General features: G+C 63.9%; 55 protein-coding genes (2 of these 55 cut by a window edge). 25 read left to right on the forward strand and 30 right to left on the reverse strand.

Annotated features, from left to right (window positions below; translation table 11 throughout):
- Nucleotides 1-580, reverse strand: the 5' portion of a protein-coding gene (locus L6637_RS18420; RefSeq protein ID WP_237863190.1) for an NAD(P)H-dependent flavin oxidoreductase. Its footprint begins 386 nt before the window's first position; only the first 580 of its 966 coding nucleotides appear in the window; it begins with the start codon at nucleotides 578-580; its stop codon lies off the left edge, out of view.
- A 95-nt stretch (nucleotides 581-675) separates the two neighbouring features.
- Between L6637_RS18420 and L6637_RS18425 the strand changes: the two genes are divergently transcribed.
- On the forward strand, nucleotides 676-2,238 hold the full coding sequence (locus tag L6637_RS18425) for an AMP-binding protein (RefSeq protein ID WP_237863191.1): 1,563 nt from the start codon (nucleotides 676-678) through the stop codon (nucleotides 2,236-2,238).
- A 393-nt stretch (nucleotides 2,239-2,631) separates the two neighbouring features.
- Here L6637_RS18425 and L6637_RS18430 read toward each other — a convergent pair whose 3' ends face one another.
- The 7 genes from L6637_RS18430 to L6637_RS18460 form a co-directional block, all read right to left on the reverse strand.
- Nucleotides 2,632-3,405 (reverse strand): thioesterase family protein, encoded by a 774-nt coding sequence (locus L6637_RS18430; RefSeq protein WP_237863192.1) that lies wholly within the window; start codon nucleotides 3,403-3,405, stop codon nucleotides 2,632-2,634.
- 11 nt (nucleotides 3,406-3,416) lie between these two features.
- Entirely contained in the window at nucleotides 3,417-4,385 is a 969-nt protein-coding gene (locus tag L6637_RS18435) for an NAD(P)H-dependent flavin oxidoreductase (protein WP_237863193.1), read from the reverse strand.
- A 251-nt stretch (nucleotides 4,386-4,636) separates the two neighbouring features.
- Nucleotides 4,637-6,037 carry an aspartate ammonia-lyase gene (locus L6637_RS18440; protein ID WP_237863194.1) on the reverse strand — a complete coding sequence of 467 codons (1,401 nt, stop codon included), beginning with the start codon at nucleotides 6,035-6,037 and terminating at the stop codon, nucleotides 4,637-4,639.
- Between the two features lie 29 nt (nucleotides 6,038-6,066).
- Complete coding sequence (locus L6637_RS18445) at nucleotides 6,067-6,594, reverse strand: hypothetical protein (RefSeq protein WP_237863195.1); 528 nt, start codon at nucleotides 6,592-6,594, stop codon at nucleotides 6,067-6,069.
- Nucleotides 6,595-6,638: 44 nt separating this feature from the next.
- A complete protein-coding gene (locus L6637_RS18450) occupies nucleotides 6,639-7,241 on the reverse strand; it encodes a YqaA family protein (RefSeq protein WP_237863196.1) in 603 nt (200 codons plus the stop codon).
- Nucleotides 7,242-7,382: 141 nt separating this feature from the next.
- Nucleotides 7,383-7,787: a phosphoribosyl-ATP diphosphatase gene (hisE, locus tag L6637_RS18455; protein WP_237863197.1), complete on the reverse strand. Its 405-nt coding sequence runs from the start codon at nucleotides 7,785-7,787 to the stop codon at nucleotides 7,383-7,385.
- A 116-nt stretch (nucleotides 7,788-7,903) separates the two neighbouring features.
- On the reverse strand, nucleotides 7,904-8,266 hold the full coding sequence (locus L6637_RS18460; protein WP_237863198.1) for a hypothetical protein: 363 nt from the start codon (nucleotides 8,264-8,266) through the stop codon (nucleotides 7,904-7,906).
- Nucleotides 8,267-8,570: 304 nt separating this feature from the next.
- On the opposite strand from L6637_RS18460, the gene L6637_RS18465 reads away from it, so the two are divergent.
- From L6637_RS18465 to L6637_RS18485, 5 genes are all read left to right on the forward strand, one after another.
- A complete protein-coding gene (locus tag L6637_RS18465; RefSeq protein ID WP_237863199.1) occupies nucleotides 8,571-10,376 on the forward strand; it encodes a glucan ABC transporter ATP-binding protein/ permease in 1,806 nt (601 codons plus the stop codon).
- Nucleotides 10,377-10,577: 201 nt separating this feature from the next.
- Nucleotides 10,578-12,035: a D-alanyl-D-alanine carboxypeptidase family protein gene (locus tag L6637_RS18470; RefSeq protein WP_237863200.1), complete on the forward strand. Its 1,458-nt coding sequence runs from the start codon at nucleotides 10,578-10,580 to the stop codon at nucleotides 12,033-12,035.
- A 196-nt stretch (nucleotides 12,036-12,231) separates the two neighbouring features.
- Nucleotides 12,232-13,917 carry a long-chain fatty acid--CoA ligase gene (locus tag L6637_RS18475; protein WP_237863201.1) on the forward strand — a complete coding sequence of 562 codons (1,686 nt, stop codon included), beginning with the start codon at nucleotides 12,232-12,234 and terminating at the stop codon, nucleotides 13,915-13,917.
- A 15-nt stretch (nucleotides 13,918-13,932) separates the two neighbouring features.
- The gene (locus L6637_RS18480) at nucleotides 13,933-14,487 is read left to right on the forward strand and encodes a DUF924 family protein (RefSeq protein ID WP_237863202.1); all 555 of its coding nucleotides are present in this window, start codon (nucleotides 13,933-13,935) and stop codon (nucleotides 14,485-14,487) included.
- 108 nt (nucleotides 14,488-14,595) lie between these two features.
- Entirely contained in the window at nucleotides 14,596-15,081 is a 486-nt protein-coding gene (locus L6637_RS18485; protein WP_128949648.1) for a peroxiredoxin, read from the forward strand.
- A gap of 125 nt (nucleotides 15,082-15,206) precedes the next feature.
- Here L6637_RS18485 and rnhA read toward each other — a convergent pair whose 3' ends face one another.
- Genes rnhA through ispH form a run of 3 tightly spaced genes read right to left on the reverse strand, consistent with a single transcriptional unit; the run spans nucleotide 15,207 to nucleotide 17,638 of the window.
- Nucleotides 15,207-15,671, reverse strand: coding sequence for a ribonuclease HI (gene rnhA, locus L6637_RS18490; protein WP_237863203.1), 465 nt, complete (start codon nucleotides 15,669-15,671; stop codon nucleotides 15,207-15,209).
- The gene (locus L6637_RS18495; protein WP_237863204.1) at nucleotides 15,668-16,663 is read right to left on the reverse strand and encodes a homoserine kinase; all 996 of its coding nucleotides are present in this window, start codon (nucleotides 16,661-16,663) and stop codon (nucleotides 15,668-15,670) included. Before L6637_RS18495 ends, rnhA begins: the two co-directional genes overlap by 4 nt.
- Before the next feature lie 6 nt (nucleotides 16,664-16,669).
- Entirely contained in the window at nucleotides 16,670-17,638 is a 969-nt protein-coding gene (gene ispH, locus L6637_RS18500; RefSeq protein ID WP_237863205.1) for a 4-hydroxy-3-methylbut-2-enyl diphosphate reductase, read from the reverse strand.
- Between the two features lie 256 nt (nucleotides 17,639-17,894).
- Here ispH and L6637_RS18505 point away from each other — a divergent pair, with 256 nt between their 5' ends.
- The gene (locus L6637_RS18505) at nucleotides 17,895-18,590 is read left to right on the forward strand and encodes a DUF1013 domain-containing protein (protein WP_128949643.1); all 696 of its coding nucleotides are present in this window, start codon (nucleotides 17,895-17,897) and stop codon (nucleotides 18,588-18,590) included.
- A gap of 87 nt (nucleotides 18,591-18,677) precedes the next feature.
- Here the strand turns inward: L6637_RS18505 and L6637_RS18510 are convergent, their stop codons facing one another.
- From L6637_RS18510 to L6637_RS18530, 5 genes are all read right to left on the reverse strand, one after another.
- Complete coding sequence (locus L6637_RS18510; protein ID WP_237863206.1) at nucleotides 18,678-19,424, reverse strand: OmpW/AlkL family protein; 747 nt, start codon at nucleotides 19,422-19,424, stop codon at nucleotides 18,678-18,680.
- 179 nt (nucleotides 19,425-19,603) lie between these two features.
- Entirely contained in the window at nucleotides 19,604-19,873 is a 270-nt protein-coding gene (locus tag L6637_RS18515; protein ID WP_237863207.1) for a hypothetical protein, read from the reverse strand.
- A gap of 174 nt (nucleotides 19,874-20,047) precedes the next feature.
- Entirely contained in the window at nucleotides 20,048-21,958 is a 1,911-nt protein-coding gene (locus L6637_RS18520) for a propionyl-CoA synthetase (protein WP_237863208.1), read from the reverse strand.
- Between the two features lie 185 nt (nucleotides 21,959-22,143).
- Nucleotides 22,144-23,526, reverse strand: coding sequence for a tetratricopeptide repeat protein (locus L6637_RS18525; RefSeq protein WP_237863209.1), 1,383 nt, complete (start codon nucleotides 23,524-23,526; stop codon nucleotides 22,144-22,146).
- 131 nt (nucleotides 23,527-23,657) lie between these two features.
- Complete coding sequence (locus tag L6637_RS18530; RefSeq protein ID WP_237863210.1) at nucleotides 23,658-24,422, reverse strand: tetratricopeptide repeat protein; 765 nt, start codon at nucleotides 24,420-24,422, stop codon at nucleotides 23,658-23,660.
- A gap of 69 nt (nucleotides 24,423-24,491) precedes the next feature.
- On the opposite strand from L6637_RS18530, the gene L6637_RS18535 reads away from it, so the two are divergent.
- Nucleotides 24,492-26,069, forward strand: coding sequence for a cation:proton antiporter (locus tag L6637_RS18535; protein ID WP_237863211.1), 1,578 nt, complete (start codon nucleotides 24,492-24,494; stop codon nucleotides 26,067-26,069).
- Between the two features lie 154 nt (nucleotides 26,070-26,223).
- Here L6637_RS18535 and L6637_RS18540 read toward each other — a convergent pair whose 3' ends face one another.
- Nucleotides 26,224-27,030, reverse strand: a complete 807-nt coding sequence (locus L6637_RS18540) for an SDR family NAD(P)-dependent oxidoreductase (protein WP_237863212.1) — start codon at nucleotides 27,028-27,030, stop codon at nucleotides 26,224-26,226.
- A 71-nt stretch (nucleotides 27,031-27,101) separates the two neighbouring features.
- Nucleotides 27,102-27,581 (reverse strand): hypothetical protein, encoded by a 480-nt coding sequence (locus L6637_RS18545; protein ID WP_237863213.1) that lies wholly within the window; start codon nucleotides 27,579-27,581, stop codon nucleotides 27,102-27,104.
- Between the two features lie 193 nt (nucleotides 27,582-27,774).
- On the opposite strand from L6637_RS18545, the gene L6637_RS18550 reads away from it, so the two are divergent.
- Nucleotides 27,775-28,077 (forward strand): hypothetical protein, encoded by a 303-nt coding sequence (locus L6637_RS18550; protein ID WP_237863355.1) that lies wholly within the window; start codon nucleotides 27,775-27,777, stop codon nucleotides 28,075-28,077.
- A gap of 170 nt (nucleotides 28,078-28,247) precedes the next feature.
- Here the strand turns inward: L6637_RS18550 and L6637_RS18555 are convergent, their stop codons facing one another.
- Together L6637_RS18555 and L6637_RS18560 are read right to left on the reverse strand one after the other, a co-directional pair.
- The gene (locus L6637_RS18555) at nucleotides 28,248-29,462 is read right to left on the reverse strand and encodes a hypothetical protein (RefSeq protein ID WP_237863214.1); all 1,215 of its coding nucleotides are present in this window, start codon (nucleotides 29,460-29,462) and stop codon (nucleotides 28,248-28,250) included.
- Nucleotides 29,463-29,515: 53 nt separating this feature from the next.
- Entirely contained in the window at nucleotides 29,516-30,142 is a 627-nt protein-coding gene (locus L6637_RS18560; protein WP_237863215.1) for an NUDIX hydrolase, read from the reverse strand.
- A 72-nt stretch (nucleotides 30,143-30,214) separates the two neighbouring features.
- Here L6637_RS18560 and L6637_RS18565 point away from each other — a divergent pair, with 72 nt between their 5' ends.
- The 7 genes from L6637_RS18565 (at nucleotide 30,215) to L6637_RS18595 (ending at nucleotide 37,534) form a co-directional block, all read left to right on the forward strand.
- Nucleotides 30,215-30,643, forward strand: coding sequence for a PaaI family thioesterase (locus L6637_RS18565; protein WP_237863216.1), 429 nt, complete (start codon nucleotides 30,215-30,217; stop codon nucleotides 30,641-30,643).
- A 154-nt stretch (nucleotides 30,644-30,797) separates the two neighbouring features.
- Nucleotides 30,798-31,808, forward strand: coding sequence for an aldo/keto reductase (locus L6637_RS18570; RefSeq protein ID WP_237863217.1), 1,011 nt, complete (start codon nucleotides 30,798-30,800; stop codon nucleotides 31,806-31,808).
- A 16-nt stretch (nucleotides 31,809-31,824) separates the two neighbouring features.
- The gene (locus L6637_RS18575; RefSeq protein ID WP_237863218.1) at nucleotides 31,825-33,138 is read left to right on the forward strand and encodes a tetratricopeptide repeat protein; all 1,314 of its coding nucleotides are present in this window, start codon (nucleotides 31,825-31,827) and stop codon (nucleotides 33,136-33,138) included.
- Nucleotides 33,139-33,170: 32 nt separating this feature from the next.
- Complete coding sequence (locus tag L6637_RS18580; RefSeq protein ID WP_237863219.1) at nucleotides 33,171-33,989, forward strand: CoA transferase subunit A; 819 nt, start codon at nucleotides 33,171-33,173, stop codon at nucleotides 33,987-33,989.
- Entirely contained in the window at nucleotides 33,989-34,732 is a 744-nt protein-coding gene (locus tag L6637_RS18585) for a CoA transferase (RefSeq protein ID WP_237863220.1), read from the forward strand. The genes L6637_RS18580 and L6637_RS18585 overlap by 1 nt, the downstream gene beginning before the upstream one ends.
- Before the next feature lie 225 nt (nucleotides 34,733-34,957).
- Nucleotides 34,958-35,536: a hypothetical protein gene (locus L6637_RS18590; protein ID WP_237863221.1), complete on the forward strand. Its 579-nt coding sequence runs from the start codon at nucleotides 34,958-34,960 to the stop codon at nucleotides 35,534-35,536.
- A 144-nt stretch (nucleotides 35,537-35,680) separates the two neighbouring features.
- The gene (locus tag L6637_RS18595; protein ID WP_237863222.1) at nucleotides 35,681-37,534 is read left to right on the forward strand and encodes a sensor histidine kinase; all 1,854 of its coding nucleotides are present in this window, start codon (nucleotides 35,681-35,683) and stop codon (nucleotides 37,532-37,534) included.
- A gap of 5 nt (nucleotides 37,535-37,539) precedes the next feature.
- Here the strand turns inward: L6637_RS18595 and L6637_RS18600 are convergent, their stop codons facing one another.
- Nucleotides 37,540-39,138, reverse strand: coding sequence for an oleate hydratase (locus L6637_RS18600; protein ID WP_271607957.1), 1,599 nt, complete (start codon nucleotides 39,136-39,138; stop codon nucleotides 37,540-37,542).
- Nucleotides 39,139-39,290: 152 nt separating this feature from the next.
- Between L6637_RS18600 and L6637_RS18605 the strand changes: the two genes are divergently transcribed.
- From L6637_RS18605 to L6637_RS18615, 3 genes are all read left to right on the forward strand, one after another.
- Entirely contained in the window at nucleotides 39,291-39,638 is a 348-nt protein-coding gene (locus L6637_RS18605; protein WP_237863224.1) for a DUF3088 domain-containing protein, read from the forward strand.
- Between the two features lie 84 nt (nucleotides 39,639-39,722).
- A complete protein-coding gene (locus tag L6637_RS18610; protein ID WP_237863225.1) occupies nucleotides 39,723-40,298 on the forward strand; it encodes a cysteine hydrolase family protein in 576 nt (191 codons plus the stop codon).
- A 113-nt stretch (nucleotides 40,299-40,411) separates the two neighbouring features.
- On the forward strand, nucleotides 40,412-40,717 hold the full coding sequence (locus L6637_RS18615) for a hypothetical protein (RefSeq protein WP_237863226.1): 306 nt from the start codon (nucleotides 40,412-40,414) through the stop codon (nucleotides 40,715-40,717).
- Nucleotides 40,718-40,751: 34 nt separating this feature from the next.
- Here the strand turns inward: L6637_RS18615 and L6637_RS18620 are convergent, their stop codons facing one another.
- The 3 genes from L6637_RS18620 to L6637_RS18630 are packed head-to-tail and all read right to left on the reverse strand — an operon-like array spanning nucleotide 40,752 to nucleotide 43,426.
- A complete protein-coding gene (locus L6637_RS18620) occupies nucleotides 40,752-42,023 on the reverse strand; it encodes a flavin monoamine oxidase family protein (protein WP_237863227.1) in 1,272 nt (423 codons plus the stop codon).
- A 4-nt stretch (nucleotides 42,024-42,027) separates the two neighbouring features.
- Entirely contained in the window at nucleotides 42,028-42,744 is a 717-nt protein-coding gene (locus L6637_RS18625; protein WP_237863228.1) for a RibD family protein, read from the reverse strand.
- Between the two features lie 22 nt (nucleotides 42,745-42,766).
- On the reverse strand, nucleotides 42,767-43,426 hold the full coding sequence (locus L6637_RS18630) for an FABP family protein (RefSeq protein ID WP_237863229.1): 660 nt from the start codon (nucleotides 43,424-43,426) through the stop codon (nucleotides 42,767-42,769).
- A 239-nt stretch (nucleotides 43,427-43,665) separates the two neighbouring features.
- On the opposite strand from L6637_RS18630, the gene L6637_RS18635 reads away from it, so the two are divergent.
- Nucleotides 43,666-45,690: a hybrid sensor histidine kinase/response regulator gene (locus tag L6637_RS18635; RefSeq protein WP_417281630.1), complete on the forward strand. Its 2,025-nt coding sequence runs from the start codon at nucleotides 43,666-43,668 to the stop codon at nucleotides 45,688-45,690.
- 290 nt (nucleotides 45,691-45,980) lie between these two features.
- Nucleotides 45,981-47,216, forward strand: a complete 1,236-nt coding sequence (locus tag L6637_RS18640; RefSeq protein ID WP_237863231.1) for a pepsin-like aspartic protease — start codon at nucleotides 45,981-45,983, stop codon at nucleotides 47,214-47,216.
- A gap of 69 nt (nucleotides 47,217-47,285) precedes the next feature.
- Here L6637_RS18640 and L6637_RS18645 read toward each other — a convergent pair whose 3' ends face one another.
- From L6637_RS18645 to L6637_RS18660, 4 genes are all read right to left on the reverse strand, one after another.
- The gene (locus L6637_RS18645; protein WP_237863232.1) at nucleotides 47,286-47,534 is read right to left on the reverse strand and encodes a hypothetical protein; all 249 of its coding nucleotides are present in this window, start codon (nucleotides 47,532-47,534) and stop codon (nucleotides 47,286-47,288) included.
- Between the two features lie 119 nt (nucleotides 47,535-47,653).
- Nucleotides 47,654-48,493 carry a bifunctional allantoicase/(S)-ureidoglycine aminohydrolase gene (locus L6637_RS18650; RefSeq protein ID WP_237863233.1) on the reverse strand — a complete coding sequence of 280 codons (840 nt, stop codon included), beginning with the start codon at nucleotides 48,491-48,493 and terminating at the stop codon, nucleotides 47,654-47,656.
- A gap of 2 nt (nucleotides 48,494-48,495) precedes the next feature.
- A complete protein-coding gene (locus tag L6637_RS18655) occupies nucleotides 48,496-49,002 on the reverse strand; it encodes an ureidoglycolate lyase (protein WP_237863234.1) in 507 nt (168 codons plus the stop codon).
- A gap of 24 nt (nucleotides 49,003-49,026) precedes the next feature.
- Nucleotides 49,027-50,361, reverse strand: coding sequence for a C4-dicarboxylate transporter DctA (locus tag L6637_RS18660; RefSeq protein ID WP_237863235.1), 1,335 nt, complete (start codon nucleotides 50,359-50,361; stop codon nucleotides 49,027-49,029).
- Nucleotides 50,362-50,566: 205 nt separating this feature from the next.
- Here L6637_RS18660 and L6637_RS18665 point away from each other — a divergent pair, with 205 nt between their 5' ends.
- The 3 genes from L6637_RS18665 to tcmP all read left to right on the forward strand — a co-directional run bounded on the left by L6637_RS18665 (nucleotide 50,567) and on the right by tcmP (nucleotide 53,645).
- Nucleotides 50,567-51,463: a LysR substrate-binding domain-containing protein gene (locus L6637_RS18665; protein WP_237863236.1), complete on the forward strand. Its 897-nt coding sequence runs from the start codon at nucleotides 50,567-50,569 to the stop codon at nucleotides 51,461-51,463.
- Nucleotides 51,464-51,787: 324 nt separating this feature from the next.
- Nucleotides 51,788-52,630, forward strand: coding sequence for a hypothetical protein (locus L6637_RS18670; protein WP_237871676.1), 843 nt, complete (start codon nucleotides 51,788-51,790; stop codon nucleotides 52,628-52,630).
- A gap of 55 nt (nucleotides 52,631-52,685) precedes the next feature.
- Nucleotides 52,686-53,645, forward strand: a complete 960-nt coding sequence (gene tcmP / locus L6637_RS18675) for a three-Cys-motif partner protein TcmP (protein ID WP_338076545.1) — start codon at nucleotides 52,686-52,688, stop codon at nucleotides 53,643-53,645.
- Here tcmP and L6637_RS18680 read toward each other — a convergent pair.
- A complete protein-coding gene (locus L6637_RS18680; RefSeq protein WP_237863238.1) occupies nucleotides 53,601-54,344 on the reverse strand; it encodes a DUF5131 family protein in 744 nt (247 codons plus the stop codon). The two genes, tcmP and L6637_RS18680, sit on opposite strands and share 45 nt — an antisense overlap.
- A 146-nt stretch (nucleotides 54,345-54,490) precedes the next feature.
- On the opposite strand from L6637_RS18680, the gene L6637_RS18685 reads away from it, so the two are divergent.
- A complete protein-coding gene (locus L6637_RS18685; protein WP_237863239.1) occupies nucleotides 54,491-54,808 on the forward strand; it encodes a hypothetical protein in 318 nt (105 codons plus the stop codon).
- A 49-nt stretch (nucleotides 54,809-54,857) separates the two neighbouring features.
- Here L6637_RS18685 and L6637_RS18690 read toward each other — a convergent pair whose 3' ends face one another.
- Nucleotides 54,858-55,540 carry the 3' portion of an ABC transporter permease gene (locus L6637_RS18690; RefSeq protein WP_237863240.1) on the reverse strand. 505 nt of this gene lie beyond the right edge of the window, so 683 of the gene's 1,188 nt are visible here — the last part of the coding sequence; the start codon falls outside the window, past its right edge; the stop codon is at nucleotides 54,858-54,860.

A 55,540-nucleotide genomic window follows, 5' to 3' on the forward strand; every position in this document is an offset into this window, starting at 1 on the left:
CACGCAGCGCGCGGCCATCGCTGATGCCGCCGGCCAGCACGATGATGCCGTCGTAGAACGCGCGCACTGCGCGGACGAAGGCAAACGGATTGAGCCAGCCGGTTTGTCCGCCGGCGCCCGCGGTCAGCAGCACCAGCCCATCTGCGCCTGCTTCTGCCGCGCGCTCGGCGTGGCGGATCGAGGCGACGTCCGCCAGCACCAGGCTGCCTGCATCATGTAGCGGCTTCAACACGGGCGCGGGCGAGCCGACCGACGTGATGACGATCTCGGGCTTGTGCTTGAGCAGCACGGCGAGATCCTGCTCCAGCCGCGCGTTGGAGCGATGCACGATCAGGTTCGGACAGAGCGGCGCGGCCCTGCGGCCAGTTTGATCTTCGTGCTGGCGTAGACGTGTTGCGATCTCGGCGAACCATGCATCGAGCTGTTCCGGATTGCGGCAATTCACGGTGGGGAAGCTGCCGATGACGCCGTTACGACAAGCCGCGACCATCAGCTCGACGCCCGACACCAGGAACATCGGCGCGGCGATCAGCGGCAGGCCGAGACGATCGCGAAAAACTTGCAGTCGATCGGACGTCACTCTCTCGCCTCCTCGTTCCATCCCGCATTCTCTGTGCTAGCCTCGTCAGCAACATTGGCACGCGAGAAGCCGATGACAAAGCAGCGAGGAAACATATGTCCGATCCGCTCCACGCATCGTCCCCGACTTGTGCGCAGACGCTACGGGCGCTGGCGCGCTATCCCGGCCGCACGGCTTTCGCATGGCCCGGGGGATCGCTGAGCTATCAGGGCACACTCGATCTGATCGGACGCATCCAGGGCGTATTCATGCGGCTTGGCCTGCAGCCGGGTGCGCGCGTCGCGTTCCTCACCGCCAACCGCGCCGACACCTGGTGCGCCGGCGTCGCCGCGCAATTGTCGCGATGCTGCATCACCTGGCTGCATCCGCTGGGATCGGAGACGGATCAGCTTTTTCAGCTCGAGGATTCCGAGGCCGAGGTGCTGGTCGTCGATGTGGCTGCGTTCCGCGATCGCGGCGGCGAGCTCGCAGCGAAGGCGGCTTTGCTCAAGGCCGTCTTCACGATGGGGCGGGCCGACTACGGCGTCGATCTGCTGGCGGCGATCGAGAGCGCCGGACATGCCGGCGCGCAGTGCCTCGCTGGCCTCGATGATCTCTCCACACTGAATTACACCGGCGGCACGACAGGCAAGTCCAAGGGCGCGCTGCGCTACCACCGCGAAAACGCCGGAGCTGCCGGTGCGATCCTCGCCGATTTCGAGATCCCCGACGCAGCGCGCTATCTCACGGTGGCGCCGATCAGCCATGTCGCCGGCACAAAAGTGCTGCCGACGCTGATGCGTGGCGGCACGGTGCACATGCTGAAGGGCTTTGATCCCGAGGCGGTGCTGGCGACGATCGCGCTCGAGCGCATCAATTTCACGCTGTTCGTGCCGACCATGATCTATGTGCTGCTCGATCATCCCGCGCTTGATAAGACCGATCTTTCATCGCTCGAGCTCGTGCTCTATGGCGCCTCGGCAATGTCGCCCAGCCGGCTTGTCGAAGGCATCGAGCGCATCGGCCCGGTGTTCTCTCAGCTCTACGGCCAGACCGAATGCTATCCGGTGTCAGTGTTGCGCAAGAAGGATCACGATCCCAAAACGCCCGAGCTGTTCCTGTCCTGCGGCTTCCCGATCGCGGCGTGCGAGGTCAAGATTCTCGACGACAACGACCAGGAGGTGAAGACAGGCGAGGCCGGCGAGATCTGCGTGCGTGCGCCGCATGTGATGGCGGAGTACTGGAAGCGGCCTGACATCACCGCCGAGACATTGAAGAACGGCTGGGTCCACACCGGGGACATCGCGCGCCAGGACGAGCGTGGCTACATGTTCATCCTCGACCGCAAGAAGGACATGATCGTCACCGGCGGCTTCAACATCTTTCCGCGCGAGGTCGAGGACGTGCTGTCGCAACATGCCGATGTCGCGATGGTCGCGGTCGTCGGAATCCCCGACGAGAAATGGGGCGAGGCCGTCACCGCCATCGTCGTGCCGCGCGAGGGCACCAGACCCGATCCGGACGAACTGATCAACATGGTACGGACCCGAAAAGGCTCGGCGCATGCGCCCAAGCAGATCCAGTTCGTCAAGCAGCTGCCGATGACCGGCGTCGGCAAGGTCGACAAGAAGGTGCTGCGCGCCGGCTTCTGGAGCGGGCGGGACCGGATGGTGGGATAATCTCCCTGATTGCAGCGACGGGTTCGGACTACACGCATCGCGCGAAACACCGGGAGTTTTGAGCGCATTTGCCCGGGATTTTACGGTGTCGTTGTGGCCGCGACACCACAACGCGCCACGGAGTGTGTGCCCGCGCGGCTTGCGCGATTGCCCGCGAATCAGGGAATCAACTAGACCGCTGATGGGGCTGGGAAGCGGAGTGGGACATGAGAGTCGCTTCCCTGGAAAGTGCAGTCGCCGCGGTCACGTTGATCACGGCTATCATCGTGGTGCTGTGGGAGATCAAGATCTTCTACGGACTGTGAACTGGCAGGATGCCGAGCATCCCTTCCGCGGCGGCGGAAGCCTGCCGTTCAATCGGCTCCAGGAGCGATCGCGGCACGGCCGTCACCCTCACCGCTTCTCGATCACTAGGCTCTGCACAGCGCGACCGAAATAACCCTGCCGATCCGCGAGCCGCGACATCGCAAGGCCCGCGCCGTCAGGGCCGATCCAGGATTCACCGTCCAGCAAGATCCAGTCGCCGACCGGTTGGCGCGCCAGGCTCACCGTGAGGTCTGCATTGATGTAGGTCCAGCTGCGGAAGTCGAGCGTCGAGGCGGTACCGTTGGAGAAATCGGCGGCGACCACCGCGCGCATCGTCTGCGAGACCGCCTCGCCTTCGACCAGCGGGTGATCGAGGCGAAACCAGATCGCGCCGGCGCCGGCCTGCCCGAAGCGGCCCCGCGCGGCGCGCATCGAGACCATGCCAGCGAACGGACTTGTCGCACCGTGCCCGTCCTCGACCAGCGAGTCCTCGGGCGACGGCAGGGTAACAGGCAGATCCTTCACATCGTCGGGCAGTGGCTGCGACTGCTGCTTGATCTTGAGCACGGTGGCGCCGACGACCTGCACATCGTCGGCGAACAGCTTGATCTCGCAGAGCTGGATCTTGCGGCCCTCGCGCAGCACTTCGGTTTCGATGGTGAGCGGCGCGACCGGCACCGGCCGCATCAAGTCAATGGTGACCCGCGCGACGTTCATCGGCACGGGCGTCGGAATCCGCTCCGCCGCCCACGTCACCAGCGATGACGGCGCCGAGCCGTGCTGCATCCGCCGGTCCCAGGGGCCGGCAGCATTCGGACTGGTGACGACGCTGTTGCCGTCGACGCGATAGATGGCACTCATCGCCAGCGCCATCACAGCGGCGGATCGATCGCTTCCTCGTATTCCTTCTTGAAGCGCGCGATCATCTCGGCGGCAGGCACGATGCCGTCCACGCTGCCGATGCCCTGGCCGGAGCCCCAGATCTCTTTCCAGGCCTTCGGCTTGGCGCGCTCGCCGGAGGCGTCGGTGCCGAAATTCATCTTGGACGGATCCGACGTCGGCAGGTTTTCAGGATCCATGCCGGCGGCGAGGATCGACGGCTTCAGGTAGTTGCCGTGCACGCCGGTGAAGAGGTTGGAATAGACGATGTCGTCGGCCGTCGAGCCCGCGATCATCTCCTTGTACTTCTCGACCGCGTTGGCTTCCTTGGTCGCGATGAAGGCCGAGCCGATATAGGCAAAGTCGGCACCGAGGATGCGCGCGGCGCGAATCGCCTTGCCGTTGCCGATGGCGCCCGACAGCGCGATCGGGCCGTCGAACCATTTGCGGGTCTCGGCGACGAAGGCCAGCGGCGAGATGGTGCCGGCATGGCCGCCGGCGCCGGCCGCAACCAGGATCAGGCCGTCGGCGCCCTTCTCGATCGCCTTGTGAGCGAATTTCTGGTTGATCACGTCGTGGAAGACGATGCCGCCCCAGCCGTGCACGGCCTGGTTCAGCTCCTCGCGCGCGCCGAGCGAGGAAATGATCATCGGCACCTTGTACTTGGCGCAGAGTTGCATGTCGTGATCGAGCCGGTTGTTCGACTTGTGCACGATCTGGTTGACCGCGAACGGCGCCGACGGCTTGTCGGGATGGGCGCGGTCATAGGCCGCGAGCTCCTCGGTGATCCGCGCCAGCCATTCGTCGAGCAGCTCCGGCGGCCGCGCATTCAGCGCCGGGAACGAGCCCACCACGCCCGCCTTGCACTGTGCGATCACGAGGTCGGGCACCGAGATGATGAAGAGCGGCGAACCGATCACGGGGATCGACAGGCGTCCCTTGAACAGAGCAGGCATGGACATTGCGGAGCGATCCTTTGCTGGCAGGCGCATGAGAGGTTGGGACCATACCAACAAGGCAATCTTTCCACTGTCAAGTATTGCGTTGTGACGCCGTGGCGGGTGCCACTACGGCAATTCCAACGCGCGGAATTCCTGCTCCGTCATTCCGGGGCGCGCGAAGCGCGAGCCCGGAATCCATTTGGCCGCGGGCGCTGACGCGCGATGGATTCCGGGCTCGACGCTACGCGTCGCCCCGGAATGACAGCGACCGCCTACCCAAGCAAATCCGGATTGATCAGCCGCTCGAACGAGAACATCTCGTCCCATTTCTCCTGCGTCAGCAGCTTGCGCTCGACCACCACGATCTGGTGCAGCGACTTGCCGCTCTTGTAGCCCTCGCGCGCGATCTCGGCGCATTGCTTGTAGCCGAGCAACGGCTTCAGCACGGTGACGATGCCGAGCGAGTTCAGCACCATGTTGCGGGTGTGCTCCTCGTTGGCGGTGATGCCGACAATGCAGTTCTCGCGCAGGCTGTTGACGGCGCGCTCCATGGTGCGGATCGAGAAGAACAGCGCGAACGATATCACCGGCTCCATCACGTTGAGCTGGAGCTGACCGGCGCTTGCTGCCAGCGTGACGGTCATGTCGAGGCCGATGACGAGGAAGCTGGTCTGGTTGACGACCTCGGGGATGACGGGATTGACCTTGCCCGGCATGATCGAGGAGCCCGGCTGCAATTGCGGCAGGTTGATCTCGTTGAAGCCGGCGCGCGGGCCCGAGGCGAGCAGGCGAATGTCGTTGCAGATTTTCGTCAGCTTGCTCGCGGTGCGCTTGAGCACGCCGGAGAGCTGCACATAGGCGCCGGTGTCCGAGGTCGCCTCGACGAGGTCGCCGGCGAGGATGAAATCGACGCCGGTCAGTGCGCTCAAATGCCGGACCGCGAGCTTGGGATAACCGACCGCCGCAGTGACGGAGGTGCCGATCGCGGTGGCGCCAAGATTGATCTCGCGCAGCAGCGCGCGCGCTTCCGAAATGCGGTCGACCTCCTCGCCGATGGTGGTGCCCCATCCCTTGAACTCGGCGCCGAGCGACATCGGCACCGCGTCCTGCAGATGCGTGCGGCCCATCTTCAGCACGCGGTCGAATTCGCGGCCTTTTGCGAAGAAGGCCTCCTGGAGCTGGCGTAGCGCCGTCATGTAGCTCTCGAGGCGAAGGATCAGCGCGAGGCGAAACGCGGTCGGATAGGTGTCGTTGGTGGACTGGCCATAATTGACGTGGTCGTTCGGGCTGACGTGCTGGTAGTCGCCCTTGTGGAAGCCGAGCGATTCCAGCGCGAGGTTGGCGATCACCTCGTTGGCGTTCATGTTGGTCGAGGTGCCGGCGCCGCCCTGGATGAAATCGGTGACGAACTGATCCATCATGTCGCCGGCGATGACGCGGTCGCAGCCGAGGATGATGGCATCGGCGACCTTGGCGTCGATTGCGCCGAGGTCGCGGTTGGCCATCGCCGCGGCCTTCTTGACGTAGCCCAGCGCCTTCACGAAGTAAGGCTCCTGGTTCATCGGAATGCCGGTGATGTGGAAGTTCTCCTTCCCCCGGATGGTCTGGACGCCGTAATAGATGTCGTCGGCGATCTCACGCTGTCCGAGGAAGTCCTGCTCCGTGCGGCTCATGGGCGCTCCTTGCTGCTCGCGCGACGTCCCTAGTTCTGGCACAGCGCGCTGGTGACGACGGTATCGGTGCGGCAATCGTCAGGTTTGCGTTGCCTGCCCGGAATGAGCACCTTGGCCGAGCACTTCTCGGCGGAATCGGTGTTGAGGCTCTTGCCTTCCTTGTAGCCCTTGCTCTGGCAGAGCTGGTTGGCCGCGAGCTTGCAGTCGGGCGCACCGTTCGACGAGGCCGGGCAAGCCGCGCGCCCGGAGACCATGCTGGACGGCGTCGCCAACCGCGACAGGTCGTTCATGGTCTCGCTAGGGCTTTTGATCGGCGGCAGGATCGAGGGCAGCTTGTCGAACAGCTTGCCCATTTCGTTGATCAGCCCGGGATTTTCCGCTGGCGCCTGCGGCGCTGAGGGTGCGGGCGGCGGAGCGGCCTGAGGCCCCTGCTCCTGCAAGCCGAGCGATTGCGGCGCCGATTGCGCCCAGCCGATCCCGCCGGCGCTGACCATGAGCAGCACTGCTGACATCAGCGTCCCGAGCCATACGGCCGGATTGCCGGATCGAACCATCATGAGGTCAACCGTAGCCGAAGCCGGCGCGGTGGCAAAGCGCGGGGTTAGATCAGCTTGATCGCCACAACAAAGCCGAGCACCAGCACGGCGGCGCCGAGCGCGACCCACAGGCCGAGATGCCGCTCGATCCGCTCGCGGATCCAGTCGCCATAGCGGTTGAGCAGGATCGCCACGATGAAAAAGCGTCCACCGCGCGCGACGATCGAGCACAGGACGAAAAGAGCGAGATTGTAGCCGGCAAAGCCCGAGGTGATGGTGACGAGCTTGTAGGGGATCGGCGTCAGGCCCTTGAGCAGGATGATCACCGCGCCCCACTCGGCATAGGAGGCGCGGAAAGCGTCGACCTTGTCGCCGAGGCCATAGACCTGGATCAGCCAATGTCCGACCGAGTCAAACAGCAGCGCGCCGATGGCATAGCCGAGCAGTCCGCCCAGCACCGAGGTCGCGGTGCAGATCGCGGCATAGACCCAGGCGCGCTGCGGGCGCGCCAGTGACATCGGGATCAGCATCACGTCCGGGGGGACGGGAAAGAAGGAGCTTTCTGCGAAAGCCACGGCACCCATGATCCAGAGCGCATAGGGCTTGTGGGCGGCGTCGATGCACCAGTCGTAGATACGTTTCAGCATGGCGCCGCGATGAAGCACCATGGGACGGATTTGTCCATCGCGAGTTTTGTGACGGTTAGCGTGATCCGGACCCGAAGGGCCGCCTTAGCGCAAAGTGTAGGCGGTTTTCCGAAAAGATCACGCTCAAACAACAACCTAAAGCGCGATGAGCTTCATCGCGCTTTAGTGCCTTTTTCGCGCTCCGCGCCCTTCGAGCGCGGCAATTGGCCGCCTCGCGGAGATGCGAGGTGAGGCGACTTTGGGCAGCTTCATCGCCGACTTCGGCAGCTTTTCGGCAATGCCGAGCATGTCCTCCCGCCGCGACATCTCGCGCCAGACGTCTTCGGGGCGGACGCCTGCGGACGCCCAGAGCACGGTGAGATTGTAGAGCAGATCGGCGCTTTCGCGGACCACGGCCTTGGCGTCGCCGTTGACCGCATCGATCACGACCTCGATGGCCTCTTCAGCCAGCTTCTTCGCCATCTTGGAGGGGCCGCGCTGAAACAGGCGCGCGGTGCGCGATGTTGCCGGATCAAGATCCCTGGCCGCGAGCACAGCCAAATACAGCCGCTCAAGCGAATCACTCATGTCGTAAAAACTACTCTAAACCAATGGAGAGCGCGTTAACGCGCGACAATAAAAGCGAAAAACAGGCCGGCGCGACAAGCGCGACGGCCTGTTGATCGATGGCATGGAGCGATTGGTTATTCGCAAGCGTAGCCGGAATAGCCGTGGGCGCAGACCTTGGTGTAGCCGCCATAGCGCTCCTGGTAGCCCGAGTCGTAATAATAGGGACCATAGCCGGGTCCGCTGTAGTAGGCCGGGCCGCTGTCGTAGTAGTAGCCCGGACCCGAATCATAGGCGTAGGCGTCGCGGGTCGCGGCGATCGCAAGCCCGGTACCGATGGCGCCGGCAATCGCCGCACCGGCGAAGGCCGCGCCGCCACCGCCATGCCAATGACGGCCGCCGGCGAACGAAGCGGTAGGGGCGACGCTGGTCAGCGCCAGCACCGCGGCAGTGGCGAGAACGGCCTTGCGGCCGGCAAACTTTGAAAATCGGTCAAACATGTCCTGGACCCTCCTTGGGACCTGCACTGGCGCCTCGATACAGGCTCGTGTCTTTCAAACACCCGCATCCCATGTTGGGTTCCCCAACCCCAACACAAGCTGAACAGCCTTGCGTGATCGTGACGCAACCGCCGCTCATCTCCCGTTCAGGTTGGGTGACGCAGGCACATCAGGCACGCCGCGGCTCAGTGCCGTCGGCGAGAGATCGAGCGGATGGCAAAAGCTTCCGCTGTATCTCGCGGGCGATCCCTGTTTAGAATGTCATCTCAAGGTCATACCGCCTGCCTGGGTCAGCGCCTGCCTCATGTCCATTTTCCGTCTCTACACCCGTGTTCTCGAGCTGCTCGGCAAGGAGGCGCGGCTGGGCTGGCTGCTGGCATTCGCCAATCTGCTGCTGGCCGGCTCGCAATTCGCCGAGCCGGTGCTGTTCGGGCGGATCGTCGACGTGCTCTCCGGCAAGACGGTCGCAGGCTCGAGCTCGGCCTGGCCGTTCCTGCTGGCGTGGGCCGCGTTCGGCCTGTTCACCATCGCCTGCAGCGCGCTCGTGGCCTTGCAAGCCGACCGGCTCTCCCATCGCCAGCGCCAGGCGGTGCTGACCAGCTATTTTGAACACATCCTGCAGCTGCCATTGACCTTCCACTCCGGGACCCATTCGGGCCGGCTGATGAAGGTGATGCTCAACGGCACGGATGCGCTGTGGCGGCTCTGGCTCGGCTTCTTCCGCGAGCATTTTGCCGCGATCCTCTCCGTCGTGGTGCTGCTGCCGCTGTCGCTCTATCTGAACTGGCGGCTTGCGATCCTCTTATTCGTACTCTGCATCGTCTTCACCGCGCTGACGACCTTCGTCGTGCGCAGGACGTTCGGCATGCAGATGGCGGTCGAGGAGCATTACAGCGAGCTCTCCGCACGTGCCTCCGACGCGCTCGGCAACGTCGCGCTGGTGCAGAGCTTCGTGCGCGTCGAATCCGAGGTCAAGGGACTGCGCTCGGTCGCCGACGAGCTGCTCGCGGCGCAAATGCCGGTGCTGTCGTGGTGGGCGCTCGTCACCGTGATCACGCGCGCCTCGACCACCATCACCGTGCTCGCGATCTTCACGCTCGGCATCGCGCTGCATGACCAGGGCCTGACCTCGGTCGGCGAGATCGTGATGTTCGTCAGCTTCGCCACCCTGCTGATCCAGAAGCTCGAACAGGTGGTGAGCTTCATCAACAACGTGTTCATGGAAGCGCCGCGCCTGCGCGAGTTCTTCAATGTGCTCGATGCCGTGCCGGCCGTTCACGACCGGCCAGATGCGATCGATGCCGGAAGGCTCTCCGGCCTCGTCGAGTTCAACGACGTCACCTTCTCCTATGACGGCAAGCGGCCGGCGGTCGAGGATCTCTCCTTCACTGCGCTGCCGGGCCAGACCATCGCGCTGGTCGGCCCGACCGGTGCCGGCAAGTCGACCGCGATCGCGCTGCTGCACCGTGCCTTCGATCCGCAATCCGGCTTCATCAGGATCGACGGCATGGACGTGCGCGGCGTCACGCTGACATCGCTGAGGCGGAACATCGGCGTCGTGTTCCAGGAAGCGCTGCTGTTCAACCGCTCGATCGAGGAGAACTTGCGCGTCGGCAAGCCCGACGCGACCGAAGCGGAGATGCGCAAGGCGGCGGAGCGCGCGCAGGCGCTCGAATTCATCGAGCGCAGCGGCGGCTTTGCGACCAATGCCGGTGAGCGCGGCCGCATGCTGTCAGGCGGCGAGCGGCAGCGGCTGTCGATCGCGCGTGCACTGCTGAAGGACCCGCCGATCCTGATCCTGGACGAGGCGACCAGCGCGCTCGATGCCGTGACCGAGGCCAAGGTCAACGCTGCTCTCGACGAAGTGATGAAGGGCCGCACCACGTTCGTGATCGCCCACCGCCTCTCCACCATCCGTAATGCGACACGGATCCTGGTGTTCGAGAACGGGCGGGTGATCGAAAGCGGAACTTTCGATGAACTCGTCGCCAAAGGCGGCCATTTCGCCGAGCTCGCCCGGGCCCAGTTCATGGTGCAGGAACAAGCACAGGCCACACGGAACAGCGCGAGTGCCGCGGAGGCCGCTTCGGCTGCCGTCAAAGCCCCATAAAAGTCCCCACAGCAAGTCCCCGTAGCGCCGTCGAAATTCAGCCTATTTCGTTGCGGAATACCGCCCCGAAGCCCCTATGCTCGACGCACGAGCCGGTATAGGTTTGCGCTGCCGCGAGCGGCGGCGCCGGATTTCAAAACCGAACATCAGATCACGAGAACCGCGTGGAACCAGCGGCTCTCCAAGGACCGGAATCGGATAGTGCACGCCTTTCGCCCGCTGCTTCGCAAATCCCTGTTCAACCTGTTCGCCGCGACGCTCGCCGTCGCTGCGCTCCTCGCGCCACGCCTCGCGAATGCCGAAGCGCTGCTGCTGATCGAAGCCGATACCGGCAAGGTGCTGCAGGCCGATAACGCCACCATCCCCTGGTATCCAGCCTCCGTCACCAAGATCATGACCGCCTATGTGACGCTGAAGGCAGTGAAGGACGGCAAGATCACACTCGACACGCTGCTGACGGTGTCGCCGACGGCCGCCTCGCAGTCGCCCTCGAAGATGGGCCTGCGTCCGGGAACGCAGCTCACCGTCGACAACGCGCTGAAGATGATGATGGTCAAGTCGGCGAACGACATGGCCGTGGTGCTGGCCGAAGGCCTCGGCGGCTCGATCGACGGCTTCTCGGTGATGATGAACGACACCGCGAAGAAGCTCGGCATGACGCAGACGAACTACGTCAATCCCAACGGCCTGCCGGCGGACGGACACGTCACCTCGGCGCGCGACCTCGGCATTCTCGCCCGCTCGTTCCTGCGCGACCTGCCCGAATACGAATACTTCGTGCACATCCCCGCGATCCGTTTCGGCAAGCGGATCACGCCGAACTTCAACAAGCTGATCGGCCGCTACCCCGGCGCCGACGGTTTCAAGACCGGCTTCATCTGCGCCTCCGGCTACAACCTCGTGGCGTCAGCCACGCGCAACGGCCGCCGTCTGATCGCGGTGGTGCTCGGTGCCAGCTCCGGCACTGCGCGCGCGGTGAAGGCGGCGCAGCTGCTCGAGCGCGGCTTCAGCCAGGACAATCTGTCGTGGCTGCGCCCCTCGCTCGGCACCGTCGAGAACCTCGTGCCGGTCGATGCCTCGCCGCCGAACCTGCGCGAGGAGATGTGCGGTGGTCACCGCAAGCATCCGGCCAGCGACGACGACGATGCGCTGATCGCGACCAATGGCAGTGGATCGACCTCTCTAACCGGTGGCGAAGCCAAGGTCACGTTCTTCACCGCCGGCCTCCAGCCACCACTGATGAAGGCCTCCGATTTGATGGCCTCGGCCGCGGAGCCTGTGGAGCCCGTGGTGGTCTATACCGGCCCGACTCGCACAGGCGCGGCCCTCGTCGCGGCCGTCGCAGCCGACACGGACCAGCAGGCCACGCCGAAAGCGCGTGGCAAGAAGTCGCGCGTTGCCAAGAAGCCCGACGCCGGCAGTGACACCAAGACGGCGGCCGCCAAGCCCGACGCCACGGCGAAAAGCGATGCAAAGAGCGCTGCAAAGCCGGCCGCGAGCAAGCATGCCGCGGCCAAGCCTTCTGAGAACAAGCCTTCTGAGAACAAGCCTTCTGCGAACAAGCCTGCTGCGAACAAGCCGGCGGCGAGCGGCGATCAGGCTGCCAGATCTGCAAAGCCCAAGGCCGCGACAAAGAAGCCCGCGCCCAACAACAGCTAGGTTAACGCTCCAGGTCCGTCAGGCTGCGGGGCGCACTTCGCACCTGCGGCAGCGACTTGCGACGATTCCAGTAGCCACTTTCCGGCCTTTGCCCTAAGCCTCGACCGCTTGCCAGCCGTACCGGCAGGCTCGATACTGGCGGCAATGAGGCAGCCCGGGACACAACGGGCTCTGGTGTTAAGAGAGGGGAGTTTCCATGGAGCGCATCTGGCTCAAGCAATATCCGCCCGGCGTGCCCGCTGATATCGAGCCGACGCAATACGCATCGCTGGTCGACCTGCTGGAGGAGAGCTTTGCGAAGTTCGCCGACCGCAAGGCGTTCATCTGCATGGACAAGGCGATCACCTATCGCGACCTCGACCAGATGTCGCTGGCGCTCGCCGCCTATTTGCAGGGCCGCGGCCTGCAGCGCGGCGCCCGCGTCGCGATCATGATGCCGAACGTGCTGCAATATCCGGTTGCCACCGCGGCCGTGCTGCGCGCCGGCTTTGCCGTCGTCAACGTCAACCCGCTCTACACGCCGCGCGAGCTCGAGCATCAGCTCAAGGATTCCGGTGCCGAAGCCGTCATCGTGCTGGAGAACTTTGCCCACACCGTCGAGCAGGTGATCGCGAAGACACAGGTCAAGCACGTCATCGTCGCCAGCATGGGCGATCTGCTCGGCTTCAAGGGCGTGATCGTCAATCTGGTCGTCCGCCGCGTCAAGAAGATGGTGCCGGCCTTCGCACTGCCGGGCTCGGTGACGTTCAACGACGCGCTCGCGGCCGGCCGCGGCCAGACCTTCAACAAGCCAAAGCTCTCGCCCGGCGACGTCGCTTTCCTGCAATATACCGGCGGCACCACCGGCGTCTCCAAGGGCGCCACGCTGCTTCACCGCAACATCGTCGCCAACGTGCTGCAGAACGACGCCTGGCTGCAGCCGGCGCTCAATTCGCCGCCGCATGTCGAGCAGCTCATGATCGTCTGCGCGCTGCCGCTCTATCACATCTTCGCGCTGACGGCCTGCTACCTGCTCGCGGTGCGCGCCGGCGGCTGCAATCTGCTGATCCCGAACCCGCGCGACATCGCAGGCTTCATCAAGGAGCTGGCGAAATATCAGGTCAACAGCTTCCCGGCCGTCAACACGCTCTACAACGGCTTGATGCATCATCCCGATTTCAAGAAGCTCGACTTCTCCAAGCTGAAGATTTCCAACGGCGGCGGCATGGCGGTGCAGCGCCCCGTGGCCGAGCAGTGGAAGGCCGTGACCGGCTGCTTCATCGCCGAAGGCTACGGCCTGTCGGAGACCTCGCCGACGCTGACCTGCAACCCTGCAACCACAACCGAATTCTCAGGCTCGATCGGCATCCCCGTGCCCTCGACCTGGATCTCGATCCGCGACGACGACGGCAATGAGTTGCCGCTCGGTCAGGCCGGTGAGATCTGCGCCAAGGGCCCGCAAGTGATGTCGGGCTACTGGAACAGGCCGGAGGAAACCGCCAAGGTGATGACGGCGGACGGCTATTTCCGCACCGGCGACATTGGCGTGATGGACGAGAAGGGTTTTACCAAGATCGTCGACCGCAAGAAGGACATGATCTTGGTCTCCGGCTTCAACGTCTATCCGAACGAGATCGAGGAAGTGATCGCGAGCCATCCGGGCGTGCTCGAATGCGCCGTGATCGGCATCCCCGATGCCAAATCGGGCGAGGCGGTGAAGGCCTTTGTGGTGAAGAAGGATCCGAACCTCACGGCCGAGGACGTGATCAAGTTCTGTCACGAGCAGCTCACCGGCTACAAGGTGCCCAAGCACATCGAATTCCGCACCGACCTGCCCAAGACCAATGTCGGCAAGATCCTGCGCCGCGAGCTGCGCGACGAGAAGAAGGCTCAGGCGGCGTAAGTCCGTCTCTGCTCCATGACTGACGTCCGCGACATCACGCCATCAGGCATTCTCGCCTTCTGGCGAGAGGCCGGCCGCGACGCCTGGTACAAGCGCAACGAGGCTTTCGATGCCGAGATCAGGTGCCGCTATCTCGGCCTGTGGGAGCAGGCCGCCGCCGGCCGGCTGACCTCCTGGGAGGGCAGCGACGACGGCGCGCTTGCGCTGGTCATTGTGCTCGACCAGTTTCCCCGCAACATGTTCCGCGGCACGCCCGCTGCTTTTTCCAGCGACGCGCTGGCGCTCGATATTGCCCGCCGCGCCATCGATCGAGGCGCCGGTGGCCGGGTCGATCCTGCCCTGCTCGAATTCCTCTATATGCCGCTGATGCATTCCGAGCACCTCGGCGACCAGGAGCAATGCGTCGCGCTGTTCCGCGGGACCGACAATAAGGACGCCCAGGAATCGGCTGCCGAGCACGCCGAGATCATCCGCCGGTTCGGCCGCTTCCCTCACCGCAACACTGTCTTCGGACGCGAGACCACGGCTGACGAACAGGCCTTCCTCGATGGCGGCGGGTTTGCCGGCTGATGACATAACGGTGAAGGGAGGCCTGCCCGTCCGCTTCTTCCGCCGGCAATATTGTGCAGTTCGGCCGCACGGTCTAAAAAGCGGGACCGATTTTCAGGGAGACTGACGATGGCGATCCAAGTTGGCGACAAGCTGCCCGAGACGAAATTCCGCGTGATGACGGCGGAAGGCCCGCAGGTGAAGACCACCGACGATATCTTCAAGGGCAAGAAGGTGGCACTGTTCGCGGTGCCCGGCGCCTACACCGGCACCTGCCACAAGATGCATCTGCCGAGCATCTTCCTCAATGCCTACGCCATGAAGGACAAGGGCGTCGACACCATCGCGATCGTCTCGGTCAACGACGCTTTCGTCATGAACGCCTGGAAGCGCGACACCGACCAGCGCGACGAGGCGATCTTCCTCGCCGACGGCAATGCCGATTTCGCCAAGGCGATCGGCATGGAGCTCGACGCCTCCGGCAACGGCCTCGGCATCCGCTCCAAGCGCTACTCGATGCTGGTCGAGGACGGCGTGGTCAAGAAGCTGAACCTCGAGGCGATGCCCGGCAAGGTCGAGGTCTCGGGCGGCGATACGCTGCTGGGGCAGCTCTGAGCCTTAGCCGCGGCTCTTCTTAAGAATGACGTCATGCCCGGGCTTGTCCCGGGCATCCGCGTTCTTGGTCGTGCGCATCAAGGCGCGGATGGCCGGGTCAACCCGGCCATGACGAGTGGAAAGACCTACTCCGCCAACCGCTGCTGCAACCGCGCCTTTACGATCCCGTCCCGCGCGAGCTGATCCGCGCGCTCGTTCTCCGGATGGCCGGCGTGGCCCTTGACCCAATGCCAGCGCACCTCGTGCGCTTTCAGCGCCGCATCGAGGCGCTGCCATAGCTCGACATTCTTCACCGGCTTCTTGTCGGCGGTGCGCCAGCCGTTGCGCTTCCAGCCGTGGATCCAGCCGGTGATGCCCTGCCGGACATATTGGCTGTCGGTGTAGAGATCGACCGTGCACGGCTTCTTCAGCGCTTCCAGCGCCGAGATCGCCGCCATCAATTCCATCTGGTTATTGGTGGTGTGGCGCTCGCCACCGTTCAGCTCTTTTTCCTTTTCGCCGAACTTCAGGATCGCGCCCCAGCCGCCGGGCCCGGGATTGCCCGAGCACGCGCCGTCGGTGAAGATCGTGACATTGGGAAGCTCGCTCACGCGACCAGTCCTGACGGCATCAGCCCATAATCCCGCACGCTGGAAACGCTCTGATGGAACCGCAGCTTGCGGACATATTCGAGAGGATCCTTCGGCTTGACCAGCGCGCCCGGGGGGACGTTGAGCCAGTCGACCAGCCGCGTCAGCAGGAAGCGGATCGCGGCGCCGCGCGCGAGCAGCGGCAGCGCGGCCTCTTCCGCCTCCGAGAGCTTTCGCACCCGGCCATAGGCGTTGAGGAAGGCGCGCGCCTTGGTAACGTTGAAGGAATGATCCGGCTCGAAGCACCAGGCGTTCAGGCAGATCGCGACGTCATAGGCCAGCATGTCGTTGCAGGCGAAGGTGAAGTCGATGATGCCCGAGAGCTTGTCACCGAGGAAGAAGACGTTGTCGTTGAAGAGATCGGCGTGGATCACGCCCTCGGGCAGATTGGTTGGCCAGACTCCACCCGAGAGATAGTCGAGCTCGGCTTCGAGAAACGCGCGCAGGCCGGGCTGCACTTCGTCGGCGCGATCCGCCGCAGCATCGAACAACGGCCGCCAGCCCGCGACGGACAGCGCGTTGGCCCGTTTGATCGCAAAATTGGCGCCGGCCAGATGCATCCTCGCCAGCCCCTCGCCGACGCCGGCGCAATGCACAGCGTTCGGCTTGCGCGGCCAGATGCCCTCGAGAAAGGTGATGATCGCGGCCGGCCGTCCCTGCAACTCGTGCAGCGCCTCGCCGTCTTTCGCCTTCACCGGCAGCGGGCACGTCACGCCATGCTCGGCCAGATGCGTCATCAGCGCGAGGAAGAACGGCAGATCGTTCTTGGCCACGCGCTTCTCGTAGAGCGTGAGGATGAACGAGGCTTGCTGATTTCCTTGGCTGGTGTGCAGCAGGAAGTTGGTGTTCTCGACGCCCTCGGCGATGCCCTTGTAGGAGAGCAATTCGCCGAGATCGTATTGCTTCAGGAAATCCGCAAGCTCGTCGGCGGCAACGTCGGTGTAGACCGCCATGCAAGACTACTCGGCGGCAGCTTCGGGGCGCACCTGACGCGGCAGCGGGAAGAACTCGTTCTCTTCCGCAGCCGAGACCGTCTCCACATGCAGCGTGTAGCGCTCGGCGAACGCGTCCATGATCTCCTCGACGATCACTTCCGGCGCCGACGCGCCCGCGGTGATGCCGAGGCTTCCGATGTTGCCGAACCTGGTCCAGTCGATGTCGGCGGCGCGCTGCGCCAGCACGGCGATCTTGCAGCCCTCGCGCTCGGCGACCTCGCGCAGGCGCTGCGAGTTCGACGAGTTCGGCGCGCCGACGACGATCAAGGCATCAACCACCGGCGCCACCTTCTTCACCGCGAGCTGGCGGTTGGTGGTGGCGTAGCAGATGTCTTCCTTGTGCGGGCCGTTGATGTTCGGGAAGCGCTCTTTCAGCAGCGCCACGATCTCCGCGGTGTCGTCGATCGACAGCGTCGTCTGGGTCACGAAGGCCAGGTTGTTGGGGTCCTTCGGATTGATGGTCTTGGCGTCCTCGGCGGTCTCGATCAGGGTGACGGCGCCGACCGGCAGCTGGCCGAGTGTGCCGACGACTTCAGGATGATGCGAGTGGCCGATCAGGAATATCTCGCGGCCGCGCTTGAAGTGGATCGCGGCCTCGCGGTGGACCTTGGTCACCAGCGGGCAGGTCGCATCCAGCGAGAACAGATTGCGTGACGTGGCATCGGCGGGAACCGACTTCGGCACGCCATGGGCCGAGAACACCACCGGCGCGGTGGTGTTTTCCGGGATCTCCGCCAGTTCCTCGACGAAGATCGCGCCCTTCTTCTTCAACCCGTCGACGACATATTTATTGTGCACAATCTCGTGGCGAACATAGACGGGGGCGCCATACTTATCGAGCGCCCGTTCCACGGTGTCGATCGCCCGGACCACCCCGGCGCAGAAGCCACGGGGAGAACAAAGCACGATCTTGAGGTCTGGTTTGGCTGACATTGAGCGATCTCGGGACCGAATCACCCGGCAATATGGGCGGAAAACGGTCGATGGATGGATTAGGGCTAAAGCTTAAGGGCTTATGGCGGCTTGAGAGGGAATTGGGCCCCCTTTCGAGCGCTGTCAAGGCACTATCTATAGCAGAACCATTGCGTGGCTACCCCCTCCGGGCTTATATAGCGCGAATTCCCTGTCATCGCTGATGACCACCGGTTTCGCCTCCTGAGGGGTGGGCGAAGCACAAAGGAGATTTGCCATGAGCAACGCACCTCTGATGCCCAAGGCGACCGCCGTCTGGCTGCTCGACAACACCGCGCTGACCTTCGACCAGGTCGCCGATTTCACCAAGATGCATCCCCTCGAGGTGCGCGCGATTGCCGACGGGGACGCCGCCCAGGGCATCAAGGGCATGGACCCGATTTCCAACGGACAGCTGACCCGCGAGGAGATCGAGAAGGGCGAGAAGAACCAGGACTATCGGCTCCGTCTGCAGGAGAGCAAGGTCGTGCTGCCGCCCCAGCCCAAGCGCAAGGGCCCGCGCTACACCCCGGTGTCGCGCCGCCACGAGCGTCCCAGCGCCATCCTCTGGCTGCTTCGCAGCCATCCCGAGCTCAAGGACGCCCAGGTCATGCGCCTGGTCGGCACCACCAAGAGCACGATCGCCAGCGTGCGCGACCGCACGCACTGGAACACCTCGCAGCTGACCCCGATCGACCCGGTGACCCTCGGCCTTTGCTCGCAGATCGAGCTCGATTTCGAAGTGGCGCGCGCGGCCAAGGAAAAGCCGATCGACGCAAACTACGGCGGCGCCACCCTGCTGCCGGCCTCCGAGACCACCAAGAAGGACGAGTACGAGCCGTCGGAGAAGTCGAGCGACGACCTCAACGTCGACGCCGTGTTCGCCAAGCTCAAGACCCTCGGCGGCAAGAAGCACGAGGAAGAGGAAGAGTAAGGCTCCGCTCTCCATCGTTCGTCATTGAAACGCAAAACGCGGCGGGCCAACCCGCCGCGTTTTGTTTGTCTCGCGACTGCCGCGTCGTCAGAATTTATAGGTGACACCGCCGCCGACCAGCCACGGATCGATATGCGCGGTGCCGGTGACCGGCAGGCCGCTCACGGTGGCCGAATAGTCCGGGCGCAGCCAGAGCTTCTTGACGTCGACGTTCAAGCCCCAGTGGCGATCGAGCATATAGTCGAAGCCGAACTGGACCGCGCCGCCCCAGGCGTTGCTGACGTGCAGGCCCGTGGTGGTCGCAACGATCGCGGGCGGCCCGACGATCGCGGCGGCCGTGTTGGAGGCGGAGGTGTTGAAGAACACCGTATAGTTCACGCCGGCGCCGATATAGGGCTTGAACGCGCCAAAATTATCAAAGTGATACTGCAGCGTCAGCGTCGGTGGCAGCAACGTGGTCTTGCCTACAGGCAGGTTGGCAAGCGAGCCGGTGCCGCTGATCGAATGCCTGGTGACGCCGAGGATCAGCTCGGCCGCGATGTTCTTGGTAAAGAAATAGCTGATGTCGAGCTCGGGCACCGCCTGGTTGCTGATCGAGAGGCCGGAATTCGGCGACGACAGCGTGGGCACGCCCGCGACATTGACGGTCGAGCCACCCGCATCCGGCAATACGCCGAGCACGCGCAAGCGCACCATCCACGGATTGAAGTTTTCAGCCGCCGGCGGCGCTTTCGTATAGACCGGCAAGTCGGCGGCCTGCGCTCCGGCAATGGTCCCCGCGACCATAGCGCCAAACGTCGCAAGCCGCGCCAGGTTTCTTATTGTTCTCTGCATTGTCATTCCCCTTCAGCCATGTCGTGCGTCGTTGCGCGACGTCAGCGTCAGAGCAGAAAGGGAGTGATGAAGGATTTGATGCCGATCAAATCAGGACGGACGCGACACGATTTGGCCGCGGCGTTGCAGATGTGTCACGAGGAACGCGACACTCGCTCGGGATAATTCCGCGGCCAGAGTCAGGGCCGGTCCGGATGGTTCAGCATGTATTCGCCGAGATCGCGCTGACGGCGGTCGGAACGGGCAAGTGCGGCATTGCGCTGGACGTCGCGGTCCTTGCGGCAAGCCACATATTCCGGCGAGCCGACCGCGAGGCCGCGGCTCTGGCACACCGCGTCATCGTCGTCACTCCCCATTGCCGTCGGCGTCTGGTAACGCCCAGCGCAGGCTGAGAGAGCGATGGCGAGGCCCACGGCGATGAGCAGCCGCGGCGCGGTGGCGAGTGACATGGGAGGCCCCCTGTTGGCTGGCCCTGTTTAGCGCGGAATGAGGAGATTGTAAGTCAGCAAACATCGTCATTCCGGGGTGGTCCGCAGGACCGAACCCGGAATCTCGAGATCCTCAGGTGCGCAATTGCGCACCATAGTTCGGTCCTGCGGACCGCCCCGGGATGACGCTTCGCGTCACACCCTCCCCTTCAGCGCCGCCCCGATCTCGTCCAGCACCTTGGGGTCCTCGATCGTCGCCGGCATGGTCCAGGCCTCGCCGTCGGCGATCTTCTTGATGGTGCCGCGCAGGATCTTGCCCGAGCGCGTCTTGGGCAGGCGGCCGACCGTGATGGCAAGTTTGAAGGCGGCGACCGGACCGAGCTTGTCGCGCACCAGCGCGATGATTTCCTTTTCGATCTCGCTCGGAGAGCGTTTCACGCCGGCCTTCAGCACCAGGAAGCCGCAGGGCACCTCGCCCTTGATCGCATCCTTGACGCCGAGCACGGCACATTCGGCGACATCGGGATGCGAGGCCAGGATCTCCTCCATGCCGCCGGTTGAGAGGCGGTGTCCGGCAACATTGATGATGTCGTCGGTGCGCCCCATGACGAAGACATAGCCGTCCTCGTCCTTGTAACCGGCATCCGACGTTTTGTAGTAGCCGGGGAATTCGTTCAGGTAGGCTTCCTTGAACCGCTCATCCTGATTCCACAGCGTCGGCAGGCAGCCCGGCGGCATCGGCAGTTTGATCACGATCGAGCCCATGGTGTTCGCAGGCACCGGCTTCGCGGCCTCATCCACCACATCGACCTGGTAGCCCGGCATCGGCACCGTCGGCGAGCCGTGCTTCACCGGCAATTGCCCGAGTCCGACCGGATTGCCGGCGATGCACCAGCCGGTTTCGGTCTGCCACCAATGGTCGATGACAGGCACCTTGAGCTGCTGCTCCGCCCATTCCACCGTCGGCGGATCGGCCCGCTCGCCGGCGAGGAACAGCGTGCGGAATTTGGAGAGGTCATATTGCCGGATGAACTTTCCGTCCGGATCCTCTTTGCGGATGGCGCGGAACGCGGTTGGCGCGGTGAACAGCGCGACCGCCTTGTGCTCGCTGATGACGCGCCAGAACGCACCGGCATCGGGCGTGCCGACCGGCTTGCCCTCATACATGATCGAGGTCGCGCCATGCAGCAGCGGGCCGTAGACGATGTAGCTGTGGCCGACGACCCAGCCGATGTCTGAGCCGCACCACCAGACCTCGCCCGGCTTGACGCCATAGAGGTTGAACATCGACCATTTCACCGCGACCAGATGCCCGCCATTGTCGCGCACGACACCTTTGGGGATGCCTGTCGTGCCAGACGTGTAGAGAATGTAGAGCGGATCAGTGGCAGCGACCGGCACGCAAGGCGCCTTCTTGCCGTCGTTCATCGCCTTGCGGCGCAGGCTCGCCCAATCATAATCGCGCTTCGGCGTGAGGTCGCATGTCAGCTGCGGACGCTGCAGCACGATGCAGGCCTTTGGCTTCGCGGACGCCAGCTTGATCGCCTCATCCAGCAGCGGCTTGTATTGCACGATGCGGCCGGGCTCGATGCCGCAGCTCGCGGAGAGAATGAGCTTTGGCTGCGCATCGTCGATCCGGGTCGCGAGTTCCTTCGCGGCAAAGCCGCCGAACACCACCGAATGCACGGCGCCGATGCGCGCGCAGGCGAGCATCGCGACCACGGCCTCCGGCACCATCGGCATATAGAGGATGACGCGGTCGCCCTTGGCGACGCCAAAATCCTGCATGATGGCGGCGAGCGTCTGCACCTCGGCCAGCAATTCGGCGTAAGTGAATTTGGTGACGGTATCAGTCAGCGGCGAATCATGGATCAGCGCGACCTGGTCGGCGCGGCCACGTTCGACATGGCGGTCGAGCGCGTTGTAGCAGGTATTGACGACACCGCCGTTGAACCAGCGGCCGTAGACGCCTTGCGAGGGATCGAAGATTGTCTTCGGCGGCTCGATCCAGTCGATCTCCTTGGCCGCCTCGGCCCAAAAGCCCTCGGGATCGGCCAGCGAGCGCGCATGGACCTCGTGATATCTGCTCTTTCCCTGGACATTCATTCCCGGCGCTCCCGTTCCGTTTATTGGCCTCATCTTGACCTGACGCCTGGACGTCAGTCCCGCCATGACCGGGATCAAGTGCCGACCTTGTTTGAGGGGTATTTTCCCGGGAACGGGCCGCGGTTCAAGCTGAAAAGGGAGGTGTATAGCCTCCCTCTCCTCGTTCTTAGGGTGGAGACGCGAACCTAGCCTTCCATCGCATTCAACCGCTGCAGCCGGTCCTGCATGACCTTCTTCAGATCGTAGCCGGGGCGGCGGAAGCTGGCGTCGCGGGTGGCGAGGAACTCGTGCTGGGATTTGCGCAGGTCGGCGGCCGCGCGCCGGTTCATCGATTTCAGCACGCGCTCATAGGCCTCGGCGAGCTGGCGGTCGAGCGCGCCCAATTGCGGATCGGCGCAGATCACCTTCTCCACCTCGCGTTTGGCATAGGTGCAATCGAACGACGGGCCGTTGCCGGAATTCGCGGCCAGCGGGCTCGGGGCCTCGGCGCCGAACCTGGCGATCTCCGCCATCATGGCGCGGCGACCGTCTGCGGCGTTGGTGTTGCCGGGATCGAGCCGCAGCGCGGTCTCGTAATCGGCCAGCGCCTTCTTGCGCTCGCCCATCTTCGAGTAGAGCACGGCGCGGTTGTTGTAGGTCTTCGCGAAGTCAGGATCGAGTTTCAGCGCGGCCTCGTAGTCGCTGAGCGCCGCACCGAACTCACCCTTGTACTGGTAGGAATCGCCGCGGTTGGTGAAGAAGTTCGCCCGCGGCGCCAGCCGCAGCGCCTGGTCGTAATCGGCAATCGCCTTGTCGTAGTCTTTCATCGCGGCATAGGTGAGCCCGCGATTGTCGTAATATTCAGGCACTTTCGGATCGAGCCTGATCGCCTCGTTGTCGTCGGCGACGGACTTGTCGAGCTGGCCGAGCTTCTGGTAGGCCGCGCTGCGATTGGTGTAGCTGCGCGCCCGGTTCGGATCGAGCCGCAGCGCCTCGCTGAGATCGGCAACCGCCTTGTCGTTGTCGCCATTGAGATAGTGGGTCGCGCCGCGGTCGGACCAGGCCTGTGCATAATCCGGCTTCAACTTGATGGCCTGGTCGTAATCGGCGATCGCGCGATCGTAACGGTGCTGATTGGTGTAGGCGATGCCGCGCTGCTCATAGGCTTCGGCATCTTTCGGATCGAGCTCGATTGCCTTGCTGAGATCGGACGTGGCGCGATTGAGATCGCCGCCCGCTTCGCGCAACAGATTGCCACGCAGCCGCCAGGCCCGAGCATTCTTGCCGTCGAGCGCGATGGCGCGGTCGATGTCCCGCAGCGCCTGCGTGAGGCCGCCTGAGGTCTGCACATTTGCGTCGGCCCGCACCAGCAGCGCCGCGACGCGGTCGGAATTCGGATTCGAGGTCTGGTCGATGATGGCGCTGCACGCGGAGAGGATTTCGGCGGGAGCGGCCCTGCTGTCCATCACGCAATCGGCGGCGGATGCCGGGGCGGCGATAGCGAGGCTGATCGCCGCGCCGAGAAGGAAGGCGCGCAGCCGGCTATTTGCAATCGGGAATGTTTGCGCGGAAGAACGCGGGCCGCACATGGCGATAACTCCGTGACATCAGGTTTTCCCGTTGTCGCGGCGGGCCAAGATTCGGTTCAAGTTGCAGTCCGTTAGGGACGGATCGCCGCCCAGTCTCCCTCGCCCCGCTTGCGGGGAGAGGCAAAGAAGCCTCAATACCCGTCCACCCCGTTCAGCTTTTGCAGCCGGTCCTGCATCGCCTTCTTCAGATCAAAGCCTGACCGGCCAAACCCGGCGTTGCGGCGGGCGATGAAGTCGTCCTGCTCGCGCTGAAGCTTCTTCGCCTCGCCCTCGTTGCGCGCCTCGCGGATCACGCGCGCATTGGCGGCATAGACCTCGCGATCGAGATCCGCGAGTTCGCGATTGGCGCAGATCGCCTTCTCGACGGGACGGCGCGCGCCGGCACAATTGAAGCTGGGCTTGCCGGCCACCGCCATCTGGGCACCGATCCGCTCGAGCTCGCGCGCGATGGCCTTGTGATTAGCCTTGGCCTTTTCGTGGTTCGGATCGATCCGCAGCGCTGCGCCGAAGTCCTGCACCGCCTTGGGCTTGTCACCCTTCTTCAGCCAGAGCTCGCCACGCGCGTTGAGGACGTCGGCCAGCGTCGGATCGAGCAGCAGAGCGCGGCTGTCGTCGGCAATGGCGCGGTCGATCTGGTCATGCCGCGCATGAAGCGCGCCGCGCGCGACCAGCGCCTTGACCAAATCGGGCTTGGCCGTCTTCTCGTTGTCGATGACGGCGGCGCAGGCCGGGCCAGCCTTGTCCATGTCATCGCCAGCGGCCGCAGTGAGGCACGCCGCGACGTCGATCTGCGCGACGGCGGCCGGCTCGCCGCCGGTCGCGGCATGGGCCGCACCGGGCAGGACCGCCGAAAGCGCAAGGGCTGCTGACATCTGAATGAGTTTTTGAAAACGCATGCTCGTCGTTGTCGAAAGGCTTGCCTCGAGGCCGCACTATCCATCATACGGCCGGATTGGTGCTAGCTTGTGGCGCCGCTCGCATCGGTTTCGGGGATCGTCGTGTCGACATTCGAATGGATCATCGCGCTTCTGCTCGGCGCCGTTGCCTTATCGGCGCTGGCGCGGCGGATCAAGGTCCCCTATCCGACCTTTCTCGCCATCGGCGGCGCACTGATTGCCTTCGTGCCGAACAGCCCATCCTGGACGCTCGATCCAGGCCTGGCATTGGCCCTTTTTGTCGCACCGGTGCTGCTGGATGCGGCATTCGATACGTCGCTGCGCGACCTGCGCAAGAACTGGGTTCCGGTCTCGACCCTTGTCGTGGCCGCAGTCGGCCTGACCACGGTGGGCGTGGCCTATGTCGCGCATCGGCTCTTCCCCGACATGCCCTGGGCCGCCGCCGTGGCGCTCGGCGCCATCGTGGCGCCGCCGGATGCCGCGGCTGCCGTCGCGATCCTGAGCCAGGTGAAGCTGCCCTATCGCATGGTCAAGGTGCTCGAGGGCGAGAGCCTGCTCAACGACGCGAGCGCGCTGCTGATCTATCGCATCGCGGTCGGCGCCGTCGTCATGGAGCACCTGAAATGGAGCAAGGTCGCGCCGACGATCGCGCTCGGACTGGTCGGCAGCGTGCTGGCCGGCCTAGTTGCGGGGCGCATCATCCCGCCGATCATGGAGCGGGTGCGAGAGGTGCCGAGCGCGATCATCGTGCAGTTCGCCACCACCTTCCTGATCTGGATCGGAGCGGAGCATCTCGGCCTCTCCGGCATCCTCACCATCGTGGTCTATGCCATCACCATTGCGCAATCGGCGCCGGCGCGCATACCGGCGCGGCTGCGGGTGCCGTCCTACGCGGTGTGGGAGACGACGGTGTTCGTCCTCAACGTGCTCGCCTTCATGCTGATCGGCATGCAGATGCGGCCGATCTGGGCGAAGCTGGATACAGACGTGCGCTGGGAATATTGCGTGGCCGCGGCGTGGATCCTGGCTACCGTCATCCTGGTCCGGCTGCTCTGGATCACGTTCTACCGCACCACGTTGCGCCTGTTGATCGCAAATGGGATCTATCACCCGAAGGATCCGAAACAGGTCGCTTCGCCCAAAGGCGGCCTCATCATCGCCTGGTGCGGCATGCGAGGCCTCGTCACGCTCGCTACCGCCTTCGCGCTGCCGGAAAATTTCCCCTATCGCGACTTCATCGTCTTCATCGCCTTCGCAGTGGTGCTGGGCTCGTTGGTGGTCCAGGGCCTGACGCTGCGGCCGCTGATTCTTGCCTTCGGCCTCAAGGACGACGATCCTGTTGGCATCGAGGTCGCGCGCGCCCGCGCCATCGCCTATCGCGCCGCGCTCGATGCGATCGAGGACGATCCCTCGGAAGAGGCTGAAATCCTCAGGCTCGAATACCGCGCCATCCTGATGCAGGCCGATGACGATCCTCGTGGCGGCATCCCCAACGGCGAACTGCCCGCCGATCCCCTGCGCCGCCGCGCCATCGAGGCCGCGCGCAAATCGATCTTCCACCTCCGCACAACGGAAGTAATCGGGGATGATGCGTTTCACCGGCTCGAGGAGGAGCTCGATCGCGCGGAGTTGAGCGCTGGGGGATGATGTGATCCGTCACCCTGAGGTGGCCGCTTCTTCAGCGGCCCTCGAAGGGCGACGGCCCGGCTGCATCGTGGCCGTTCATCCTTCGAGGCTCGGCACCCCGCGCGTTGCGCGGAGTAACTCGCACCTCGGGATGACGGATCTGGAGCGGTGCTAATTAAGCCCCCGCCTTGCAGGTGATTCCGCCGTCGACCACGAGCTCGATGCCCGTCACATATTTCGACTCGTCCGACGCCAGAAACAGCGCGGCATTGGCGACGTCGAACGCGTCGCCCATGTGGCCCATCGGCACCTGCGCATCGCGGGCGCGCCACATCGCTTCGACATCGCCCTTGGCGTAGCTGTTGGCGAGGCCGGCGGAATGCTCCACCATCGGCGTCTTCATCAGGCCGGGCAGGATCGCGTTCACCCGCACATGATGCTTCGCGAACTCGATCGCGGTGGTGCGCGTCATCTGGTTCATCGCCGCCTTCGAAGTGCCGTAGGTGACGTAGGAGATGCCCATGTGGCGGATCGAGGCGATCGAGGAGATGTTGATGATCGAGCCGCCGCCCTGCTTCACCATGACCGGAATGACGTGCTTCATGGCGAAATAGGCGCTCTTGAGATTGACGGAGAAGACGCGGTCCCAGCTCTCCTCGGTGACCTCGACCACGCTGCCCATCTCGGCAATGCCGACATTGTTGTCGAGCACGTCGATGCGGCCATAGGCCTTCAGGCACGCGGCGACCATCGCCTCGATCTCGGCCGGCCGCGAGACGTCCGCCGTGAACGCGGTCGCCTTGCCGCCTTCGCCGGCGATGATCTTCGCAGTCTCCTCGGCGGCAGCGCCGTTACGATCGACGCAAAACACCTGCGCGCCCTCGCGCGCAAAGGTCACCGCGGTCGCCTTGCCATTGCCCCAGCCGGGCCCGATCGAGCCGGCGCCCACCACCATCGCAACCTTGCCCTTGAGCCGGTCCATCGCGCGTTCTCCCTGATTGTTATTCTTGTAGCGCGCCTTGCCGTTACTGGCAGGCCGTCACTGGCAAGTGCTTACTGGAACGTCATGTCCAGGCACTTGGAGATGTCGGAACCGAGGCCCGAGGAGATGGTGATGCAGCCGCGGATCTTCTGCGCGGTCATGTCGGCCGCCCAGATCGAATAGCCGCCGGGGCCGAAGAACGAGTTGGTGTTCGGCGGCTCGGTCTCGGTCGCGTCGAAATCATAGTGACCGTCGGCCTCGAAGATGCGCGGCCGCTTGGTGCAGCCGCCGTCGGTCTGGACGTTGATGACCTCCTTGTTGTCGCGGGTCAGCGCCAGCGAGACCTGGCAGCGGAAATATTCCGAGGTCCTGGTATTGAAGAGATAGGTGTAGGACTTGCAGGTCGCGGTGTTGAGCTTGCCCGGGGCAAGGCCACGGCTGCACGAAATCCGCTGGTTGTGGCTGAGCTGGTAGTCATCGGCCCGGGCCGCCGGCGCAAGTGCCGTCAGCGACGTCATGGCAATCCAGCAAATTTTTACGACGTGACGCATTCGAATCATCCCCACCAATATCTTTGTCGTGTTGCGTTCTAGACCGAAAGCGGAACATAGTCGCGAGGGGACGAAGGGAAAATCACAAACTGCTGGTCAAGACGTGATGCGCTGCGGCGTCATCGCGGATTGACCCGGACGCATCGTTCGTGATTTGTTCAAACGGGCACCCCGACAATGGGGAGGATGGATGATGGCATTTTCAATCAAGACATTTGCAATCGCAGCCGTGCTGGGCGCGTTCGCCGCCCCCGCTCTCGCGCAAAACGCGGCAACGCCGTGGGAGCTGAAGCCGGACACCGGCTATGCCTATGACAAGGAAGGCAAGACCTTTTCCTACAAGATGGGCACCAGCAATGCCGGCGAGCTGTTGAAGGGCGCCAAGAAGGTGCCGAAGGGCACGCTGTTCTTCATCGGCCAGAACGGCCAGCTCTACATGCGCAGCGGGCAATATCTGGAAGGCGACGGCAGGTTCAAGTTCGGGCCGGACCAGTAGGGGGCTAAAGTGGCGGGCAACGGCGTCGTCACACTCTCGGTGTCATCACCCGCGAAAGCGGGTGATCCAGTATTCCAGAGACCGTTGTGATCGAATCGAGAGGCCGCGGCGTACTGGATGCCCCGGTCAAGCCGGGGCATGACAGAAGGGAATGCGGCAGGCCCGTCGTCCTAGAACGCCGCCGCCAGCTCCCTTGCGCCGGGTTTGCTGCTGTTCGAGTCCATCCGGTCATCCGTCACCGCCAGCAGCTTCGCCACCGTGTTGTGGCGGATCGCGACCGGATTGCGTTCGTAGCCGCTGCGCTGGAAGAAGTTCGAGGTCGGCACCTGCTCGCGCATCGCCTGCGGCATCGTCACCATGTCGAGGCCGGTACCGTCGCCGGTGAGGTTCATCATCTCGAGCTCGGCGGCGGTGAGCGGACGGGTGTAGCCCTTGGCGCGGGCGAACAGCACCGAGGTCAACAGCTTGTGGGTTTGCAGCATCGGCCCGATGTCGACGTCCAGCACCATCGCATGCATGGCCCAGCCCTGCGCGCTGTCGCCGATCTTCTCGTGCTCCGACCAGGAGTCCGGCACCGACTTCGCATGCGCCACCATCTTCCTGAGAACGGTGAGCTTGTGCTCGAGCGCCTGACGCGCCGGACCTGAGGTGCGCGCCACCTTGTCGGACAGTGCGCGGATCAACTCGTGGCCCTGCTCGGCCAGGAGCTCGACGCTGTTGGTGGTGAGCAGCTGATTGTAGCCCATCGCGGTCGAGATCGCGCGCTTGCCGCCATGTTCGATGCCGGCCTGCACGTCGTAATTGCCGGTGCCGCCGGTCTCGAAGGAATAGACCCGCACCGCCTGCTCCCGCGTCAGCCCCGAGGCGAGTGCGTAGCGCGCATAGGCGCGCTTGAACTCGACCTCGTTCGTCGGCCGCTGCGGTGTGAATTGATAGAGATCCTGCGCGGCGCGCAGCAGATCGGAGGCCACCGGCAATGGCTTGCGGGGCGGACGCTCCGGTGTTTCCTCCGGCTCCGGGTTCACCGGTCGCTTCGGCCCGGTATAAACCGGCGGCTGCTCCAGCACGTAATCGTCGAGCGTGATCTGCTGCCCGCTGCGCCGCTTGGCGTTGCGGCCCTTTCGCTTCTCCGAGACCTGGCTCCAATAGGCGCCGGCCTCCTGGTCGAAGGCACCCCTGATAGCCTGATACTCAGCGAGCTTGCGGCGATATTCGAGCACGGCCGGCGAGGCACCGCCTTGCGCGAAAAACTGCGACAGGAGCTGGGCGTTGGCATTGCTGACGGCCGGCGGCAGCGCGTCGGACTCACCGCCACGCGCGGCGGGGACGAGCAGAACGAGCGCGAGTGGAACCAGCGCCAGATGTGTTCGAATCGAATGATGCATGCTGCCCTCTTAGCAGGCATCCGGTAACCGTCACGTTAACGCGCCGTTTACCATCATTTCCAGGCGAAAACCGGCTGTTCCAGGTCGGTGACGCGGGTCTGCCGCCCTGCCAGGACCTCGCGGAACTGGTAGATCAGCGCCGCTGTCGGCGCGTGGATCAGGCTCATCTGGTGGTGGAAGCGAATCACACGGCGGCTGCTTTCGGGAATCGCGGTGAAGTCGAAGGCGTCGTCACGCTCGATCGTGTCGAGCGCGATGCGATGGACGGAGGCGACCTCGTCCGGGTTCGGCGTGAGCGCAGCGCTCTCAGTGGCCCACACCACGACCGGTGTGATCAGATAGCCGGAGCGCGTCGGATAATCGTCGAGCAGGCCGAGGACGGCATCGGGTGGAAGCCTGAGCGCAAGCTCTTCGTCGAGCTCGCGCAGCGCCGCCTCGACCGGCGTCTCGCCGGCATCGCAGCGGCCGCCGGGTAATGCCCATTGACCGCGGTGCGAGCGCAAACTCGATGCGCGCCTCGTCAGAAGAAATGCCGTGTCGTCGCCGTCACTGGATGCGGTCAACGCCAGCACTACGGCGGCGCGCTTCAGCGCCGAAGGCTCGGCCACATCAGGCAGCCGCGCAAAGGACGCGCAGGCGGCTGCGATATTCCGTCTGGTGGCATCGCTGAAAGTTCTCATGATGCTTGACTACACCAGGACCGCATCTGATGAAACGAGAAGAGATCATGCGTTGCAGGGATGGACGGAGCGATGACGAGCAAGGCCGCAGCAAAGCTCAAATCAGATGGCTGGACCATCCTGGAGACCACGGGCTTCATGCACCTCGTCGGCCCCCTGTGGGAGCGTAAGGTCGACGGCCGACACGAGTTCGCACTCGCCACCGAAGACAAGCATCACAACCGCCGCGGCATGGTGCAGGGAGGCGTGATGATGACGTTCGCGGACCGCACCTGCGGCATGACCGCCCGCTATGTCTCCGGCAAGGACTACATGGCGACGGTTCAGCTCGATACCCATTTCGTCGAGGCCGGCCAGATCGGCGACATCCTGATCTCCCGCCCCCGCGTGGTGCGCTCGACCCGGAGCCTGATCTTCATGAGCACCGAGGTGACCGTGGACGAACGCTGCGTCGTGATGGCCAATGGCGTGTTCAAGATCTTGAAGGGGCCGGCGGCATAGCCAGGCTGCCACGACTGTCACCCCGTCATTGCGAGCGCAGCGAAGCAATCCAGCATCCCTCTGCGGACGCATCTCTGGATTGCTTCGCTGCGCTCGCAATGACGGGCGTAGCTGGCTATGGTGCCTCACAACAGGAGCATCGAGGAAACAGCCCATGCAATACCGCCAACTCGGCCGCTCTGGCCTGAAAGTATCGCCGATCTGCCTGGGCACCATGATGTTCGGCGGGCCGACGGATGAGGCGGCATCAACGCGGATCATCGCGAAAGCGCATGACGCCGGCATCAATTTCATCGACACCGCGGACGCCTATTCGAAAGGCGGCTCCGAAGAGGTCGTGGGACGCGCGATCGGCAACACCAGGCACGCCTGGGTACTCGCGACGAAACTCGCCAATCCTATGGGCGACGATCCCAATCGCGTCGGGCTGTCGCGGCGCTGGGTGTTGCAGGCAGCCGAGGAGAGCCTGAAGCGCCTCGGCACCGACCACATCGACATCTATTATCTGCACAAGGAAGACCATGCGACGCCGCTGGAGGAGACGGTGCGCGCGATGGGCGATCTGATCCGATCAGGCAAGATCCGCTATTTCGGCGTTTCCAACTACCGCGCCTGGCGCGTCGCCGAGATCTGCAACATCTGCGACCGGCTTGGCATCGACCGTCCCGTGGTCAGCCAGCCCTATTACAATGCGATGAACCGCATGCCCGAGGTCGAGCATTTTCCGGCCTGCTCTTTTTACGGCCTCGGCATCGTGCCCTATAGCCCGCTGGCGCGCGGCGTGCTCACCGGCAAGTACAAGCCCGACGCCGCTCCGGACAAGGACACGCGCGCCGGCCGCAACGACACCAGGATGATGCAGACCGAGTGGCGCCCGGAGTCCCTGCAGCTCGCGCAGGAGATCAAGGTTCACGCCGAGAAGAACGGCATCACCGCCGGCCAGTTCGCGGTGGCCTGGGTGCTCAACTCCGCGTTCGTCTCGTCGATCGTCGCAGGCCCGCGCACCGAGGAGCAGTGGGACGGCTACATCAGCGCGCTCGACTATCGCGTCACCGCCGAGGACGAGGCTTTGATCGACCGGCTCGTGGTGCCGGGCCACCCGTCGACGCCGGGCTACAACGACCCGGCCTATCCGATCGAAGGACGTCGCGCGCGGACGGCTTGAGCTTTCGGAGACAACGATGCCGCTTGAGGACCGCTACGGCCTGCCGCTCTCCACCACCTCCGACGATGCGGCGTCGGCCTATCGCGAAGGCGTCGATCTCATGCTCGCGGGGTGGACCGGCACGGCGGAAGCGCTGGAGCGCGCGATCGTTGCCGATCCGGATTTGGCGCTCGCCCACATCGCACGTGCCCGCGTGCATGCGTTCTACCAGCAGGGCGATCTCGCCCGGCAAAAGGCGGCGGCCGCGCGCGAGCTCGTCGCCATCAGCGGCACGGAACGCGAGCGCTCGCATGTCGAGACGCTGGCGCTAGCGATCGAGGGCCGGTTGCCCGACGCGATCGCCGCGATGCGCAAACATGTCGACGCATGGCCGCGCGATGCCGTGGTGCTGTCGCTGCCGCTCGGTGCGTTCGGCCTGTTCGCCTTCTCCGGCATGGCCGATCATGACCGCGCGCGGCACGAGCTGTGCGAGCGCGTCGCGCATCACTATGGCGAGGACTGGTGGTTTCTCACCATGTCCGGCTGGGCGATGACGGAGAATGGCGACGTCGCGCGCGGCCGGAAAGTTACCGAGCGCGGCTTTGACCTCCGCCGGGCCAACGCCCATGCCGCGCACGCTGTGCTGCACGCGATGTTCGAGGACGGCTCGATCGAGGACGCCGATCGTCTCGTCGAGGAGTGGATACCGACCTATGGCCGCGAGGGCATTCTGCACGGCCATATCCTCTGGCATCAGGCCCTCGGCGCGCTCGAGCACGGCGACGCGACGCGGGCGCTGCAAATCTATGCCGACGTGCTGCAGCCCTCCGCCACGCAAGCGCCGCCGCTCAACGTGATCACCGACAGCGCCTCGCTGCTCTGGCGCCTGTCGGCCTACGGCCATGCCGTACCGAAGGGGCTCTGGGCCGAGGCCGACGCCGCCGCGCAAAAGCTCTTCCCGAAATCCGGCCTGCCCTTCGCCGACGTCCACATGGCGCTGTTTGCAGCCGCAACGCAAAACCGCGAGGCGCTTGCGGCGCGCCTTGCCGTGATCGAGCAGCGGCTGACCGATGGCAAGTTGCCGGCCGGTCCCGTGGTGCCCGCGATTTGCCGAGCACTCGCGGCCTTTGCGGATGAGAACTACGCCGCCTGCGTGCGCGAGCTTGCACCGGTCCTTAACGAGGTCGTCCGCATCGGCGGCAGCCACGCGCAGCGCGAGTTGATCGAGGACACGTTCCTCGTCGCCCTGATGCGCGGCGGCGAGCTGCCGCGCGCCCGCAACCTCCTCGACACCCGCCTGCACCGCCGCCCCTCCTTGCGCGATACGCGCTGGCAGACGGCGATGGCTTGAGGCAGGATGGAGAAAACCGGCTGGAGGACGCCATGACCGAGATCGTTGGGCTGGAGGCGCTGGCCGCGCGCGTTGGGCCCGGCCAATCGCTGGCCATTCCTGTCGATGGCTCGGGCGTGGCAATGGCCGCGACCGCGGCGATACTCGAAACAGGCATAAGCGACCTCAAGCTGATCTGCGTGCCGATCTCGGGCCTGCAGGCCGATCTCCTGATCGGCGCAGGCTGCGTCGCCTCGCTGGAGACCAGCGCGGTGTCGCTGGGCGAGGCCGGCGGCGCGCCGCGCTTCACCGCCGGCGTCAAGAGCGGCGCCTTCACGATGCGCGACTCCACCTGCCCCGCGATCTATGCCGGCCTGCTCGCCGCGCAGAAAGGCGTGCCGTTCATGCCGATCGCCGGCATCATCGGCAGCGATCTGCTCAACGTGCGGCCGGACTGGCAGGTGATCGACAGCCCCGTCGGCGAGGCGCGCAAGGTCGTCGTGGTGCCCGCGATCTCACCCGATGTCGCGCTGTTTCACGCGCCCGAGGCCGACCGCGCCGGCAATGTCCGCATCGGCCGGCATCGCGAGCTCGCCGACCTCGCTTATGCCGCAAAGCGCACGCTGGTCACCGTGGAGCGCATCGTCGATCGCAATCTGCTCGAGAGCGAAGACTCCGCCGCCGGCGTGTTGCCCTCGCTCTATGTCGACGCCATCGCAGTCGCCGAGCGCGGCGCCTGGCCGCTGGCGCTGTGGGACGAATATCCGGCAGACGAGGCCGAGATCGCGCGCTACGCGGCGATGGCGCGCAGCGAGGACGGCTTTCGCGCTTACCTCTCGGCGTTCCTGACCCATCGCAAGCAGGTGGCCTGATGTCGGCCGATCGCGAGCGGCGCGAGATCCTGATTGCCACCATTGCCGATCTGCTCGACGGCATCCGACACGTTGCGGTCGGCGCGTCGTCGCCGATCCCCGCGGCCGGCGCCATGCTGCTGCGCGCCCGCAACGAGCTCTGTGGCAAGCCGCCGGTGCGCATCTCGATTCTGGGATCGCAAGCGCACAACTTCTTCACCAATGGCGGGATCGAGCTGTTCGACTGTGCGGCCCAGGGCCGCGTCGATGCCTTCTTCCTGGGCGGTGGCCAGATCGACGGCCAGGGCAACATCAACCTGGTCGGCACCGGAGACTATCCCACAAGCCACGTGCGCTGGCCCGGCTCGTTCGGCTCGGCCTATCTCTATCATCTCATTCCGCGCGTGATCCTGTTTCGCGAGGAGCATTCCCCGCGGGTTTTCGTGCCCAAGGTCGATTTCGTCAGTGCCCGCGCGATCACACCGGAGGTGCCGCGGCGCGGCGGCCCCTACGCACTGCTGACCAACATGGCGCTGTTCGACTTCGACCGCGAGGCGGGCGGCTTCGCACTTCGCTCCGTGCACCCGCCCTTCACCCCGGCCGATATCATGGAGAACACGGGCTTTGCCTATCGGGAGCCGGAGGTGGTGTGCGAAACGAAGCGGCCGGATGCCGCCACGCTGGCGCTGCTGCGGGGGCGGATTTTCGACGAGCTGGCCGAAACTTACCCGGCCTTTGCGCGGACCATGATGCGGGCCGCGTGACACCTCTCCCTCGCCGCCACGAAAAAAACATCGGCCTGGCGACAAGTGCCTGCTAGAGCGGGTTGGGGCGATCGGGGCGAATCGCCGATGGGTGGCGCGGTGGTATTCCAGACGGGCTTGGTCGAACACTTGGTCGGGCAAACCGGATCGCAACCAATTTGCGATTCGATGGTTAGTGGACGGAACTCTCGCCCGTCCATGGCCCCCTGGCACATGAGCCCGACGATGCGCCTGCCCCGACCGGTTCTGGCTGCAATCCTCGTCTTTCTCGCAAGCCCTTGTTTTGCCGAGTCTTCCACGGCGATTTCGGTGAACAATCCGCCGGCCCAGCGAAATTCGCTTGTCGACATGCTGGCGCTGATGTCCGGCCACTGCAAGACGCTGAAGGTCGCCGGTCGTCCCTTTGCCTGCAAGACCGTGGCCTTCGCCCATGACGACAAGGGCCGGGTCAATTTCGCCGTTGCCGTCGACGACCCCAGTGACGAGAACCACGTCGTGTCGTTTTCCGGCGAGAACGGCAAGCGGGCCGACGACAATTCTTACGAGTTGCCGATCGACCGCATGCTGCTCAACTCCAAGAGCCGGCCAAGGGTCGACGGCCTTCCGGTACCGGCAGAGCAGACCTCCAGGGGCGTCTGCCGCCAGACCGGCAATTTCGCCGCCAGGAAGGTGAACGACGTCACTTGCTCGGCGACCGACAATGAGGGCCGGACATATGAGCTGCTGTTCGTCTCTGACGGTAAGCCGGTGAGCGTGCGCCGCATCAGGCAGTCGTCGCATTCGATCCAGGACCCGTTCAAGTAGCAGCGGCCCCTCGTCACGCCGCTTGTTCATCGAGCCTCGACACGCATCCTGTCGTTGAAACTCCGCTTTAGGCGGGTATGCTTCTTTCGTGCATCCTCAGGAGGAGGCCCGATTGCAACCCGAGGCGGGGCCGAGCGTCCAGCAATGCGTATCATCACCGGGCTTGCGCGCATTCTCATCGTCCTTCTGTCCGCCTGCCTGTCACGTGAATGCGCCGCCGACGGCCCCCGACAGCGCTCCATCCTGGTGCTGGAAGAGGCCGATTTCCGCTCGCCGTTCTACTCCGAAATCTTTGACGGCATCCGCGCCGTCGCGAAACAGAACGGCAATATCGACACGGTGATCTACGGCGAAAGCCTCGATCTCCCCCGCTTCCCGGGACCGGATTACGAAGAGAGTCTCGTCGACCACCTCAAGACCAAATATGCGCGCCGACCGATCGACGTCGTCGTGTCGATCGGCGTCGCGTCGGCAAAGTTTCTCCAGAAGCGGAAGCAGGACATCTGGCCGGCCGCACTCGTCGTGTACGGCCTCGTGCCCGATCTGCCGGAGGTGCGCGCGGTGTTCCTGCCCAACACCACCGCCGTTTTTTCAAGAGTGAAGCCGACCCATCTCCTGACCGCAGCGCGCGCCGTCGTTCCCAACCTGACCCGTGTCGTCCTTGTCGGCAGCGCCTGGTCGAATCCGCTGGTCTATGGACACTGGAAGCAGGATTTCGCGGCTGCGATGCCCGGTCTCGAGGTTACCGATCTCTCGGGCACTGTGCTGCGCGAAGTGCGCAAGCAGGTCGCCAACCTGCCCGAAGGCTCCGCGATCCTGACTTCGGCCATGTATTCCGACGGCGAAGGCACCTACTATTCCCCGGCCGCCGCGCTCACGCGCATTGCCGAAAGCACGAACCGGCCGATCATCATCACATCCGATACGCTGCTCGGAAAGGCGGGCGTGGGCGGCTTCCTGCTGCTACCCGACATCATCGGACGAGAGGCCGGCGCTGTCGCGATGCGAATTCTCGATGGTGAAGCGCCGGCGAGCATCCCGCCCTTCAACGGAAACAACGTCAAGCCGATCTTCGACTGGCGAGAGCTCAAACGCTGGAATGTCGACGAATCCAATCTGCCTGCGGGCAGCGAGGTGCGCTTCCGCGTACCGAGCTTCTGGGAACAGTATTACTGGCACACCATGATCGTCACGGGCGTGCTGCTGACGCAGGCGCTGATGATCACCATTCTGCTGCGCGAGCGCCGCCTACGTTTCCTAGCGGAAGTCGAGGCACGTCAACGCATGTCGGAGCTCGCCCACATGAACCGCCGCGCCACCGCCGGCGAGATGTCCGCCTCGATCGCACACGAGCTGAGCCAGCCGCTTGCCGCGATCCTGCTCAATGCCGAGACGGCCGGGCAGATGCTGCAGGACTCCGCTCCCGACCTCGGCGAAATCAGCGACATGCTGGAGCACATTCGCCGCGACGATCAACGGGCCAGCGAGGTCATCGGCCGGCTGCGTACGTTTCTGAAGCGAGACCCTACCGAACGGCGCGAGATCGACCTCAATGCGACCGTTGATGAGGTGTTTCGCTTTCTCTCCGTGCAAGCGCTGACCCACGATGTCGGGCTCACGACGGAGCCGTCATCGGCCGGCATCCGCGTCAAAGCCGACCGGGTCCAGCTCCAGCAGGTCATCCTGAACCTGGTCGTGAACGGCATGGATGCGGTGGCGCATCTTCCGGCAGACCGGCGCCGCGTCGTCGGTCGAACAAGCCTCGCCGAGGGCAATCATGCCGTCGTCTCCATCGCCGATTCGGGCGACGGCATCCTTGCCGAAAAGGTAACCGAGATCTTCAAGCCGTTCTTCACGACCAAGGCGCAAGGCATGGGCATCGGTCTGTCGATCGCCCGCACCATCGTCGAGGCGCATGGCGGCCGCATCTGGGCCGAGAATGCACCGTCAGGCGGCGCGGTCTTTCACGTCAGCCTGCCACTGGTCGCGTCGGGATAGTTCGATCACGCGAACGCCTTCTCCAGCGTCGCGAAGATCACGGCGAGCGACTTGTCATGGCGGGTCACGGCTGGAATCGGGCGGTCGATCTTCATCAGTTGATAAACCGCCATCTGCGCCGCGCGCACCGAATATTCGACGGTGAAGACGACATCGTCGGGAATCTCGACGAACTGACTGACGAAAGCGAGGTTCACCGAATTTTTCGGTACCGGCAGCGGCCGGTCGGTCACGTGCCGCGGCATGAACATGCTGGTGATGTAGGGCATGCGGCAGGGAATGCAGATCGCGTCCTCGAATATTGCGCGGTCGAAATTCAGATGACCGCAGAGCTCTTTCAGGATGTCGGCGCCACCGCAATCCGACATCGGCTTGGCGACGAAATTGCCGATGCGATCGGGATGCAGTGCATAGCCCCAGAACACCTGGACGTTCTTGGGCTGACCGAGGAAATGGGGCTGATGGTAGAGCACGACCGACATCAGCCAGCTGGAATCCTTGAAGGTCACAAGCCCGCCGGTACCGGCCCTGTTGCCGGAGAAGGCTCCCATCTGGTCGAAGAAGCGCGGGTCGCGGCAGGTCCCGGTGAAGGACAGCCAATAGGATTCGGGGATCGAGGTGTTGAACGCCGAGGGATTACCGAATTCGGGACGTCCTTTGGCGATCGTCTCCCAGAGCGCCCAGCCCTGGCTGTCATTCTTCGTCAGGCATGGCGCGGGCTCGGCCATGGTGCCGAGGCTCGAGGCATCCGTCATCGAGCCGTTCTGGAAGAACACGAGGTCGCCGTCCTCAAGGCGGACATTGGCGGCGCGGCCATCACGGTCCAGCACGAGCTGGCGCACCCGCAGCTTCTCGCCATTGGGCTCGAACATCATGTCGGTGACGCGCGTCCCCCGCACGAATTGCACGCCCTGCCGCTTCAGCCAATCCTCGAGCGGCCGCACGATCGCGTCATACTGATTGTAGACCGTGCGCTTGACGCCGGCGAGCGTCTCGATGCGCGGGAACTCGTTCATGAAGCGGTGGAGATAGCGCTTCAGCTCGACCGCACTGTGCCAGGGCTGGAAGGCAAAGGTGGTCTGCCACATGTACCAGAAATTGGATTCGAAGAATCCCGGCGACAGCCAGTCGGTGATGCGGCTGCTCCCGAGCGTCGCCTCCGACGCTTCGGTGAGGCGCAACAACTCGAGCCGGTCGCCGGCGGTGAAGCCCATATGCGAGACGTCGATCTTGAAGCGGTTGCGGTCGACCAGCCGCGCGCGCGAATGCGCCGGGTTCTCCTCGTTGAAGGCGACGGTTTCGTCGCGCACGCTGTGGCCCGGTCGTTCGAGCGAGGGAATGTCCGACAGCAGGTCCCAGGTGCATTCGTAATGGTCGGTGGTAAGCATGCGGCCGCCACGCAGCGAATAGGCGCCATTCGGAAGCAGCGCACCGTCGAGGCTGCCTCCGACCAACGGCTGCGCCTCGTACATCAGGATGTCGCGCCCCGACAAATTCGCGTCGCGAATCAGGAACGCCGCGCCTGCGAGCGATCCGATGCCACCGCCGATGAAATACGCCTTCATGCCTTGCCTCGATTGCAGTCCGATTGATCGGCGCGACATTGCATCCGATAGCGACGAGGAAAGTTGCGCTGGATCAAGCGCGGCGGAGGGCGCACTTCAAATCGAAGTGAGCGCTCGCACCTTGCGGTCCGCGAGCCGGTCGTGGCATGGAGTCCTCCCGCGACGGCCTCGATTCCCTTTCGGAGCGCTCCATGACGCGTGACCGCCTGTTTTTGCTGCGCCAGGGGTTCGAAGACCCTGCCCTTCCCGGCCGCCGCTTCTTTTGCTGGCACTGCGCGCTGATCGAGGGCCTGCTCACCTCGTTTCCGGCACTGGCCGAAAAGCTCGACGTCGAGCGCATCGCGTGGCCGAAGCCTCGGCAGGACGTGATCGCACTGATCGGTGAAGACAATCAGTGGCTGCCGCTGCTCGTGCTCGCAGACGGGACCACGTCGCCGCATCAGACCGGCAGCCATCAGGGGCGCGCCTTCATCAACGACAAGGATGCCATCATTGCCGCGCTGTCGGAGCGCCACGGCTTTCCCGAGCCGCACCCGTGAGGCCGTCCCGAAACGAGGGATAATCGGCATTGCCTGAGCTGGCGAACGCCTCGCATAGTCCGCAAAACTGCGGAATCTGTCGCCATGCCCCATCCCCTCCCCGCTCTCATCGTTGTCGACGTCCAGCGCGCATTCGACGAATGGGAGGCCGCGGGCAAGCGGCGCAACAATCCGGATGCGGTGGCGCGCATCGTTGATCTGCTCGCGGCGTTCCGGGCCAGCGGCGCGCCGATCTTCCATATCCGCCACGAAGGCACCAAGCCGAACTCGACGTTCCTGCCCTCGCGTTCCGGCTACACCGTCAAGGAGGAAGCGCGCGAGCAGGGCGGCGAGCCCGTGATCGTCAAGCGCGTCAACAGCGCCTTTATCGGCACCGACCTCGAGACGCGCCTGCGCGCAGACGACATCTCAACGCTCGTGATCTGCGGTGCCACCACCAATCATTGCGTGGAGACGACGACACGCATGGCCGGAAATCTCGACTTCGATGCGCAGCTCGTGCGCGATGCCACCTGGACATTCGATCGCGTCGGCCCCGATGGCGAGACGCATTCGGCCGAGGACATCCACGCGATGACGCTGTCGAATCTGAACGGCGAATTTGCCCGCATCGTGACCGCAAGCGAAGTGATCGCCTCGCTCGCAGCGGTGCGACAATAAATCTCAGCGCGATTTCGCGGCGGCGATCGCGTGCGTCGTTTCGACGCCCGCTCTCACCGGAACGCGAATAGAGCCCATCTGTTGTCACTCGATATCTCAACTGGAGTGATGACATGAAGTATCTCTTTGTCGCGATGGCTATCGGCGCTGCTGCGCTCACCGCGACGGCAGCCAACGCGGCCGGCAGCGGCAAGGCCAGGTCGAATGCGCAAGTTGGCCGATCGACCGACATCAGCGCGCAGCACAGACATGGCCATCACGGCTATCGCCAACATCATTGGCGTCCGCATCATCACGGCTATTATCGGCCGCACCATCGCAGCTATGGTTACTATCCCCGCCACCATGGCGGCCCCTACGGCTATTACGGCGGCCGCGGTCCCGGCGTGACGTTCAGCTATGGCGGCAGTCGCTGGTGACACGACAGGCCCGCAGAGATGCGGGCCTTCTTTCTCAACGCTGCAAAATGATCCCTGCCGTTTCCAGGCCGCTCGCAAGCGCAGCCTCGACCGTTCCCATGTCGCGACCGCGATAGAGCGCCTCACCGGAAAACAAGATCGAACCATCGGCGCACGCGAGAATCTCTTGCGCCGCCCGCGTCCGCGGCGTCGCCCAGGAATAGGCGCCACGGGCAAAGGGATCATTCGCCCAGTTGGCAGCGGCCGCCGCCACGAGGTCCCGCGCAATCTCCTCGCGCGGGAGGCCGAATATGGCGGCGAGCGAAGCGATGCCGGCATCGATCAGCCCTTGCTGATCGAGATGCGCCAGCCCCGCCGTTCGCGGACCACCGAACCATCCCGTCAGCACGGGATGCTGATCCGGATGACGCGTCCACCATACGGGAATGGTCTCGTCCGACAGCAGGAAAAGCATGTCGGCAAGCTCTCCGCGCCGCTCGCGCCACCATGGCCGCTTGAACCGCAGCAGGATCTTGATGACGCCGCCAAAGCCGATGTCGTCTGCAGCTCCCGCCGTCTCGCGCGCGGCCGCGGGCAGCGCGATCTCGCGCAATAGCGGCAGCGGCACAGTGAGGATTACCCGATCGCAGACTTGCAGCTCACCGCCGGCACAACGGACGATGACCTTGTCCCCGTTCTCCTCGATGGCGGTGACCACCGCACCGAGACGAACGACAACGCCGGACTTGCGGCACTCCGCGACAAGAAAATCGATCAGGCCGCCATAGCCGCCGTCGAGGCGCGCCTGCGTCGCATGTCCGTCATTCATCCATTCGTCGCGCAGCGCCAGCGTCGAGGCGCGCGCGGGGTCGGCCGCATCATAGCCCTCGACCATGCGTTCGACCGCGTGCCGCAACGGCGCGTGCTGCGGTTCGGCAAAATGCAGGCGCAGGAAATCGGCGACGGTGAGATCGTCGGTCAGATCCTTCACGGCCGCATGAAGCTGTGGGTCGTAGGGTTCGCGCGGGTTCTCTCGCGAGAATGTCGTGCCGTCGAAGCTCCATTGCGCGCCGCCGATTCCGCGCACCGTCAGCGCCGCCTCGCGCGCCAGGCTGCGCGTCACCGGCGCCTCGCCATGGACGAACTCCGCGCCGCCATCGGCTGCATAGCCGAATTCCGCGGCCGGCAGCGGATGGATACGTCCGCCGCAGCGCTCGCGCGCTTCCAGGATCGTGACCCGTCTTCCCGCGCGCGCGAGCTCGCGGGCCGCCATCAGGCCGGCCGCGCCCGCGCCGACGATGACGATGTGCTCCGAACTGTCTGGCATGCTGCTATTGGCGCGCGGGATCGTTCTGGATCAGATAGCGCAGCAGCAGGACACCGCCGCCGAGATCCCGCGAGCTCTCCAGCGTCATCGCAGTGATCGGCGCGCGCTTGTCGTGATCCTCCTCGGCAGAATCGAACACGAAAGGCGCGCCCCTGGCACCATCGATCGCGGGGCTGAGGATCAAATTGAATTCGTCGATCAGGCCGGCGCGCAGGAATGCGCCATTGGCAACACCGCCGCCTTCGACCAGCAGGCGCTTGACGCCCAGCTCGCGATTGAGGATCTCGACCGTCAAGGCGAGGTCGATCTCGGACTTGCCCGCAAAAATGTAGGACACGCCCTCACCGCGCAGTCCGGCCAGATGCGAATCCGGCACGCTCTCGGTCAGCACCACGACGATGGGATCGCCGCCGATATCGGAGCGGCCCCAGCCGATCTTGCCGTGCGCATCGAGCACGACGCCGTAGGTCTTGATATTGGAGGTCTTGGCATCGCCCCGCGCGAACCAGTTTTCGCGCGGAAATCTTTCGCTCGTCTCGGGATAGGCTTTGCCCTTGGCGAACTCGGAGCCGGTGACGCGGCCGATCACCCAGGCATCGCCGCCAAGCTGGTCATGGATCTTCTCGAACCAATCGGTGCCGGCGCCCTTCGGACGCCAGCGGCTGGGATGGGTGCGGCCGTCGAGGCTCGAATGCATCAGGCAGATGACGTAAGGCTTCATGCAAGATCTCCGCGCCAGCTTCTCAGGCCGGCTTGTTGCCCCTCTCGCGATCGTTCACGATCACCGCGAGCGGATTGAGTTTGGGCGGCGCGACCAGCCGAAGCGTATTGCTGTCGTGATGATTGAACGGGGCGCCGCGGACGAACAACTCGGTCTGGATCTGATAGCTCCAGCTGCCATCATCGTTGAAGGTGATGTCGCAACGATAAGAGTCGGTGCGGAAGGCCTGTTCCAGGAAGTCGGTCGAGCAGATCCCGTAAGTCGTGTCGCCGCGTTTCGCCGTGACGGAGATTTTCTTGTCGTCCGGCTTGGCCTTCCCCGAGGCGAGCAGCACCTGCCCGCGCGGAATCGCCAGCGTCTGCATGATCAGCCCGGTCGCCGCCTCCCACAGCCAATAGCCGACCTGGTCATGGAAGGTGATGTCTTCCTCGGGCGTGTTGATGTGAATGTGATAGCGCAGGCCATAGAATAATTGAGGCCCATTGGCCTGCGGGTCGATCGGATCCATCCTGATGTGCTCGATGAAGGTGCGCCGCTCCGGCCCTTCCGCCTTCGGATTGATGTCGATGCCCTTGTCGGCCTGCCAGGTGCCGGCGAGCCGGCGCAGCGGCCCGAGATTGGCAAGACTGTCCGGAGAAACGTCCTCGGGCTCGGTGAAGATGTCGGCAGGAATGGGGAGCATGGAGACCTCGCGTCGTTGCGCGCAGCAGCAATAGCACACGGGCAGCGCGAAACACCTGTCATGGAACCGGAAGGCTGCCCCGCGCGTTGTGGGGCCTTGAGTACGAGCCCTCGAAATCGGGCTCGAATGGGCAAGGACGCCCATGTCTCGCGTCGCAAGGGGGGCCGGTGCTGTCGGAGAAGGCTACTCGGCAGTCGACTGATCTGGGCTTCCTCGCCGATGGTGGCGAGCTGGGTGCGATGATGCGCGCCCTCGACTGGTCGGGCTCGCCACTCGGCCCTCCCAACCAATGGTCCCGGGCGCTTAAAACGACGGTCAGTATGTTGCTGGCCGCACAGGCCCAGATCGTGCTGTTCTGGGGCCCCGATTACGTCGCGCTCTACAACGACGCCTATGCGCCTGGCATCGGTGCCAATCACCCCCGTGCGCTCGGCCGGCCCGCGATCGAGAATTGGGGCGAGCTGTGGGACGATCTCGAGCCGCTGCTGTCGGGCGTGCGCCAAACGAGAAAGACCTTCGCGGCCAAGGATCGTGCCTTCTATGTCGAGCGCCATGGCTATGGCGAGACGAGCTATTGGGACGTCTCCTACTCGGCGGTGCCTGACGATGACGGTTCGGTTGGCGGCGTGCTCTGCATCGTCTCGGAGACGACCGAGCGCGTTCTCGGCGAGACGCAGTTGCGGGCGAGCGAAGCGCGTTACAGGGAGTTGAACGCGACGCTCGAACAGCGCGTGGCTGAGCGCACTGCCGAACGTCATCTGCTCGCCACCATCGTGGAAACCACCGACGGTCAGATCCAGGCACTCGATCTCGATTATCGCTGGCTCGCCATCAACGCATCCTGCGCCGACGCCTATCAGCGCATCTATGGCAAGCGGCCGAAGATCGGCGATTCCCTGCACGAATTCCTGGCCGACCGGCCCGAGCATCTCGCGGCGGCGACGGCCATCTGGAGCCGCGCGCTGGCGGGCGAAGCCTTCACCAGCATTGAGGAGTTCGGCGATATCAGTTTCGACCGCCGCGTCTACGAAATGAAATTCGAGTCGCTGCGCGCGCCTGACGGCACGCGGATCGGTGCGTTCCTGACCGGGATCGACGTGACGGATCGCCTGGAGGAGCAGGCGCGGCTGGCGCAAGCCGAGGAAGCCCTACGTCAGGCCCAGAAGATGGAAGCGATGGGCCAGCTCACCGGCGGCGTCGCACATGATTTCAACAATCTGCTGACGCCGATTGTCGGCCTGCTCGACATGTTCCAGCGCAAGGGCATCGGCGGCGAGCGCGAGCATCGCCTCATCGCCGGCGCTGCACAGGCGGCCGAGCGTGCCAAGACGCTGGTGCAGCGCCTGCTTGCTTTCGCCCGCAGGCAGCCGCTTCAGGCCGTTCCGGTCGATATCGGCCGGCTCGTTGCCGATATGGGCGAGCTGATCTCAAGCACGACCGGACCGCAGATCCAGGTGACTGTCGACACGCCCGAAGGACTGCCGGAGGCCATGGCCGATCCCAACCAGATCGAGATGGCGATCCTGAACCTCAGCGTGAACGCGCGCGACGCGATGCCCGAGGGCGGCAGGCTGAGCATCTCGGCCAAGGCCCGGACGGTCGAGCGCGCGCACGGCGCAGACCTCGTGCCCGGCACCTATGTCTGCATCTCGGTTGCGGATACCGGCATCGGCATGGACGAGGAGACTCTGGCTCACGCCGTCGAGCCGTTCTTCTCGACCAAGGGTATCGGACAAGGCACCGGTCTCGGCCTCTCGATGGTCCATGGCCTCGCCTCACAGCTCGGCGGGGCGCTGACGATCAGGAGCACCGTAGGGGCAGGCACGACAGTTGAGTTGTGGCTGCCGGTTAGCCACGCTGCCGCTGGCGCGACCGATGCTGAGCCGCAGACAAACCTGCGACCACTGCCAGCCGGCACCGCACTGCTGGTGGATGATGAGCCGCTGGTGCGCATGAGCACCGCCGAGATGCTGCGCGAGCTCGGCTATCGTGTCGTCGAAGCAAGCTCCGCGGAGGACGCGCTCCAGCGCGTCAAGGACGGCCTGCGACCGAACCTGCTGATCACCGATCACCTGATGCCCGGCATGAGCGGAACGGATCTCGGCCTGGCGCTGCGCAACCAGTACCCCGAGCTCCAGATCCTCGTCGTATCAGGCTACGCCAATAACGAAGGCATCACGCCGGATTTGTCGCGGCTGACAAAGCCGTTCCGGAGCGATGAGCTGGCGGCGAGCCTGGCCAACCTGACGAAGGCGGTTCGGTAGGACCGCACGGCAATCTCCCGACCGTACCCCTCGCTGCAATCTGAACAATATGCCAGGCCTCTCATCGCGTTGACGTTGCGCGCCCCAAATTCCCGCCCTATGCTGGATCCTGCCTCGGGGCTCAGTCCCGACGGCATTTGGACGATCGATTTTGATCTCGCAATTCATACGAAACGCCTGACGCTCCTCAGGCCCCCGACTGCGGAGCGCACCGCCAGCAACCACTGAGAATTTCGCCCCAACTCGATTGGGCGCGGCAACGCCGCAACATGTCGCCAGAGAGGTCCGTGATGGCCAAAGCCACGACGACTGCCTACCTGCCAAAGGCCCTGGTCGCTCCGCAATTGACGCACCCCATCTTCAGCGCCGCAGCGGCCCTCGGCGGAAAAATCTCGGCAACCACAGTGCGGATGCCGATCACCAATGTTCTCAACGACGGCGATTACAGCGGCAAGATCTATGTCGGCGCCAAGAAGGTCGAGATCGACGTGCTTCTCGATACCGGCAGCAGCACGCTCGCGGTGGACGGCCATTTCTACGACCCCACCAAGGACAGCGCAGCCAAGCTGACCAAGATCGGGCAGGAAGTTTCCTACCAGGATCGCAGCCGCTGGGTTGGTGGCATCGTGCAGACCGACATCACCGTCAACTCCGCTCACCCTCTCGTCCTGCCGAAGGTCCATACGGCCGTCGCGTATCATGCGACCGAGGAGATGTTCGGAAAGTCACACGGCGGCATCCTCGGCCTCGCCTATACCAGGCTCAACGACGCCTACACGATGCCGGGCAAGACCATTCCGCCCCACTACACCTACAACGAGATTCAGAAAGGCCACCGCACCTATATCGAACCGTACTTCTCGCAACTCGAGGCCGCGGGCCTAGTCGCCAACAAGTTCGCCTTCTACACGCTGCGCTCGATGGTCAACAAGACGACGGCGAAACCCGAGAGCGATCCGATCAACAACGGATTTCTCATCCTCGGAGGCGGCGAAGAGCAAACGGATCTCTACGAGGGCGCCTTCCAGCTCGCGCGCGTGGTTCACGATACATTTTACAATGTCAATCTGAAGTCGGTCACGGTCGGCAAGACCGCGCCTGTCCAGGTGACTCCACCGACCAAGGCAAGCCACGATCCGTCCAACGCCATCGTGGATAGCGGCACCAATGGAATCTATCTCGACAGACCCGTTTTCAAGGAGGTCCTCGCCCGCTACAGGTCGCTCGGCCTCGATGATGAAATTCACGCCGGATATCTGCCGATGAGCAAGCTCAAGCTGGCCGACTGGCCGGTGCTGACTTTCGTCCTGGAAGGCGCGCTCGGCAGCGACGTCACCCTGGAGGTCGCGCCGCAAACCTATTGGCAGACCAATGCCCCGAAAGCCGGCCACGCCTCGCTGGTCTTCTACACCGGCGACGGCCCGTCGATTCTCGGGCTGCCCTTGATGAACAACTACTTCACCGTGTTCGACCGCTCGGTCAACAAAGGCCTCGGAGTTGTCAGCTTTGCTAGGATCAAGCCATGAGCTGACGCCGGCCCGGTGTGAGGCAGGCTCTCAGGCCGCCTCGCGTGCCTCAGGCCAGCCTCGCGTGAATTAAGCCGCTTCGCGTGCCGATGCCGCGCGCTGCTCGAGCATGCCGATCGTCGCGACCAGATTGTCGCGTCTCACGCGAAGGTTCGCCGCGAGCGGCGGATAGGTCGGCTGTTGCGCGTCGAACACTCCGGCCTTGGCCTCTTCCTCGAGAATGTCGGTGTTAAGCAGCCGGACGCGCCACCACAAATCGGCGATCAACGCATCGAGCTTGAGTTCTCCTGCTGCACCAGAACGGGACACTTCCTGCATCACTTGCCTCAACCTGAAACGGCCTCGCTGCTGAGGCCTGGCTTTGATGCGGACTGAGCAAGCCGGATGCCAGAAACAGGCGGCATGAGCGCAGACGTGAGCCAGCGGCCCACGCGACATCAGATCAGCGGCGCGCCCTGCCGCAGGTTCATGTGCCGGTTGACGTCCTTATACAGGAGATAGCGGAACCGGCCGGGGCCGCCGGCGTAGCAGGCCTGCGGGCAGAATGCGCGCAGCCACATGTAATCGCCAGCCTCCACTTCCACCCAGTCGCGATTGAGACGGTAAACCGCCTTGCCTTCGAGGACGTACAGCCCGTGCTCCATCACGTGCGTCTCGGTGAACGGGATCGTTGCCCCCGGCTCGAACGTCACGATGTTGATGTGCATGTCATAGCGCATGTCCGAGGGATCGATGAAGCGCGTGGTGGCCCACCGCCCGTCGGTATCCGGCATCGGCACCCGTGTCATCGAGTCTTCGTTGGTCACGATCGGTTCGGGGTCGGCCAAACCAGGCACGCGCTGGTACAGCTTGCGAATCCAGTGCAGCTGGGCGGAGCCCGTTCCACGATTGCGCAGGCTCCAGGTGTAACCGGGCGGCACATAGGCGAATCCGCCGGCCTTCAGCTCTCTGTCCTTGCCCGCCAACTTGAGCGTGATTTGCCCGCCCGCGACGAACAGCGCACCCTCGGCGTCCTTCTCGGGCTCGGGAATTTCGCTGCCTCCATTCGGCCCGATATCCATCAAGTAGTGAGAGAACGTCTCGGCGAAGCCGGAGAGCGGTCGCGCCAGCACCCAGACACGCGTGTTGTCCCAATGCGGCAGATGGCTGACGACGATGTCGCGTTGCACGCTGTTCGGAATGACGGCGTAGGCGTTCGTGAAGACGGCGCGGCCGCTCAGGAGATCCGTCTGCGGCGGCAGGCCGCCCTGCGGGACGTGATAGGTTCGCGATGACATCGTCAGGCCTCGTGGTGGTCAGGCATGAGATCGAGCTGCATGGTCTCGTCCGGCCAATATTCTTCGAGATTGTTGCCGTCGCCCTTGCGGTCGACGACGAGGAACGGGCTTGCGTCCTTGAGCACCAGCAGCGGATGGTGCCAGCAGTTGCGCGCATAATTCACGCCCTGATGGCCCCTCGCCGCGAATGCCCGATAGCTCGCCGCGTTGCGCGGGTCCGTGCAAACGACGACCAGCCAGTCCGCACCATTGAGCGGCATGAACAACTGGCTTCCCAGCGGATGGCGCTCCATCAGGCGGATCGCAATCGGCGCAGGACGCAACGAGGCGACAAACCAGCTGATATTGGTCTGTCCACCCTCCGCGCTGACATCGATCTTGGCGAGGTCGTTGAAACGCTTCGCAAAGCCCTGGTTGATCGAGAGGGGGATCGCCCCGTCCGTTTCGATGACCTCGCCGAACGGCGCGAAGGCCTGCTTCGTCAGGGGCTCAATCGAAATCGCTGCCATTGCCAACCTCAACCGCTCCTGCGCTCAAAGCGTTTGCAGGCCCGCGACGGGAGCGGCCGTACCATCTGGCTCGACCTGCAACACCTCACCTGAAGGAACGATCTCGCCGTTCAGGATGCGATGCGCCTTGGCGCGATCGAGGTCGCCTTCCCACGAGGCGACAACGACTGTCGCAACGCAGTTTCCGACATAGTTGCCGAGCGCGCGAGCGATACCGATGAACCAGTCGACCGACAGGATCAGCACCAGGCCAATCGCCGGGATGGCCGGAATGGCCGACAGCGTCGCGGCGAGGACAACGATCGCCGAGCCGGGGACGCCATGAGCGCCCTTGGAGGTGAGCAACGCGACGCCGAGGATCGCCAGAAGGTCGCCCATGGCGAGCGGCGTGTTGGTCGCCTGCGCAATGAAGACCGCCGCCAGGGTCAGATAGATCGAGAAGGCATCGAGGTTGAACGAGTAGCCGGTCGGGATGACGAGGCCGACGGTCGATCGCTTGATTCCGAGCAGCTCGAGCTTGCGCATGGTCTGCGGCAGCACGCTGTCGCCGGCGGCGGTGCCAAGCACGATCATCAGCTCCTCGCGCAAGTACGCCAGCAGCTTGAACAGGCTGAAGCCGGACAGACGCATGATCGATCCGAGCACGATCACCACGAACAGCACCACCGCCAGGTAGAACAGCCCAACGAGGCCGCCGAGCTGCTTGAGCGAACCGATGCCATACTTCCCGACGGTGAAGGCAATCGCACCGAACACGCCGATCGGAGCGAGCCGGACCACGAAGTTCATCATCTTGAAGATGATCTCGTTGACGCGTTCGATGAAATCGACGACCGGCCTTGCACGCTCGCCGCACAATGACACTGCGCAGCCGAACATGATCGAGACGATCAGGACTTGCAGGACATCGCCGGAGCTGAACGCGCCGACGATCGTTCCGGGGATCAGCTTCATCAGGAATTCGGAGACGCCGCCGCCGGCGACCTGGGCCGCGGTCTGGCTGAAGCCGCTGAGCGCCTTGGCATCGAGCGTCGAGGGATCGATGTTCATTCCGGCGCCCGGCTGAAAGTAATAGGCCAGCGAAATGCCGAACACCAAGGCAATCGTGGTGACGATTTCGAAATAGAGCAGCGAGCGGATGCCGACCCTGCCGACCTTCGAAAGGTCTCCGGCCGCCGAAATGCCCTGCACCACGACGCAGAACACGATGACGGGCACCAGCATCTTGATCAGCTTGATGAAGCCGTCACCGAGCGGCTTCATCTGCAAGGCCGTGTCGGGATAGGCCATGCCGAGCGCGATGCCGAGCGCGAGTGCAATGACGACCTGGAAGAAGAGTGATTTGAAAATCCTGGGCATGGCTTTCCTCGCTCAAAGGGCTGGTGTCGGTCTGGCTTGGTCGGCGGCTGAAGCCTTTCGCCATTGTTGTCGTTGGCGGCGCGACGCCGCTGCGTGCAGGGCCACCCGCCGCTTGCAGGGCGGACGACGGCTGCATCGGTCATTCGTTGACCAGGTGCGACATCAAGTCCAATATATAGAACGACACGATTGATAGGGTTTCGCTATGGATCTTCGCCAGGTCAGGTACTTCATCGCGGTGGCCGAAGAGCGCAGCTTCACCCTCGCCGCCCGGCGGCTGAACCTGTCGCAGCCGCCACTGAGCCAGCATGTCCAGGCCCTCGAGGCAGAGCTCGGCACGCCGCTGCTCTACCGGACCAGCCGCAAGGTGGAGCTGACGCAGGCCGGCGAAGCGATGCTGCTGCGCGGCCGCGCCATCCTGCAGCAGGTCAAGTCAGCGGAAGACGAGGTGCGCTCGATCGGCGCCGGTATGGTCGGAACGCTGGATCTCGGCGCGACCGGCTCCATCCTGCGCGGTCGTCTCGCGGAGCTGTTGGCGGCCTACCGGCAGGTCGCGCCGTTGGTGAAGATGACCGTGTACGAGCAGGCACCGGCGCGACAGATCGCGGCCCTGCTCAACCGCACCACCAACATCTCGCTCATCCGCGGCGTTCCCACCGAGCGCGACCTCACCAGCAAGCTGGCATGGCGGGAAGAGGTCGTTCTCGCCGTCCCCCGCACGCACCCCTTGGCAAAACGCAAGCGCGTCGCGCTTGGCGAACTGGCGTCGGAGGATCACGTCGTCCTCGACCCCGACAGCTCCGATTTCGCGCGCCATGTGCAGACCTGCTGTGTCGATGCCGGCTTCCTGCCAAAAGTATCCCAGCAGGTCGTCGACGCGCAGTCGATCCCGAGTCTGATCGCGGCCGGCTTCGGCGTCGCGCTGGTGCCGCAGTCGATCGCGCGTTTCACGACAGCAGACATCGCGTTTCGTCCGATCAGGCCGTCACCGCCGGCTGCCGACGTGTTCCTGGTGTTCAGACAGGACGAGACGTCGATGGTGGTGCACAATTTCATCAAGCTGGCGCTGCGGTATCTGGGGCAGCGGAAGAAGCCGGGGTAAGGCGTAAGGCATGGCGCTTGGAAGGGACCGCGCGCCGGCTGGGGTCACGCGCTTGGCACGCTTTCGCAGGCCTTGAAGCGGATCAGCCGTCAGATTTACGGAGTTCGTGCGGAGCTCTCAAAGAGTGATGCCCAAGGCAGAGCCCAAAAGATTCATTTAAGGCATTGATAATATGCATATTATCGTGGACGCTGCGGCGCCCTACCAACAACGATACCAACAATCACGAACGCTGGCGGAATTTTCGGCGGGGATAACGTAGCGGGAGCACGCGCGGCGCCGCGAGGCTCAGTCTATTGTCGCGACACAACCGAGGCACGCGGTATGCGCGAAATTAAACTAGCGACTGCACAGTTCGGTGCCGCGATTGCGAGCTTCATGGTCGGATTTGTGAAGCTCTCCGTGAGCAACGGCGTTGAGCGCGCCGACTGTGCCGGGTCGGGAACGCTCGTAAGCGTTGGCGGCGTTCGCGGTATCCTGACCGCCGCACACGTCCTTGAAAATTTGCCGGACAGAGGCCAAGTGGGGATCGTCGATTTTCTGGGCGAAACAATCCACTACCGTAAGCGGCTCATCGACATGGCCGGTGCCAAGAAGATCAAGATCGGCGGCGAAAACGAAGCGGCGGATGGACGAGATCTTGGCTTCCTCAGACTTCCGCAAGAAGCCTTGGGTTGGTTCGGCGGCCTTAATTCTTTCTATGATCTCAAAACGCACCGCGACGACCTCAGTGAAGTTCATCCCCCGGCACCACATCACGTTCATGCTGTCGTGGGATTGATTAATGAGCGCACGAAGGACTTGCCGGCCGATAGGCCGGGCGAACGCCGAGCCGGGTTCGAAGCGGTCTTTTCAGACGGGGCTATCGTTAAGACAGAACGTAAGAACGAATTCGACCTGATTGAGTTTGCGCCCAAAGTATATCCTGACACCAACCTGCCTAGCAGTTTTGAGGGAACGAGTGGCGGAGCACTCTGGCGGATATTCTTCGATATAGATCAAGATCAGGCAAAGGTTATCGCCAGCCGGTTGTGGGGCATTCCGTTCCAGCAATCACTTCCATCCCAGGCCGGAGTTCGAACGCTGACCTGCCACGCCATTACTGGCGTATATGGCACGCTGATGGATTTGATAACAAACGAGTGGCCTGAAGAGAGTGCCCGCTGATCCGCGCTGCGACGCGAGCGCTAGGTCGCAACAGAAATCTAACCAGCGGTTCGGCATGCGTGCGATTTTGAAACTTGAAGCCGACTTCATATTGAGGATCATAGTGGGGGGCTGCATGCCAATAGACCATGAATTCGGCGGTCAGCATACAGAACTAAAACTGTCCATCGTTGAGGGCTATCTCAAAGCTTTCACAACCGCATTGCGGCCCCATTTTCAACATCTATGGTACGTGGACGCGTTCGCGGGCACCGGAAGCAGAACCGTGCGGACAGAGCGCAGAGGCGCAGACTTGGTCGAGATGCCCGTTGAGGAAGCGATTGAACGCCGCCGTGGTTCAGCGCAGATTGCGTTGGACGTGCAGCCGACTTTCGACTTTCTCGTCTTTATTGAGAAAAACACCAACTACATTTCGGCGTTAAATGATCTAGTCGCCAAGAACCTTCAACGGAGAATCGTTATTGCCGAGGAAGACGCGAACGCCGCGCTGAAACGCCTCATCTCGAACAACAGTTGGAGAGATAAGCGGGCCGTCGTGTTCCTTGATCCTTATGGGATGGAAGTCGAATGGTCCACCCTACAAGCACTTGCATCAACGCAAGCTATTGATGTCTGGTTTCTGTTTCCTCTGGCTGGTCTTTTTAGACAAGCGACAAGAAAGCTCACTGACATCGATGATCATAAGCGCGCCGCTCTGACTAGGATGTTCGGCTCAAATTCATGGGAGGCAGAACTGTATCCTGACGGCGATCCCGACATGTTTGGGATGCTGCCGGAGCGACGACGGGACCTCGATCCAAAGGGACTAGAGCGCTATGTCCAGGCTCGATTGAGCGAACTTTTCGGCGCCGTGCTGAACCCATTGGCGTTGCCGATCGATCGATCGCCGCAGATGTTCTCGCTGTTCCTATGTATATCGAATAGGACGCCGGAGGCGATTGGCCTTGCAAAGAGGATCGGCAATCATCTGTTAGACCCCAAGAGGCATCTCATCGTACGTTCGTCCGCGCAGTAGTCGACCGGTTGCCTTCTTGTTCTTGCCGCCCCACTGCTTGAAGAAAAACGCTGTGCCGTAGCGCCGGCACATGGCTTCGACCTCATCCACCCACTGCGCATCCATCGGGCGAGAGCGCGGGCCGCTCTCGCCTCCGACGATCGCCCAATGAATTTCTGACAGATCGGCGCCGGCGACCGAATTCAGTAGTGGCTCGAATGAGATAAAGCGCACGACCGAGCGCACGCGACGCAGGTCATCGATGCGACCTAGATAATCGGCATTCTCTACGCTGGTACCGAGCCAGACGTTCGGGAGGACCGAAAGCGCCGCGGTGACGTCGGCCATGCGATCGGGACGTTTGGTCAGGATTTGGTAAGTATGCTGCGGCGTCGCCGCCATCGTCGACCAGACTTCAGCGACGAACTCGGGCGGAACATCGTCGTGGAAGAGATCGGACATCGAGTTAACGAAGATCTGGCGAGCCTTACGCCACGTCTTCGGAAGCTCAAGGGTCTTGCGATCGAGAAAAAGCTTGCCAGTCCAGATAGTCCTCTTCCCGCTCCTGCGGGTCAGCCCACGATACTTCTCAACATCCATGGCTTCAAGGCGAGCGGCCATTCGCATGGCATAGCAATTTGTGCAGCCGGGCGAGAGAACGTTACACCCAGCGACTGGATTCCACGTGGCATCAGTCCACTCGATCGAAGTATCGGCCATTGCGCCTCTCCGCGAAACCGGAAACCTCGCAAAATACCGTTAAATAGTCCTTTCCGTGGCGACGCGCCCCTGGCGCTGGCGCGATTGTAAAGGCCCGTCGACCGCACCTTGGCACGCTCGCCTATGATTGGACCAAATCATCTGGATTGGAAGCGCTTTCAACCCGACAACGACGCCATCAAGGCGATCCTGAAGGGGAGCGCGGTGTTGCTGGTTGCCTCGAGCGTTCTAGACTAGGCGGGCTCTGCTCGGTTCTCGGCGGCTACGTTTCGGCGCGCATTGCCAGGCATGACGAGGTGCTGAACGGTGCACTTGCGTCCATTCTTTGCGTTGGTCTTGGGATCTACGCCGCGGCCCGCGGCACCGGCCACCTTTGGCTCGACATCCTCTATCTGCCGCTGGGCCCCGCCCTCGCCGCACTCGGCGGCTACCTGCGATCGCGGCAAGCGGCGACGGCCGGTTGATGAGGACTTGGTGGCTCAAGGGAGGATGGCGCGCGGCGCACTTAGACCATCACCCGTAGAGCCCGGCGACAATCGGCATGCGGGCAGCGCGCAGGGCGGGAAACAATCCGCCGAACAAGCCGACTGCGAGCGCGAGCAGCAGGCCCTGGCCGATCAGGCGCGGGCTGAGCTGGAAGTTGAAGACCACCTGGCTGAAGCTTGCGCCCATGGTCGAGGCGGTGAAGCCGTCAAACACCAGATAGGTGGCTGCGGCGCCGATCACGCCGCCGATCGCAGCCAGGATCAGCGACTCCACCAGCGTGCCGACGAACGCCGAAAAGCCGCCGAACCCGATGGCGCGCAAGGTCGCGATCTCGGTCGCCCGTGCCGCGACCGAGGAGTACATCGTGTTGAGCGCGCCGGCGAGCGAGCCGAACGCCATCGCGATCGCCAGCGGCCAGCCGAGCTTCTGGATCAGGTCCGAAGTATTCGACGCCTGCTGGGCGAAATAGGCGGCCTCGGACATCACGTCGAGCTTGAGACGTGGATCGTTGTCGCTGTACGCGCGCAGTGTCTCGATCGCCGCCGGACTGGTGAGCCGCGCCCGCACGGTCTGGACGGCGCCGGTGCGCTTGAACAGGCTCTGCAGCACCGGCAGATCGGCCCATATCTCCGATTCGAACACGCTGCCGTCGGCGGCGAAGATCCCGACCACCGTCCACCGCGTGTTGTTGAACGCCACAGTCCGGCCGA

Source organism: Bradyrhizobium zhengyangense (genome assembly GCF_022012435.1).
Classification (GTDB): domain Bacteria; phylum Pseudomonadota; class Alphaproteobacteria; order Rhizobiales; family Xanthobacteraceae; genus Bradyrhizobium; species Bradyrhizobium zhengyangense.

Excerpts from the sequence above, each read along its gene's own strand:
- L6637_RS18425 (WP_237863191.1), top strand. The coding sequence starts at position 676 with ATGTCCGATCCGCTCCACGCATCGTCCCCGACTTGTGCGCAGACGCTA.
- L6637_RS18430 (WP_237863192.1), bottom strand. The coding sequence starts at position 3,405 with ATGAGTGCCATCTATCGCGTCGACGGCAACAGCGTCGTCACCAGTCCG.
- L6637_RS18435 (WP_237863193.1), bottom strand. The coding sequence starts at position 4,385 with ATGTCCATGCCTGCTCTGTTCAAGGGACGCCTGTCGATCCCCGTGATC.
- L6637_RS18440 (WP_237863194.1), bottom strand. The coding sequence starts at position 6,037 with ATGAGCCGCACGGAGCAGGACTTCCTCGGACAGCGTGAGATCGCCGAC.
- L6637_RS18445 (WP_237863195.1), bottom strand. The coding sequence starts at position 6,594 with ATGATGGTTCGATCCGGCAATCCGGCCGTATGGCTCGGGACGCTGATG.
- L6637_RS18450 (WP_237863196.1), bottom strand. The coding sequence starts at position 7,241 with ATGGTGCTTCATCGCGGCGCCATGCTGAAACGTATCTACGACTGGTGC.
- hisE (WP_237863197.1), bottom strand. The coding sequence starts at position 7,787 with ATGAGTGATTCGCTTGAGCGGCTGTATTTGGCTGTGCTCGCGGCCAGG.
- L6637_RS18460 (WP_237863198.1), bottom strand. The coding sequence starts at position 8,266 with ATGTTTGACCGATTTTCAAAGTTTGCCGGCCGCAAGGCCGTTCTCGCC.
- L6637_RS18465 (WP_237863199.1), top strand. The coding sequence starts at position 8,571 with ATGTCCATTTTCCGTCTCTACACCCGTGTTCTCGAGCTGCTCGGCAAG.
- L6637_RS18475 (WP_237863201.1), top strand. The coding sequence starts at position 12,232 with ATGGAGCGCATCTGGCTCAAGCAATATCCGCCCGGCGTGCCCGCTGAT.
- L6637_RS18480 (WP_237863202.1), top strand. The coding sequence starts at position 13,933 with ATGACTGACGTCCGCGACATCACGCCATCAGGCATTCTCGCCTTCTGG.
- L6637_RS18485 (WP_128949648.1), top strand. The coding sequence starts at position 14,596 with ATGGCGATCCAAGTTGGCGACAAGCTGCCCGAGACGAAATTCCGCGTG.
- L6637_RS18495 (WP_237863204.1), bottom strand. The coding sequence starts at position 16,663 with ATGGCGGTCTACACCGACGTTGCCGCCGACGAGCTTGCGGATTTCCTG.
- ispH (WP_237863205.1), bottom strand. The coding sequence starts at position 17,638 with ATGTCAGCCAAACCAGACCTCAAGATCGTGCTTTGTTCTCCCCGTGGC.
- L6637_RS18505 (WP_128949643.1), top strand. The coding sequence starts at position 17,895 with ATGAGCAACGCACCTCTGATGCCCAAGGCGACCGCCGTCTGGCTGCTC.
- L6637_RS18510 (WP_237863206.1), bottom strand. The coding sequence starts at position 19,424 with ATGCAGAGAACAATAAGAAACCTGGCGCGGCTTGCGACGTTTGGCGCT.
- L6637_RS18515 (WP_237863207.1), bottom strand. The coding sequence starts at position 19,873 with ATGTCACTCGCCACCGCGCCGCGGCTGCTCATCGCCGTGGGCCTCGCC.
- L6637_RS18520 (WP_237863208.1), bottom strand. The coding sequence starts at position 21,958 with ATGAATGTCCAGGGAAAGAGCAGATATCACGAGGTCCATGCGCGCTCG.
- L6637_RS18525 (WP_237863209.1), bottom strand. The coding sequence starts at position 23,526 with ATGTGCGGCCCGCGTTCTTCCGCGCAAACATTCCCGATTGCAAATAGC.
- L6637_RS18530 (WP_237863210.1), bottom strand. The coding sequence starts at position 24,422 with ATGCGTTTTCAAAAACTCATTCAGATGTCAGCAGCCCTTGCGCTTTCG.
- L6637_RS18540 (WP_237863212.1), bottom strand. The coding sequence starts at position 27,030 with ATGGACCGGCTCAAGGGCAAGGTTGCGATGGTGGTGGGCGCCGGCTCG.
- L6637_RS18545 (WP_237863213.1), bottom strand. The coding sequence starts at position 27,581 with ATGCGTCACGTCGTAAAAATTTGCTGGATTGCCATGACGTCGCTGACG.
- L6637_RS18550 (WP_237863355.1), top strand. The coding sequence starts at position 27,775 with ATGGCATTTTCAATCAAGACATTTGCAATCGCAGCCGTGCTGGGCGCG.
- L6637_RS18555 (WP_237863214.1), bottom strand. The coding sequence starts at position 29,462 with ATGCATCATTCGATTCGAACACATCTGGCGCTGGTTCCACTCGCGCTC.
- L6637_RS18560 (WP_237863215.1), bottom strand. The coding sequence starts at position 30,142 with ATGAGAACTTTCAGCGATGCCACCAGACGGAATATCGCAGCCGCCTGC.
- L6637_RS18565 (WP_237863216.1), top strand. The coding sequence starts at position 30,215 with ATGACGAGCAAGGCCGCAGCAAAGCTCAAATCAGATGGCTGGACCATC.
- L6637_RS18570 (WP_237863217.1), top strand. The coding sequence starts at position 30,798 with ATGCAATACCGCCAACTCGGCCGCTCTGGCCTGAAAGTATCGCCGATC.
- L6637_RS18575 (WP_237863218.1), top strand. The coding sequence starts at position 31,825 with ATGCCGCTTGAGGACCGCTACGGCCTGCCGCTCTCCACCACCTCCGAC.
- L6637_RS18580 (WP_237863219.1), top strand. The coding sequence starts at position 33,171 with ATGACCGAGATCGTTGGGCTGGAGGCGCTGGCCGCGCGCGTTGGGCCC.
- L6637_RS18585 (WP_237863220.1), top strand. The coding sequence starts at position 33,989 with ATGTCGGCCGATCGCGAGCGGCGCGAGATCCTGATTGCCACCATTGCC.
- L6637_RS18590 (WP_237863221.1), top strand. The coding sequence starts at position 34,958 with ATGCGCCTGCCCCGACCGGTTCTGGCTGCAATCCTCGTCTTTCTCGCA.
- L6637_RS18595 (WP_237863222.1), top strand. The coding sequence starts at position 35,681 with ATGCGTATCATCACCGGGCTTGCGCGCATTCTCATCGTCCTTCTGTCC.
- L6637_RS18600 (WP_271607957.1), bottom strand. The coding sequence starts at position 39,138 with ATGTCGCGCCGATCAATCGGACTGCAATCGAGGCAAGGCATGAAGGCG.
- L6637_RS18605 (WP_237863224.1), top strand. The coding sequence starts at position 39,291 with ATGACGCGTGACCGCCTGTTTTTGCTGCGCCAGGGGTTCGAAGACCCT.
- L6637_RS18610 (WP_237863225.1), top strand. The coding sequence starts at position 39,723 with ATGCCCCATCCCCTCCCCGCTCTCATCGTTGTCGACGTCCAGCGCGCA.
- L6637_RS18615 (WP_237863226.1), top strand. The coding sequence starts at position 40,412 with ATGAAGTATCTCTTTGTCGCGATGGCTATCGGCGCTGCTGCGCTCACC.
- L6637_RS18620 (WP_237863227.1), bottom strand. The coding sequence starts at position 42,023 with ATGCCAGACAGTTCGGAGCACATCGTCATCGTCGGCGCGGGCGCGGCC.
- L6637_RS18625 (WP_237863228.1), bottom strand. The coding sequence starts at position 42,744 with ATGAAGCCTTACGTCATCTGCCTGATGCATTCGAGCCTCGACGGCCGC.
- L6637_RS18630 (WP_237863229.1), bottom strand. The coding sequence starts at position 43,426 with ATGCTCCCCATTCCTGCCGACATCTTCACCGAGCCCGAGGACGTTTCT.
- L6637_RS18635 (WP_417281630.1), top strand. The coding sequence starts at position 43,666 with ATGATGCGCGCCCTCGACTGGTCGGGCTCGCCACTCGGCCCTCCCAAC.
- L6637_RS18640 (WP_237863231.1), top strand. The coding sequence starts at position 45,981 with ATGGCCAAAGCCACGACGACTGCCTACCTGCCAAAGGCCCTGGTCGCT.
- L6637_RS18645 (WP_237863232.1), bottom strand. The coding sequence starts at position 47,534 with ATGCAGGAAGTGTCCCGTTCTGGTGCAGCAGGAGAACTCAAGCTCGAT.
- L6637_RS18650 (WP_237863233.1), bottom strand. The coding sequence starts at position 48,493 with ATGTCATCGCGAACCTATCACGTCCCGCAGGGCGGCCTGCCGCCGCAG.
- L6637_RS18655 (WP_237863234.1), bottom strand. The coding sequence starts at position 49,002 with ATGGCAGCGATTTCGATTGAGCCCCTGACGAAGCAGGCCTTCGCGCCG.
- L6637_RS18660 (WP_237863235.1), bottom strand. The coding sequence starts at position 50,361 with ATGCCCAGGATTTTCAAATCACTCTTCTTCCAGGTCGTCATTGCACTC.
- L6637_RS18665 (WP_237863236.1), top strand. The coding sequence starts at position 50,567 with ATGGATCTTCGCCAGGTCAGGTACTTCATCGCGGTGGCCGAAGAGCGC.
- L6637_RS18670 (WP_237871676.1), top strand. The coding sequence starts at position 51,788 with ATGCGCGAAATTAAACTAGCGACTGCACAGTTCGGTGCCGCGATTGCG.
- tcmP (WP_338076545.1), top strand. The coding sequence starts at position 52,686 with ATGCGTGCGATTTTGAAACTTGAAGCCGACTTCATATTGAGGATCATA.
- L6637_RS18680 (WP_237863238.1), bottom strand. The coding sequence starts at position 54,344 with ATGGCCGATACTTCGATCGAGTGGACTGATGCCACGTGGAATCCAGTC.